General features: G+C 68.0%; 47 protein-coding genes (2 of these 47 only partly in view). 27 read left to right on the top strand and 20 right to left on the bottom strand.

What is annotated here, in order from left to right:
• The 4 genes from LGN10_RS02640 to LGN10_RS02625 all read right to left on the bottom strand — a co-directional run.
• On the bottom strand, positions 1 to 466 hold the 5' portion of the coding sequence (locus tag LGN10_RS02640) for a LysE family translocator (protein ID WP_060967952.1). Its footprint begins 149 nt before the window's first position; the window shows 466 of its 615 coding nt (coding positions 1–466); its start codon is at positions 464 to 466; its stop codon lies off the left edge, out of view.
• Between the two features lie 185 nt (positions 467 to 651).
• Positions 652 to 2,292, bottom strand: coding sequence for a chaperonin GroEL (gene groL / locus LGN10_RS02635; protein WP_059579935.1), 1,641 nt, complete (start codon positions 2,290 to 2,292; stop codon positions 652 to 654).
• A 12-nt stretch (positions 2,293 to 2,304) separates the two neighbouring features.
• A complete protein-coding gene (locus tag LGN10_RS02630; RefSeq protein ID WP_226221604.1) occupies positions 2,305 to 2,595 on the bottom strand; it encodes a co-chaperone GroES in 291 nt (96 codons plus the stop codon).
• Between the two features lie 154 nt (positions 2,596 to 2,749).
• Positions 2,750 to 3,709, bottom strand: a complete 960-nt coding sequence (locus LGN10_RS02625; RefSeq protein WP_226221602.1) for a LysR substrate-binding domain-containing protein — start codon at positions 3,707 to 3,709, stop codon at positions 2,750 to 2,752.
• A gap of 183 nt (positions 3,710 to 3,892) precedes the next feature.
• On the opposite strand from LGN10_RS02625, the gene LGN10_RS02620 reads away from it, so the two are divergent.
• From LGN10_RS02620 to LGN10_RS02610, 3 genes are all read left to right on the top strand, one after another.
• On the top strand, positions 3,893 to 5,014 hold the full coding sequence (locus LGN10_RS02620) for a M20 aminoacylase family protein (RefSeq protein WP_413227132.1): 1,122 nt from the start codon (positions 3,893 to 3,895) through the stop codon (positions 5,012 to 5,014).
• Positions 5,015 to 5,064: 50 nt separating this feature from the next.
• Entirely contained in the window at positions 5,065 to 5,847 is a 783-nt protein-coding gene (locus LGN10_RS02615) for an ABC transporter substrate-binding protein (protein ID WP_059579942.1), read from the top strand.
• Positions 5,848 to 5,983: 136 nt separating this feature from the next.
• Complete coding sequence (locus LGN10_RS02610) at positions 5,984 to 7,168, top strand: porin (protein WP_226221598.1); 1,185 nt, start codon at positions 5,984 to 5,986, stop codon at positions 7,166 to 7,168.
• Between the two features lie 72 nt (positions 7,169 to 7,240).
• On the opposite strand, the gene LGN10_RS02605 is transcribed toward LGN10_RS02610, so the two are convergent.
• The gene (locus LGN10_RS02605; protein ID WP_226221597.1) at positions 7,241 to 8,260 is read right to left on the bottom strand and encodes a zinc-dependent alcohol dehydrogenase family protein; all 1,020 of its coding nucleotides are present in this window, start codon (positions 8,258 to 8,260) and stop codon (positions 7,241 to 7,243) included.
• A gap of 131 nt (positions 8,261 to 8,391) precedes the next feature.
• On the opposite strand from LGN10_RS02605, the gene LGN10_RS02600 reads away from it, so the two are divergent.
• Positions 8,392 to 9,321, top strand: coding sequence for a LysR substrate-binding domain-containing protein (locus LGN10_RS02600; RefSeq protein WP_226221595.1), 930 nt, complete (start codon positions 8,392 to 8,394; stop codon positions 9,319 to 9,321).
• Positions 9,322 to 9,414: 93 nt separating this feature from the next.
• Here the strand turns inward: LGN10_RS02600 and LGN10_RS02595 are convergent, their stop codons facing one another.
• Positions 9,415 to 10,128: a hypothetical protein gene (locus tag LGN10_RS02595; protein WP_226221592.1), complete on the bottom strand. Its 714-nt coding sequence runs from the start codon at positions 10,126 to 10,128 to the stop codon at positions 9,415 to 9,417.
• A 275-nt stretch (positions 10,129 to 10,403) separates the two neighbouring features.
• On the opposite strand from LGN10_RS02595, the gene LGN10_RS02590 reads away from it, so the two are divergent.
• From LGN10_RS02590 to LGN10_RS02570, 5 genes are all read left to right on the top strand, one after another.
• Entirely contained in the window at positions 10,404 to 12,353 is a 1,950-nt protein-coding gene (locus tag LGN10_RS02590; protein WP_226221590.1) for an arylsulfatase, read from the top strand.
• Positions 12,354 to 12,368: 15 nt separating this feature from the next.
• A complete protein-coding gene (locus LGN10_RS02585; protein WP_226221588.1) occupies positions 12,369 to 13,418 on the top strand; it encodes a formylglycine-generating enzyme family protein in 1,050 nt (349 codons plus the stop codon).
• A complete protein-coding gene (locus LGN10_RS02580; RefSeq protein ID WP_226221586.1) occupies positions 13,415 to 14,227 on the top strand; it encodes a MetQ/NlpA family lipoprotein in 813 nt (270 codons plus the stop codon). The genes LGN10_RS02585 and LGN10_RS02580 overlap by 4 nt, the downstream gene beginning before the upstream one ends.
• Positions 14,221 to 15,207 (top strand): YkgJ family cysteine cluster protein, encoded by a 987-nt coding sequence (locus LGN10_RS02575; protein WP_226221584.1) that lies wholly within the window; start codon positions 14,221 to 14,223, stop codon positions 15,205 to 15,207. Before LGN10_RS02580 ends, LGN10_RS02575 begins: the two co-directional genes overlap by 7 nt.
• A gap of 64 nt (positions 15,208 to 15,271) precedes the next feature.
• Positions 15,272 to 15,598 (top strand): antibiotic biosynthesis monooxygenase family protein, encoded by a 327-nt coding sequence (locus tag LGN10_RS02570; RefSeq protein WP_226221582.1) that lies wholly within the window; start codon positions 15,272 to 15,274, stop codon positions 15,596 to 15,598.
• A 10-nt stretch (positions 15,599 to 15,608) separates the two neighbouring features.
• Here the strand turns inward: LGN10_RS02570 and LGN10_RS02565 are convergent, their stop codons facing one another.
• Both LGN10_RS02565 and LGN10_RS02560 read right to left on the bottom strand, forming a co-directional pair.
• Complete coding sequence (locus LGN10_RS02565; protein WP_226221580.1) at positions 15,609 to 16,466, bottom strand: hypothetical protein; 858 nt, start codon at positions 16,464 to 16,466, stop codon at positions 15,609 to 15,611.
• A gap of 155 nt (positions 16,467 to 16,621) precedes the next feature.
• The gene (locus LGN10_RS02560; RefSeq protein ID WP_059579973.1) at positions 16,622 to 17,554 is read right to left on the bottom strand and encodes a LysR family transcriptional regulator; all 933 of its coding nucleotides are present in this window, start codon (positions 17,552 to 17,554) and stop codon (positions 16,622 to 16,624) included.
• A gap of 205 nt (positions 17,555 to 17,759) precedes the next feature.
• Between LGN10_RS02560 and LGN10_RS02555 the strand changes: the two genes are divergently transcribed.
• From LGN10_RS02555 to pdeR, 4 genes are all read left to right on the top strand, one after another.
• A complete protein-coding gene (locus LGN10_RS02555; RefSeq protein ID WP_059640380.1) occupies positions 17,760 to 18,533 on the top strand; it encodes a putative hydro-lyase in 774 nt (257 codons plus the stop codon).
• Positions 18,534 to 18,617: 84 nt separating this feature from the next.
• Positions 18,618 to 19,916 carry an MFS transporter gene (locus LGN10_RS02550; protein ID WP_059579978.1) on the top strand — a complete coding sequence of 433 codons (1,299 nt, stop codon included), beginning with the start codon at positions 18,618 to 18,620 and terminating at the stop codon, positions 19,914 to 19,916.
• Between the two features lie 121 nt (positions 19,917 to 20,037).
• On the top strand, positions 20,038 to 23,676 hold the full coding sequence (locus LGN10_RS02545; RefSeq protein WP_226221578.1) for a hydantoinase B/oxoprolinase family protein: 3,639 nt from the start codon (positions 20,038 to 20,040) through the stop codon (positions 23,674 to 23,676).
• 575 nt (positions 23,677 to 24,251) lie between these two features.
• Positions 24,252 to 26,255, top strand: coding sequence for a cyclic di-GMP phosphodiesterase (gene pdeR, locus LGN10_RS02540; protein WP_226221576.1), 2,004 nt, complete (start codon positions 24,252 to 24,254; stop codon positions 26,253 to 26,255).
• Positions 26,256 to 26,303: 48 nt separating this feature from the next.
• Here the strand turns inward: pdeR and LGN10_RS02535 are convergent, their stop codons facing one another.
• Positions 26,304 to 27,167 (bottom strand): crotonase/enoyl-CoA hydratase family protein, encoded by an 864-nt coding sequence (locus LGN10_RS02535; protein WP_059640373.1) that lies wholly within the window; start codon positions 27,165 to 27,167, stop codon positions 26,304 to 26,306.
• A 696-nt stretch (positions 27,168 to 27,863) separates the two neighbouring features.
• On the opposite strand from LGN10_RS02535, the gene LGN10_RS02530 reads away from it, so the two are divergent.
• Entirely contained in the window at positions 27,864 to 29,780 is a 1,917-nt protein-coding gene (locus tag LGN10_RS02530) for a DUF3857 domain-containing protein (protein WP_226221574.1), read from the top strand.
• A gap of 68 nt (positions 29,781 to 29,848) precedes the next feature.
• On the top strand, positions 29,849 to 30,013 hold the full coding sequence (locus LGN10_RS02525; RefSeq protein ID WP_185722985.1) for a hypothetical protein: 165 nt from the start codon (positions 29,849 to 29,851) through the stop codon (positions 30,011 to 30,013).
• 46 nt (positions 30,014 to 30,059) lie between these two features.
• Here LGN10_RS02525 and LGN10_RS02520 read toward each other — a convergent pair whose 3' ends face one another.
• Entirely contained in the window at positions 30,060 to 31,109 is a 1,050-nt protein-coding gene (locus LGN10_RS02520; protein ID WP_226221572.1) for an AraC family transcriptional regulator, read from the bottom strand.
• A gap of 70 nt (positions 31,110 to 31,179) precedes the next feature.
• On the opposite strand from LGN10_RS02520, the gene LGN10_RS02515 reads away from it, so the two are divergent.
• Positions 31,180 to 32,382, top strand: coding sequence for an MFS transporter (locus LGN10_RS02515; protein WP_226221570.1), 1,203 nt, complete (start codon positions 31,180 to 31,182; stop codon positions 32,380 to 32,382).
• A gap of 50 nt (positions 32,383 to 32,432) precedes the next feature.
• On the opposite strand, the gene LGN10_RS02510 is transcribed toward LGN10_RS02515, so the two are convergent.
• Positions 32,433 to 33,311: an aldo/keto reductase family oxidoreductase gene (locus LGN10_RS02510; RefSeq protein WP_124657360.1), complete on the bottom strand. Its 879-nt coding sequence runs from the start codon at positions 33,309 to 33,311 to the stop codon at positions 32,433 to 32,435.
• 101 nt (positions 33,312 to 33,412) lie between these two features.
• On the opposite strand from LGN10_RS02510, the gene LGN10_RS02505 reads away from it, so the two are divergent.
• Positions 33,413 to 34,312: a LysR family transcriptional regulator gene (locus LGN10_RS02505; RefSeq protein WP_226221568.1), complete on the top strand. Its 900-nt coding sequence runs from the start codon at positions 33,413 to 33,415 to the stop codon at positions 34,310 to 34,312.
• A 149-nt stretch (positions 34,313 to 34,461) separates the two neighbouring features.
• On the opposite strand, the gene LGN10_RS02500 is transcribed toward LGN10_RS02505, so the two are convergent.
• On the bottom strand, positions 34,462 to 35,223 hold the full coding sequence (locus tag LGN10_RS02500; protein WP_059580004.1) for an isocitrate lyase/PEP mutase family protein: 762 nt from the start codon (positions 35,221 to 35,223) through the stop codon (positions 34,462 to 34,464).
• Positions 35,224 to 35,369: 146 nt separating this feature from the next.
• A complete protein-coding gene (locus tag LGN10_RS02495; RefSeq protein ID WP_059580006.1) occupies positions 35,370 to 35,837 on the bottom strand; it encodes a MarR family winged helix-turn-helix transcriptional regulator in 468 nt (155 codons plus the stop codon).
• An 81-nt stretch (positions 35,838 to 35,918) separates the two neighbouring features.
• Here LGN10_RS02495 and LGN10_RS02490 point away from each other — a divergent pair, with 81 nt between their 5' ends.
• From LGN10_RS02490 to LGN10_RS02470, 5 genes are all read left to right on the top strand, one after another.
• The gene (locus LGN10_RS02490) at positions 35,919 to 36,287 is read left to right on the top strand and encodes a hypothetical protein (protein ID WP_226221566.1); all 369 of its coding nucleotides are present in this window, start codon (positions 35,919 to 35,921) and stop codon (positions 36,285 to 36,287) included.
• Between the two features lie 93 nt (positions 36,288 to 36,380).
• The gene (locus LGN10_RS02485) at positions 36,381 to 36,998 is read left to right on the top strand and encodes a glutathione S-transferase family protein (RefSeq protein WP_059580010.1); all 618 of its coding nucleotides are present in this window, start codon (positions 36,381 to 36,383) and stop codon (positions 36,996 to 36,998) included.
• Between the two features lie 132 nt (positions 36,999 to 37,130).
• On the top strand, positions 37,131 to 39,944 hold the full coding sequence (locus LGN10_RS02480) for a type VI secretion system Vgr family protein (protein ID WP_226221564.1): 2,814 nt from the start codon (positions 37,131 to 37,133) through the stop codon (positions 39,942 to 39,944).
• A gap of 43 nt (positions 39,945 to 39,987) precedes the next feature.
• Complete coding sequence (locus LGN10_RS02475; RefSeq protein WP_264163046.1) at positions 39,988 to 44,862, top strand: RHS repeat-associated core domain-containing protein; 4,875 nt, start codon at positions 39,988 to 39,990, stop codon at positions 44,860 to 44,862.
• Positions 44,859 to 45,134, top strand: a complete 276-nt coding sequence (locus LGN10_RS02470) for an Imm53 family immunity protein (protein WP_099317097.1) — start codon at positions 44,859 to 44,861, stop codon at positions 45,132 to 45,134. The genes LGN10_RS02475 and LGN10_RS02470 overlap by 4 nt, the downstream gene beginning before the upstream one ends.
• 40 nt (positions 45,135 to 45,174) lie before the next feature.
• On the opposite strand, the gene LGN10_RS02465 is transcribed toward LGN10_RS02470, so the two are convergent.
• Positions 45,175 to 45,378: a SymE family type I addiction module toxin gene (locus LGN10_RS02465; protein ID WP_099317098.1), complete on the bottom strand. Its 204-nt coding sequence runs from the start codon at positions 45,376 to 45,378 to the stop codon at positions 45,175 to 45,177.
• Positions 45,379 to 45,724: 346 nt separating this feature from the next.
• Here LGN10_RS02465 and LGN10_RS02460 point away from each other — a divergent pair, with 346 nt between their 5' ends.
• Positions 45,725 to 46,036, top strand: a complete 312-nt coding sequence (locus tag LGN10_RS02460; protein ID WP_226221561.1) for a hypothetical protein — start codon at positions 45,725 to 45,727, stop codon at positions 46,034 to 46,036.
• A 38-nt stretch (positions 46,037 to 46,074) separates the two neighbouring features.
• Here LGN10_RS02460 and LGN10_RS02455 read toward each other — a convergent pair whose 3' ends face one another.
• The 5 genes from LGN10_RS02455 to LGN10_RS02435 all read right to left on the bottom strand — a co-directional run bounded on the left by LGN10_RS02455 (position 46,075) and on the right by LGN10_RS02435 (position 51,145).
• Positions 46,075 to 46,797 carry an HAD family hydrolase gene (locus LGN10_RS02455; protein ID WP_104013023.1) on the bottom strand — a complete coding sequence of 241 codons (723 nt, stop codon included), beginning with the start codon at positions 46,795 to 46,797 and terminating at the stop codon, positions 46,075 to 46,077.
• 24 nt (positions 46,798 to 46,821) lie between these two features.
• Complete coding sequence (locus LGN10_RS02450) at positions 46,822 to 47,793, bottom strand: ornithine cyclodeaminase family protein (protein ID WP_104013022.1); 972 nt, start codon at positions 47,791 to 47,793, stop codon at positions 46,822 to 46,824.
• A gap of 109 nt (positions 47,794 to 47,902) precedes the next feature.
• The gene (locus LGN10_RS02445; RefSeq protein WP_226221560.1) at positions 47,903 to 49,033 is read right to left on the bottom strand and encodes a DSD1 family PLP-dependent enzyme; all 1,131 of its coding nucleotides are present in this window, start codon (positions 49,031 to 49,033) and stop codon (positions 47,903 to 47,905) included.
• Positions 49,034 to 49,162: 129 nt separating this feature from the next.
• Positions 49,163 to 50,122 (bottom strand): LysR substrate-binding domain-containing protein, encoded by a 960-nt coding sequence (locus LGN10_RS02440; protein WP_104013020.1) that lies wholly within the window; start codon positions 50,120 to 50,122, stop codon positions 49,163 to 49,165.
• A 108-nt stretch (positions 50,123 to 50,230) separates the two neighbouring features.
• Complete coding sequence (locus LGN10_RS02435; protein WP_226221559.1) at positions 50,231 to 51,145, bottom strand: NAD(P)/FAD-dependent oxidoreductase; 915 nt, start codon at positions 51,143 to 51,145, stop codon at positions 50,231 to 50,233.
• Between the two features lie 142 nt (positions 51,146 to 51,287).
• Between LGN10_RS02435 and LGN10_RS02430 the strand changes: the two genes are divergently transcribed.
• From LGN10_RS02430 to LGN10_RS02415, 4 genes are all read left to right on the top strand, one after another.
• Entirely contained in the window at positions 51,288 to 51,728 is a 441-nt protein-coding gene (locus tag LGN10_RS02430) for an Rrf2 family transcriptional regulator (RefSeq protein ID WP_059580023.1), read from the top strand.
• A gap of 249 nt (positions 51,729 to 51,977) precedes the next feature.
• Entirely contained in the window at positions 51,978 to 52,568 is a 591-nt protein-coding gene (locus tag LGN10_RS02425; RefSeq protein WP_226221558.1) for a DUF2760 domain-containing protein, read from the top strand.
• Positions 52,565 to 54,406, top strand: coding sequence for an Hsp70 family protein (locus tag LGN10_RS02420; RefSeq protein WP_226221557.1), 1,842 nt, complete (start codon positions 52,565 to 52,567; stop codon positions 54,404 to 54,406). Before LGN10_RS02425 ends, LGN10_RS02420 begins: the two co-directional genes overlap by 4 nt.
• Positions 54,407 to 54,411: 5 nt before the next feature.
• On the top strand, positions 54,412 to 57,168 hold the full coding sequence (locus LGN10_RS02415) for an Hsp70 family protein (RefSeq protein WP_226221556.1): 2,757 nt from the start codon (positions 54,412 to 54,414) through the stop codon (positions 57,166 to 57,168).
• 267 nt (positions 57,169 to 57,435) lie between these two features.
• Here LGN10_RS02415 and LGN10_RS02405 read toward each other — a convergent pair whose 3' ends face one another.
• Positions 57,436 to 57,671: the end of a peroxidase-related enzyme gene (locus LGN10_RS02405; protein ID WP_226221554.1), read on the bottom strand. The gene runs 358 nt beyond the window's last position; the window shows 236 of its 594 coding nt (coding positions 359–594); its start codon lies off the right edge, out of view; the stop codon is at positions 57,436 to 57,438.

The raw sequence follows: 57,671 nt of genomic DNA, 5'->3' as shown, positions 1-57,671 counted from the left end.
CGACCGACAGCACGACGACCGACAGATCGAGCCACGCCGGCGCGTGGGCCGGCACCATCAGCGCGAAGATGCTGCCGTAGAACGCGACGGATTTCGGGTTCGTCATGCTGACGACGTAGCCCTTTCTCGCCGCGTGCCAGTCGGACATCGCGGCCGGCGCGGAAACGGGCAGCGGCTTGCGCGCGGTCGCGATCATCTTCAGGCCGAGCCAGATCAGGTACGCGGCGCCCGCCAGCCGCAGTGCGGTGTGAACCCATGCGACGTGCGTGACGAGCAGGCTCAACCCGCCGATCGCGATCGCGGCCCAGGTGCCGGACGCCGCGGCCAGGCCGAGCCCCGTCATCACGCCGGCGCGACGCGACGCGACCGCGGTGGAGGTGACGATCACGAAGTTGGGGCCCGGGCTGGCGACGCTCAGCAGCAGGACGCCGGCGAGCGGCAGCAGGGTGTTGGCGATGGGCGACATGGGGTGGAAGCGGTGTGGCGGAACGGGTCTTGATCTTACCCGAGCGCGGCAGGCGGCTCCGTCGAACCCGGCATTCCGTGGCGCCAAAGCAAACAACGCGTGACGACTTCCGTCGCCACGCGTTGTTGCAGGATTCTGCCCAACCGCGCGCACGCCGACAAACCGGCGCGCACGCTGCCGCGTCGTCAGAAATCGAACCCCGGCCCGCCCGCACCCGGGCCGCCCGGCGCGGCGGCCGGCGCCGCGTCCTTTGGCGCTTCGAACACGGTCGCATCCGTCGTCAGCAGCAGCCCGGCCACCGACGCCGCGTTCTGCAGCGCGGTGCGCGTGACCTTGGTCGGATCGAGCACGCCCGATTCGACGAGATCGCCGTACTCGCCCGTCTGCGCGTTGTACCCGAAGTTGCCCGTGCCTTCGGCGACCTTCGCGACGACGACGCTCGCTTCCTCGCCCGCATTCGTGACGATCTGGCGCAGCGGTTCCTCGAGCGCGCGCAGCACGATCTTGATGCCCGCGTCCTGATCGGCGTTCGCGCCCTTCAGTTCGCGGATCGCCTGCCGCACGCGGATCAGCGCGACGCCGCCGCCCGGCACGATGCCTTCCTCGACGGCCGCGCGCGTGGCGTGCAGCGCGTCGTCGACGCGGTCCTTCTTCTCCTTCACCTCGATTTCGGTCGCACCGCCGACCTTGATCACCGCCACGCCGCCCGCGAGCTTCGCGACGCGTTCCTGCAGTTTCTCGCGGTCGTAGTCGGAGGTCGCCTCGTCGATCTGCACGCGGATCTGCTTCACGCGCGCCTCGATGTTCTTCGCATCGCCCGCGCCGTCGATCACCGTGGTGTTTTCCTTGCCGACCTCGATGCGCTTCGCCTGGCCCAGTTCTGCCAGCGTTGCCTTCTCGAGCGTCAGGCCGGTTTCTTCCGCGATGACTTGACCGCCGGTGAGGATCGCGATGTCCTCGAGCAGCGCCTTGCGGCGATCGCCGAAGCCCGGCGCCTTGACCGCGACCGTCTTCAGGATCCCGCGGATGTTGTTCACGACGAGCGTCGCGAGCGCTTCGCCTTCGACGTCTTCGGCGATGATCAGCAGCGGCCGGCCCGACTTGGCGACCTGTTCGAGCACCGGCAGCAGGTCGCGGATGTTCGAGATCTTCTTGTCGTGCAGCAGGATGTACGGGTTTTCGATCTCGGCGATCTGCTTGTCCGGATTGTTGATGAAGTACGGCGACAGGTAGCCGCGGTCGAACTGCAGCCCTTCGACGACGTCGAGTTCGTCGGCGAGCGACTTGCCGTCCTCGACGGTGATCACGCCTTCCTTGCCGACGCGGTCGATGGCCTCGGCGATGCGCTGGCCGATCGATTCCTCGCCGTTCGCGGAGATCGTCGCGACCTGGGCGATTTCCTTGCTGGTGGTGGTCGGCTTGCTGATCTTCTTCAATTCGTCGACGGCCGATGCGACGGCCTTGTCGATGCCGCGCTTCAGGTCGAGCGGATTGAGCCCGGCCGCCACGTATTTCTGGCCTTCGCGGACGATCGCCTGCGCGAGCACGGTGGCGGTCGTCGTGCCGTCGCCGGCCGCGTCGCTGGTGCGCGACGCGACTTCCTTCACGAGCTGCGCGCCGATGTTCTGCAGCTTGTCCGCGAGTTCGATTTCCTTCGCGACCGATACGCCGTCCTTCGTGACGACGGGCGCGCCGAAGCTGCGTTCGAGCACGACGTTGCGGCCCTTCGGCCCGAGCGTGACCTTCACCGCGTTCGCGAGGATGTTCACGCCTTCGGTCAGCTTCGACCGGGCGATGTCGCTGAAAATGATTTCCTTGGCTGCCATGATTGCGCTCCGTTATTGATTGACGACCGCGACGATGTCTTCCTCGCGCAGCACGAGAAACTCGTTGCCGTCCACCTTGACGGCTTGCCCCGCGTACTTGCCGAACAGCACGCGCTCGCCGACCTGAAGGTCGGGCACGATGCGCTGGCCGTCCGTGTCCTTGCGGCCGGGGCCCACGGCGATGACTTCGCCCTGATCGGGCTTTTCGGCGGCGCTGTCGGGGATCACGATGCCCGACGCGGTGGTGGTTTCCTGATCGAGTCGCTTCACGACCACGCGATCGTGCAAGGGGCGTAGGCTCATTGGTTCGTCCTGTGCGGTTCTGTCGAAATTGGCTGGCACTCTTTGGCAGAGAGTGCTGACGAGTATAAAAACGCGCGGCGACGCGATCCAATAACGGATTTCGAAAAGCATTTGCGCGAATGCGCTATGGACGAAGAGCAGCCGGTGCAGGCCGTCAGATCAGCAGCGACACCGTCTTGAACAGCGCGAGATCCTCCTTGCGCGCGGATCGCGCGTGCCGGCGGATGACATGCAGCAGGCAATCGATGAAGCAGCGCGCGGCGTCGCTGAGCGTGCTGCTGCGGCGCGTGACGATGCCGAGCTCGCGCGGTTCGAACGTTTCCTTCAACGACAACGCGCGCATCCGGTCGCCGGACGGCGGCACGGCCGCGAGAATCGTCGGGCACCACGTGCACATGTCGGCCTGTTCGAGCATCGTCTGCAACATCGCGACCGACTGCGCGCGGACGATGCGCCGCTCGTCGATCCGGGCGCCGTGGCGCGTGAACAGATAGTCGACGAGCGCGGCCTGCCCGTCGGCCGCGAAGTTCAGCACCCAGTCGTTGTCGAGCAGGTCGTGGATCGACCGCGCGCGTTCGAGCGGATGGCCGGCGCGCACCATGACCGACGTCTCGTAGCGCAACATCGGCTCGCATGCGAATTCCTGCGTGCCGCCCGGCTGCACGTGCCCGAGCGCGAAATCCATGCTGCCGTCGCGCAGCAGCGGCTGCGCGACGGCCATCAGCGCGTCGTAGAGTTCGAGCCGCACGTCGGGCATGTGCGCGCGAAATCGCAGCACGGCTTCCGCGAGGAACGTCATCGTGAGCCACGGCGTGACACCGATGCTCAGTCGGCCCTCGACGCGGCCGCGCATGCGTTCGAGATCGCTCTGCGCGTGTTCGAGCTGTTTCAGCACGAGCCTCGCGTGCGTGAGCAGCGTCTTGCCGTAGTCGGTGAAGCCGATCCCCTCCGGCGCGCGCACGAGCAGCGGCAGGCGCTCGCTCGCCTCCAGCTCGCGCAGCGCACGCGTGACGGCCGCCTGCGACAGCCCGAGCGAGCGTGCCGCGCCGCGAATGCTCCCGGCCTCCGCGCTGGCGACGAGCGCCTGCAACTGATGCAGCTTGATCGTGCTCATGGTGCGATACCAGACAACGAAAGGTTGTCATCATAACGAAACCGCGGCTGTTCGACGGGATTTTCGCTACCTACGATTAGGGCACGATCGGTCATTCGGGCGATCGGCAACCGGAATGCATCGAGGAGAATCGGGTTGGACCATTCATCCATTCAGCCGGAAATGGCGGCGATCGAGGCGGAGATGATCGCGCTGCGGCGCCGGCTGCACGCGCATCCGGAGCTGGGTTTCGACGAGCATGCGACGAGCGATCTCGTGGCCAAGCATCTGACAACGTGGGGTTATCGGGTGACGCGCGGGCTCGGCGGCACCGGCGTGGTCGGCACGCTCACGCGCGGCGCCGGGAAGCGGCTCGGGCTGCGCGCCGACATGGACGCGCTGCCGATTCGCGAGGCCACCGGGCTGCCGCATGCGAGCCGGCACGACGGCGTGATGCACGCGTGCGGTCACGACGGCCATACGACGATGTTGCTTGCGGCCGCGCGCTGTCTGGCGGAACGTGCACGCTTCACGGGTACGCTGAACCTGATCTTCCAGCCGGCGGAGGAAGGGCTCGGCGGCGCGAAGCGGATGATCGACGACGGGTTGTTCGCGCGCTTTCCCTGCGACGCGGTGTTCGCGATGCACAACGTGCCGGGCCTGCCGGCCGGCGTGCTCGGCTTCTGCGACGGCCCGGCGATGGCGTCGGCCGACGAGGTGCGCGTGCGTGTGACCGGGCGCGGCGGCCATGGCGCGGCGCCGCACCTGACGGTCGATCCGGTGGTCGTTTGCGCGTCGATCGTGATGGCGCTGCAAAGCGTCGTGTCGCGCAACGTCAATCCGCAGGATCTGGCCATCGTCACGGCCGGGTCGATTCATGCGGGCACGGCATCGAACGTGATTCCCGCGCATGCGGAGCTCGCGCTCAGCGTGCGAGCGCTTTCGCCCGACGTGCGCGCGCTGCTCGAAACGCGCATTCGCGAGATCGTGCACGGGCAGGCCGCGAGTTACGGCGCGACGGCCGAGATCGATTACCGCCACGACTATCCGGTGCTGGTCAATCACGCGGCGGAGACCGCGTTCGCGCGCGACGTCGCCCGCGAATGGGGCGGCGATGCGGCGCTGATTCCGCACCTGAAGCCGATCGCGGCCAGCGAGGATTTCGCGTTCATGCTCGAAGCGTGCCCCGGCAGCTACCTGTCGATCGGCAACGGCGACGGTGTCGGCGGTTGCGGGCTGCATCACCCAGGTTACGACTTCAACGACGCATGCGTCGCCATCGGCGCGAGCTACTGGATTGCGCTGGCGGAGCGCTACCTCGCCTGAGGCGCCCGCACGCTTTCGATCGACGATTCACACACGCAAGGAGACTGGCAATGAAGACATGGATGGCGGCGCTCGCGGTGGCGCTGGCAGCAGGAACGGCGCAGGCGGGCGACTGGGCGGGCAAGGAGATTCGTCTCGCGGTCGATCCGACTTATCCGCCGCTCGAATACAAGCTGCCTGACGGCACGCTGACGGGCTTCGGGATCGACATCACGAACGCGTTGTGCGCGGAGTTGCGTGCGCGCTGCGTGTGGGTCGAGTCGAGCTTCGACGGGATGATCCCCGGGCTGCTCGCCCGCAAGTTCGACGTGATCGCATCGTCGATGACGATCACGCCGAAGCGGATGCAGCAGATCGCGTTCACGAACCGGATCTCGAACGCGCCCGCGCGGCTGATCGCGCGCAAGGGTTCGCCGCTGCTGCCGACGGCCGCTGCGCTGAAGGGCAAGCGGGTAGGTGTCGAGCAGGGTTCCGCGCAGGCCGATTACGCGATTGCGAACTGGCAGCCGGCCGGCGTGCAGATCGTGTCGTATCAGAACCAGGACCAGGTCTACGCCGATCTCGTGACGGGCCGGCTCGACGCGGCATTCCAGGCGTCGATCGCGGCCAGCGACGGTTTCCTGAAGAAGCCGCAGGGCAAGGACTTCGCGTTCGTCGGCCAGGCGATCGACGACGTGAAGTACTTCGGGCAGGGCGATGGACTCGGGCTGCGCAAGCAGGACAACGATCTGCGCGAGGCATTCAACCGCGCGCTCGCGACGATTCTCGCGAACGGCACGTACCAACGGATCAACCGGAAGTACTTCGACTTCGACATCTACGGCGCGAAGTAACGCGCGGGACCGGCACGAGGGGACGGTGCGCGGCGAGCCGTGCACCGGAAACGGAAGCAGCATCGCACCTGTGCGAGCGGCGGACCATGAACCGTTGGCTCGCCACGGTAAATCATATCGATAAGGATTACATATAATGAAATGGAGATTCGTTTTCGTCGCGATTCCGGCGCTGTGCGCGGCGCCTGCGTTCGCGCAAGGCAGCGTCACGCTTTACGGCCTCGTCGACGCGGGTATCGACTATACGAACAACGTCGGCGGGCACGGCGCGTGGCAGATGGCGAGCGGCTTCGCACAGGGTAGCCGCTGGGGGCTGAAGGGCACCGAGGACCTCGGCGGCGGCTACAGCGCGCTGTTCCAGATCGAGAACGGCTTCAACGTCAACAGCGGCACCCTCGCGCAGGGCGGTCGCATGTTCGGGCGGCAGGCGTACGTCGGGCTCGGCAGCGCACGGTTCGGCACGCTGACGCTCGGCCGGCAGTACGACGCGCTCGTCGACTATCTCGCGCCGACCACCGCGAACGGCAGTTGGGGCGTCTATCCGTTCTCGCATCCGTTCGACAACGACAATACCGGCAACACGTTTCGCGTGAACAACACGGTCAAGTACGCGAGCCCGGATTTTTCCGGCTTTTCGTTCGGCGGCACGTACAGCTTCAGCAACGACGCGGGCTTCGCGAACAACCGGCAATGGAGCGTCGGCGCGCAGTACGAGCACGGCGGCCTGCTCGTCGGCGCGGCGTTTCTCAACGCGGACAACCCGGGGGCGACGTCGGGCGGTGCGATCGCCGGTTCGGGGTCGGTCGGCGCCGATGCCAATTTCGCGTCGGCGCGGTTGCGGATCTTCGGCGCGGGCATCAACTACACGGCGGGGCCCGCGACGGTCGGCTTCGCTTACACGAACAGCAACGTCACGCGGCCGGGCGCGAACGTCGGCTACCTGTTCGGCGACGAAACGATCGAGCCGGTGACGGGCCCGCTCGCGGGCGGCACGGTCACGTCGATCAAGTACCAGAACTTCGAAGTGAACGGCAAGTATCAGTTCACGCCGGCGCTGTTCGTCGGTGCGCAGTACGTGTACACGACGGTGCGCTATGACGCGACGACGGGCTCCGCGAAACCGAAGATCCATTCGATCGGGCTGATGGCCGACTACAACCTGTCGAAGCGCACGGACGTGTACCTGATGGGCGCATACCAGCGCGTGGCGGGCGACGCGACCGGCTCGTCGCTCGACCAGGCTTATATTCCCGGTGCGGCGGATCTGTCGTCCACGTCGAAGCAGTTGATGGTGCATGCCGGGATTCGTCACAAGTTCTGACGAGGTCATCCGGGAAGCGGCGAGCGCGGCACGAGGCCGTCCGCCGCTCGCCGCCCGTGCATCTCGCGTCGCTCACTGAGCGACGCGAATCACGACCTTGCCGAAGTGCTGCCCCGACTCCAGGTACGCATACGCCTGCGGCGCTTCGTCGAAGCCGAACACGCGATCGACCACCGGCTCGATCCGTTTCGCGTCGACGAGCCGCACGACGTCGTCGAGCATCGTGCGGCTGCCGACCATGAAGCCGTGCAGCCGCCGGAAGCCGCCGATCAGCGGCAGCAGCGCGAGTTCCGGGCCGCCGAAGCTGCTGAGTCCGCCGATCACCGATACGAGGCCGCCCAGCTTCGTCGCGGCGACCGAGCGCGGTAGCGTGTCGCGGCCGCCGACTTCGACGACCAGATCCGCGCCGGCGCCGCCGGTGAGCCGCAGCACTTCGTTTTGCCATTCGGGTGTCGCGCGATAGTTGATCGTTGCGTCCGCACCGAGTGCGCGGGCGCGTTCGAGCTTCGCGTCGCTCGACGAGGTCACGATCGTGCGCAGCCCGGCCGCCTGCGCGAGCTGCAGCGCGATGATCGACACGCCGCCGGTGCCGAGCAGCACGACAGTCGCGCCCGGTGCCAGCCCGCCGTCGACGAACAGCGCGTTCCACGCGGTGACGCCCGCACACGACAGCGTCGCCGCCTTGTCGTAGTCGAGATGCGCGGGAATCGCGACCAGCGCCGTTTCGTCGGCGACGAAGCGTTCGGCCAGCACGCCGTCGAATTGCGCGCCGGGCGAGCCCGATACTTTGTGCGGCGTCGGCGGCCCGTCCATCCAGCGCGGGAAATAGGTATTGATCACGCGACCGCCCGGCTTGAAGCGCGTGACGTCGCGACCGGTCTCGACGACTTCGCCGGCGCCGTCGGCGACCGGGATCAGCGCGTCCTTTCCGATGCCGAGATAGTCGCCGCGCGCGAACATCAGGTCGCGATAATTCAGCGCGGCCGAGTGGATCTTCACGACGACGTCGGTCGGCCCGACCGGATGTTCCGTCGCATCGACGCGACCGAGCCCGGCAATGCCGTCGCCCGGTTTGATTTGCCATGCATGCATGTCGGCTCCTTTTCGAGATAGTCGGGACTATCATAGTGTCGCGCCCGGGGACGCATTGGCGAGAATTCGGCCAATGATTGTCGCCGGTGCGGACACAACCCTGTCATCCCCTTTCATCGGAGCGGAACGACATGGACGAACGGCTCAGAGGCGTCGCCGAATTCGTCGACGTGGTGGAATCGGGCAGCTTCGCGGCGGCGGCGCTGCGCCTCGGCATGACGCGCTCGGCGGTCGCGAAGATCGTCGCGCGGCTCGAACAGCGTCTCGGCGCGAGGCTGCTGCAGCGTACGACGCGCCAGCTCGGCCTGACCGACGAAGGGCACGTCTATTACGAGCAGTGCCGGCGGGTGCTCGCCGAACTCGGCGAGACGGAGGCCGCGCTCGACGCGGGCCGCCGCGAGCCGGTCGGGCGCGTGCGCATCAGCGTGCCCGTGCTGTTCGGGCGGCAATGCGTGGCGCCCGTCGTGCGGCGCCTCGTCGAGTGCCATCCGCGGCTCGAAATCGACGTGTCGTTCAGCGATCGCGTGGCCGACCTCGTCAACGACGGTTTCGACCTGGCGGTGCGCATCGGCGAGCTGGCCGATACGAGCGCGCTGGTCGGCCGCAAGCTCGGCGTGCAGCGCATGGGCATCTGCGCATCGCCCGCGTATCTCGCGCGTCACGGCCGGCCAGCGGGGCTCACCGAACTCGCGTCGCACGTCGGCATCGCGTATTCGCGCGGCGGACAGCCGGCGCCGTGGCGGATCATCGGCGCGGACGGCGCGGTGCACGACCATCGCGCGGCCGGCCGCCTGCGGTTAGACGACCTGCAGGCGATCGCAGACGCGGCCGCCGCCGGTGCGGGCCTCGCGTGGCTGCCGTGCTGGCTGATGGCGCCGTACGTGCGCGACGGCCGTCTCGCGCTCGTGATGGACAGCGACAGCGTGTCGGGCGCCGAGGTGTTCGCGGTGCGGCCGGCTGCGCGCCACGTGCCGTCGAAGGTGCGGGTGGTCGTCGATGCGCTGGTCGACGAGATTCCGCGGATGCTGGCGTCGGACGACGCGAATGGGGAGCGCGCATGACGGCGGCCGGTTCTCCATGACGGCGCGCAATCCGGTTGGCTGCACGTCGCGCTTGCTCTCGTCTCACATATCGAGAAGGTAACCGGTAAGGCGCTACGTATTCTTTTCCATTGTCTCCAACGCTCGGTGTAACAATGTCAGTTCGATCACTTCGAGTTGGTACGCGAAGCGCGACTGGACCCGCCTCATCATCATGGAGCCGACGGACAATCCAAAGACGAGGGCGATACCCCAGAGAATCGCCGTGTTGATGAAGTTTCCGGAGACGAATCCGCTCGCCAGCGTATTCCCCAGCCACGGCAATCCACCCGCATCCTTAATGTTGGTGAACGTGATGGCAAGAAGCGCATATGCTGCCGTGCCGCTACCAAAGAATGAAGCGACACGCGAATCGAGGCGTTTCACCTTGATCCGCAGGCAATGCTGCGCGCATTTGAGGGTGTCGTCCGCATAGCTGTTCAGCAATCGGGCGTTCTTTTCGTCGGTTTCTATCTCGCGGATGAGCGTATCCAGCGCTTCTTGCTTCCAGTGACACATCTTTACGACGCCGACGATGGGTTCCACAACGAGAGAGAGCAGGCTGAGGACGACTGTAAAGGTATAGAGTGTGACTGCCGGAATCACCTGCCACTCGGCAGCCGCCAATTTATGCCACCCGGCTAACAAGAGGAGCAGCAGAAAGCAGAAGCCGCCACTGCCAAGGAGAAGTGTGGAGGCCTTCCGCGCGCGCTCCATAGACAACGTTTTTATTGGACGGTAAGGCTCGCAAGTATCGAGCGTTTTCAGTAGTTCCGTGATTTTCGACATGACGACTCCGATGAAAATTCGATGGTTGGATGGCGTGCCTGCATGGTCTTGAAAGCGACATCAACATGCGGATGCGCGCGTGAACGACGGCGCACGACGGGATGATGGGGCGGGGATGCGCATTCCTGTCTCGATTACGGTTTGGAAAGCATGGGCAAGCACGCGCTGCTTGAGCCGCATATTCCCGCACCCCGTTAGCATGTGACGAATCCGACTTTGGGCGCCGCGCGAGCAACGCTAAGATCGCCGCTCCCGTAGCTCGAGCGTCAACAAAAATGAAAAAGTCCGCGTGGCCGTTGCATGCCGTTCGTTTCCGTGTCGTCTGCGCCGCGATTGCCGGCGCGGTGTCGCTCGCGTCGTGCGGCGGCGTCGACAGCAATCCGCCGCCGCAGGCCAGCGCGACGCCGTCGGCCAAGCGCCCGAACATCCTGTACATCATGGCCGACGATCTCGGCTATTCCGACATCCACGCATTCGGCGGCGAGATCAATACGCCGAACCTCGACGCGCTCGTCGCATCGGGCCGCATCCTGTCGAACCATCACACGGGCACCGTCTGCGCGATCACGCGCGCGATGCTGGTGTCGGGCACCGATCACCATCTCGTCGGCGAAGGCACGATGGGCGTGCCGACCGACGAGCGGCGCGGGCTGCCCGGCTACGAAGGCTACCTGAACGATCGCGCGCTGTCGTTCGCGCAATTGCTGAAGGACGCCGGCTATCACACCTATATCGCGGGCAAGTGGCACATCGGCTCGGGAATCGTCGGCAGTGCGACGGGCAGCGGGCAGACGCCCGACCAGTGGGGCTTCGAGCGCAGCTACGTGCTGCTCGGCGGCGCGGCGACGAACCACTTCGCGCACGAGCCGGCCGGCTCGTCGAACTACACGGAAGACGGCCGCTATGTGCAGCCGGGCCAGCCCGGGCAGCCGGGCGGCGCGGGCGGCAGCCCGGCCGTGTTCTATTCGACCGATTTCTATACGCAGAAGCTGATCTCGTACATCGATGCGAACAGGCAGGACGGCAAGCCGTTCTTCGCGTACGCGGCCTATACGTCGCCGCACTGGCCGCTGCAGGTGCCCGATCCGTGGCTGCACAAATACGCGGGCGTGTACGACGCCGGCTACGATGCGATCCGCAACGCGCGGATCGCGCGACAGAAGGCGCTCGGCCTGATTCCGGCCGATTTCAAGCCGTTCGACGGGCTGCCCGAGGCGACGACGGCATCGCCCGCGACCGCGAACAACGGCACCGCGAACGCGAAGTACATCAGCGCGGTACATTCGGCCGCGGACGGCTACAGCGACTACGGCAGCGGCAAGGTCGACAAGCTGTGGTCGAGCCTGTCGCCGGCCGAGCGGAAGGCGCAGGCGCGCTACATGGAGATCTACGCGGGGATGGTCGAGAACCTCGACTACAACATCGGACTCCTGATCCAGCATCTGAAGGACATCGGAGAATACGACAACACGTTCATCATGTTCCAGTCGGACAACGGCGCGGAAGGCTGGCCGATCGATTCCGGCGCGGACCCGACCGCAACCGATACCGCGAACGCGCAGGAGCCGGCCTATTCGGCGCTCGGCACCGACAATGGCAAGCAGAATGCGCAGCGCCTGCAGTACGGGCTGCGCTGGGCCGAAGTGAGCGCGGCGCCGTTCCGGCTCACGAAGGGCTATTCGGGCGAAGGCGGCGTATCGACGCCGACGATCGTGCACCTGCCGGGCCAGTCGCAGCCGTTGCCGACGCTGCGCGCGTTCACGCACGTGACCGACAACACGGCGACGTTCCTCGCGGTCGCGGGCGTCACGCCGCCGTCGCAGCCGGCGCCGCCGCTCGTCAACACGCTGACGGGCGTCGACCAGAACAAGGGCAAGGTCGTTTACAACAACCGCTACGTGTATCCGGTCACCGGCCAGTCGCTGCTGCCGGTGCTGACCGGCTCGGCAACGGGCGAGGTGCACACGACGCCGTTCGGCGACGAAGCGTACGGCCGCGCGTACCTGCGCAGCGCCGACGGCCGCTGGAAGGCGCTGTGGACCGAGCCGCCGCTCGGGCCGCTCGACGGTCACTGGCAGCTGTACGATCTCGCGTCGGATCGCGGCGAGACGACCGACGTGTCCGCGCAGAACCCGTCGGTGATCGGCACGCTCGTCGACCAGTGGAAGGCCTACATGAGCAACGTCGGCGGCGTCGAGCCGCTGCGTCCGCGCGGCTATTACTGATCGCGGGGCGACACGATGCGGTTGCGTTTCTGGACGATCGGCGCGGCGCTGGCCGCCACGCTGTTCGCCGCCGCGTTCGCGGCGGGCTATGCGAATCCGGCGGCGCCGGCAGGCGACGCGTTCGACGAGCTGAATCGCGGCCGCGCGCTCGCGCCGCTCGGTTCGGAGCGCGCGTGCGAACGCTATTCGGGGCTGCCCGCGAAGTGGCGCGACGATCCGAAGGCCGGAATGGTGCATCTGCGCGGCGGCGCGTTCGTGTTCGGCAGCACGCGCGGCTATGCGGACGAGCGTCCGGCGGGCGACGGGCGCGCGCGTGTCGGCGGCTTCTGGATCGACCAGACCGACGTGACGATCGCGCAGTTCGCGGCATTCGTGCAGGCGACCGGCTACGTGACCGAGGCCGAGCAGCAGGGCGGCGCGGCGGTGTTCCATGTGCCGACGCGCGACGAGTTGAATGCGCGCGACCTCGCGTGGTGGTCGTGGGTGAAGGGCGCGTCGTGGCGGCATCCGCGCGGGCCCGGCAGCAACGTGGACGGGCTCGGCAACCTGCCGGTGGCGCTCGTCACGCAGCGCGATGCGCTCGCGTATGCGCACTGGCTCGGCCGCGACCTGCCGACCGAGGCCGAATGGGAATACGCGGGCAAGGCCGGCCGCGACGACGCATCGCTCGATGCGGCGCCGCGCGATGCGCACGGCAAGCCGGCCGCGAACTACTGGCAGGGCGCGTTTCCGGTGCTCGACTCGGCCGAGGACGGCCATGCGGGGCTGGCGCCGGTCGGCTGCTATGCGGCGAACGGCTTTCGTCTTTACGACATGATCGGCAACGCATGGGAATGGACGAAGGACGCGTACACGGGCCCGCATCAGTCGCACACGAACGGCGACACGGCAGCCGTCGCCCCGCCGACGCACCGGCACGATACGCCGATGGTCATCAAGGGCGGCTCGTTCCTGTGCTCGCGCGATTACTGCGTGCGCTATCGCGCATCGTCGCGCGAACAGCAGGAAGCCGATCTCGGCGCGTCGCATATCGGCTTCCGCACGATCCTGAGGGACGCGTCATGACGACGCGCATCGGGCGTTGGGTGGCGGCCTGGCTGCTGGCCGCATGTGGCGTCGTGCATCACGGCGCGGCGATAGCCGCCGAAGCCGCCGCTCCGGCCGTGCGCGTGGGCGTCACGCGCGGCGTGCATGCGCAGATTCTCGACGAAGTGAAGCGGGTGGCGGCCGCGCGTGGGTTGAGCGTCGACGTCGTCGAATTCGACGATGCGTCGCGCATCGACACGGCGCTGGCCGACGGGCGCATCGACGCGGCCAGCTTCGAGGATGCGCAACAGCTTGCCGCGACGCGTGCGCGCAAGCGCTATGCGCTGACCGAAGTCGCGCCGACGGTCACGCTGCCGATGGCGTTCTATTCGCGCAAGCTGAAGCGCCTGAACGAACTGCAACCCGGCGCGACGGTCGCGCTTCCCGCCGATCCGCGCGGCTTGGCGCGCGCGCTCGTGCTGCTGCAGAACGACACGCTGGTGACGCTGCGCGAAAAAGCCGGCCTGCATGCGACGCTGCGCGACGTGACGGGCAACCGGCTCGGGCTCAAATTCGTCGCGCTGCGCCGCGACCGGCTTTACGCGGCGCTCGACACGGCCGCGTTCGTCGCGATCGACAGCGACGACGCGGCCCGCTTCGGGCTGCAGCCCGCGCGCGACAGCATCAGCCTCGAGGACGCCCGCTCGCCGTATGCGAACGTGCTGACGGTGCGCGACGCCGATCGCGCGAAGCCGTGGGTCGCGCAGCTCGTCGCCGCGTATCACTCGGACGACGTCGCGCGCTTCATCCTCACGCGCTACCAGGATTCGGTGCGGCGGCCATGGTAGACACCTGGCTGCTCGCGTGCAACGCTTGCGGACGCTGCTGCAACAGCGCGCCCACGTTGTCGTTGCGCGAACTGTTCCGGCATCGGCATCGCTTCGTCGGCGCGTTGACGATTCGCCGCGTGCCGAAGCGCCGGATCGGCGAACGCTGGCAGGCTGGCGGGCTCGAGCATGCGCTCGATGCGGCCGACGTCGCGGCCGCCGATGCGCTGGCGGACCGGTTGTTCCACCGCGGCGGCGGCGTGCATGGCGAATGGCTCGCGCTGACGCTGCAAGGCTACGACTATCCGTCGCTGGGCCGCTGCGCGGCGCTTGCCGACGACGGCCGTTGCGGCGTGCACGCGAACAAGCCGTCGATCTGCCGCGCGGTGCCGCTCGATCCGATGCTGCCCGACCGGTTGCAGTCGCGCGTGCTCGCGGCACGGCGCGACGATGCGGCGTGGCTGGGCGCGAACTGCATCGTCACGGCGGGAAGCGGGCAACCCGCCGGTGAGCCGGCGTTTCCGATTCCGCTGGTGACGGCCGGGCAGGTCGCGGATCGTGCGGCGCTCGACGCGCATCGCGATGCGCTCGTGTTCGAGCGTGCGGTGTGGCGCGACGCCGTGTTCGCATCGTTGACCGACGGCGGGCACGACGTGCGTCATGCGCTGTCGCGGCTTGCGCCCGGCGGCTACCTGACCGTGTCGATCGTGCCGGTGCTGTTGGCCGTCGCACCGGTTTCCGCGCATTGTCGCGCACTGTGCATCGACTTGATCGATGCTCAACTCGCATTGATCGGCACCCGCATCGAAGCGGCGCTCGCGCGCCGACGAGCCGACGACCGGCCGGCAACGCACGAATTGCGCGGCTTCGCGCAGGCGCTGGAACGGGCGCGACGCGCGCTTGCGGCCATGCCGGCTCCGGCAGCCGCAACGCATGAGGACGCGCCGCGCATCGACGCGTGGCTCGACGATCGCGTCGACACCGATTCGCTCGCCGCCTGACGATCGCGGTACGCCGCGTGTGCCTTACACTTGCGCTCTTTCAATCGTTGCAGAGCGAGCGGACATGTACGCGTCGACCTTCATTTTCCGTGCCGGGCAGTACGACGACGAATTCCACCGGCTCGACCGGCAGATCGCCGACGTGGCGCGCGCGACGCCCGGCTATCTCGGCGAGGAAACGTGGGAGAACGCGGAAGCTGGCCTGATCCAGAACGTCTACTACTGGGAATCCGAGGCGGCGCTGCGGCAATTGATGCAGCATCCCGCGCATCTCGAAGCCAAGGCGAAGCACGCGCGCTGGCTGGACGGGTATCGCGTCGTGATTTCGCAGGTGCTTCGCGAGTACGGCGACGGCAAGCTGACGCCGCCGCGTGCGGAGCCCTCCGCGTAACGGCTGCCGGTCAGGCGGTCGCGCCGGCGTCTCCCGGCGTGGCCGGTTCGCGCGCCGGGCGCTCCCAGATCGGGAACGTCGCGTTCTGGATCGACGTCTGCGCGTCGATGACCTTGCGGTGATCGATGCCGGGCAGGTCGAGCAGCCGATCGACCGCCGCCTTCGCGCCCTCCGCATCCTGCGGGAATGCGCACGCGAATTGCCTGCTCGTATCGAACAGGACCCACCAGACATCCGACGCGAACGGCCCCTGGTCGTTGGTTTCGATCAGGATCGCGCCGAGGTCGGACAGCGCGATGCCACGCGTCGCTCCGGTCCGGTCGGTCGACTCGATGCGCGTATCGGTTGCCGTCACGGTCCAGCCGCGCGGCCGGGCATTCGGCCGGGCCGCGGTGCGGGGGCCGGTGCCGGTCGGCACGGCCGCATCCGCGGCGCCGGCGGCAGGGCCCGGCGCACCGTCCTCCTGCCCCCCGCGCCCGTCGATCCACGGTAGCGCGGCGGCGCCCGCGATCGCTGCAATCCACAAGTAGTATCCGGCCCCGAACGTACGGATCGTTTCGTAGTTCGCGTCGGTCGGGATCGTATGCCACCCGAGCGCAAAGACCACGACCACGGCCAGCAGCGCCGACACGGTACGGCTCGGCCTGAGTAGCGCGACGACGAGCAGCGGGTTGCCGAGCCATGCGAATTGCAGGTCTAGGATCGCGAGCGGCCCGAGCGCGAGCACGGTGTAGCCGTGCCACCAGCTCACCGCGCCGGCCGCATTCGGCGGTTCGGCCGCGACGGGCAGTAGCAGCGACGCGACATACAGCGCGACGATCACGATGCGCGCGAGGGTCGGGCGGGGCGAAGCGGAGCGAATCTGCATGTTGCTTTCCCGTGGTGCACGATCATGCGAAGCGACGAATGCCGGACGGCCGGGCCGTCATTCACGACGCGCGGCGCCGATGTGGCGACGCGCCGAACGCGATTGTGGGCGATTCGCGCCGCGATGTCGAACGCGCGTCATCCGGCGCGTCACGGTCAAAGCGCTTCGACCAGCAACCGCGTGCTCTTCTCGCAATACTCGTGACATGCCGCGCGCGCGGCGATCGACGCGCCGTGCACGAACCGCGGCGCGTCGGCCCGCCGCGACATCGACACGACGATCGACGGCGGCGACGGCTGCAGCGGCAGCTCGACGACTTCGCCGCTTTCGATCAGCGCGTCGACGAACAGCACCGGAATCGCGGCGACGCCGAAGCCGTCGCGCACCAGTTGCACGATCACCGAGATCGACGGCGACCCGGTGATGCGCGTCTCCGACAGCGGCACGCCGTGCGCGTGCGCGAGCGTGCGCACGATGTCTTCCAGCGCGCGATGGGGCGCGGTGCCGCGCCCGTAGGTGAGGATCGGCTGGCGCAGCACCTGCCGCGCGAGGCCCGTGCGCGTGTTCGGCAGCAGCCCGGCGCGCGCGATCCAGCGCACCGGGTAGTTCGCGAGCGCATCGCATACGACCGACGCCTCGTCGCTGCCCTCGACGCGGATGATCAGGTCGAGCTCGCCGGCCATCAGCCGGCGCTGCAGCACGACGCTGACGTCGACGGTCAGGTCGATCTCGAGCTGCGGATAGTCGGCCGCAAGCCGCCGCATGTAGTGCGGCAGCCAGCTGTGCACGACCGTCTCGATCACGCCGAGCCGCAGCTTGCCGCGCAGGGCGCTCTCGCCGGACGCGGCGGCCTGCAGCTCCTGCGTCGCCTCGACCACCGCTTTCGCATAGCCGAGCAGGTATTCGCCGTTCGGCGTGAGCCGGAACTCACGGCTGTCGCGATCGACGAGTACCGTGTGCAGTTCGTCCTCGAGCGCCTTCAGGCGCTGCGAGATCGCGGCCGGCGTCGCGTGCAGCGCAGCCGCGGTCGTGCGGAAGTTGCGCAGCTTCGCGAGCGTGACGAAGGTTTCGAGAAAACGCGTGTTCATGGTGGTCGAGCGAGCAGTGGATGCGCAGCTTGCCGCCGACGAAAAGTGAACGGGACCGGGGAAAACCCGCGGATCCGTTAAGAAATTCTATACAGCGGGCGCAAAAAAACTCGTTGGCGACAAAATTTTTTCCTTTCTATTCTTCGCCGTATCCGATGACACACCACCGTCATCGCCACGTCATCCCGACCCGAGACCGATTCTCATGACGCCTTCCGAATTCCGCCAGTCCGTGCGCCGCGGCGCGTTCCGCGGCCCGACCGCCGGCCATTGCGGCCCGTTTGCCCAGGCGAACCTGGCGATCCTGCCCGACGCGTACGCGCACGATTTCCTGCGCTTCTGCCAGGCCAACCCGAAGGCCTGCCCGCTGCTGGGCGTCGGCGAACCGGGTGCGTTCCGGATCGACGCGCTGGGCGAGGATCTCGACATCCGCACCGACGTGCCGAGCTACAACATATATAGGGACGGCCGCCTGACCGAGCGCGTCGAGTCGCTCGAAGCGCTGTGGCGCGACGATTTCGTCGTATTTGCGATCGGCTGCTCGTTCTCGTTCGAGGACATGCTCGCCCGCGAAGGCATCGGGCTGCGCCACGTCGAGGAAGGTCGCAACGTGCCGATGTACCGCACGTCGATCGCGAACCGCCGCGCGGGCATCTTCGGCGGCCAGCTGGTCGTGTCGATGCGGCCGCTGCGCGGCGCCGACGCCATTCGCGCGGTGCAGATCACGAGCCGGTTCCCCGGCGTGCACGGCGCGCCGATCCATATCGGCCACCCGCGGGAACTCGGCATCGAGGATCTGAACGCGCCCGAATTCGGCGACGCGGTGACGATTCGCGACGGCGAACTGCCGGTGTTCTGGGCGTGCGGCGTGACGCCGCAAACCGCGCTGATGGACGCGAAGCTGCCGATCGCGATCGCGCATACGCCCGGCCACATGCTGATGACCGACATCCCGAACGCGTCGCTGGCCGTGTTCTGACGCGGCCGGCATCCGGTACGCCACGCACATACGACACACCGCACCCCACGCCCTTTGACGGCGCACAACGACAGGAGCACCACCATGGAAAGCAAGACCTTCGCGGCGCCCGCCGCCGAGCCCGCGAGCCGCGAGCGCAGCGGCCTGTTCTCGTGGTACGCGGATGCGCAGCCGCGCGAGCGCCGCGCATTCTGGAGCTGCAAGGTCGGCTACATGCTCGACGGGATGGACACGCAGATGCTGTCGTTCGTCATCCCGACGCTCGTCGCGACCTGGGGCATCTCGCTCGCCGACGCAGGCTTCATCGGCACGGTCACGCTGCTCGCGTCGGCGCTCGGCGGCTGGATCGCCGGCATCCTGTCCGACCGCATCGGCCGCGTGCGCACGCTGCAGCTCACGGTGCTGTGGTTCGCGGTGTTCACCGCGCTGTGCGGGCTCGCGCAGAACTACCACCAGCTGGTCGCGGCGCGGGCGCTGATGGGCTTCGGCTTCGGCGGCGAATGGACGGCCGGCGCGGTGCTGATCGGCGAGGTGATTCGCGCGCGCGACCGCGGCCGGGCCGTGGGCCTCGTGCAATCGGGCTGGGCGATCGGCTGGGGGCTCTGCGCGCTGCTGTATGCGCTGCTGTTCTCGGTGCTGCCGGCCGAGCAGGCGTGGCGCGCGCTGTTCCTCGTCGGGCTCGCGCCCGCGCTGCTGGTCGTCGCGATCCGTCGCTACGTGAAGGAGCCCGACGTCTACGAGAAGGAAAAGGCCGCGCAGGCGAAAGTGGCCGACGCGCCGCGCCTCACCGAGATCTTCGCGCCGAAGCTGATCACGACGACGCTGCGCGCGGCACTCCTGACGACCGGCGCGCAGGGCGGCTACTACGCGATCACGACGTGGCTGCCGACCTTCCTGAAGACCGAGCGGCATCTCACCGTGATGGGCACCGGCGGCTATCTCGCGATGATCATCTTCGGCTCGTGGGTCGGCTACCTGACGAGCGCGTACCTGACCGACCGCCTCGGCCGCAAGCCGAACTTCATCCTGTTCGCGGTCGGCTCGATGGTGATCGCGTTCTCGTACACGTCGCTGAACCTGACCAACGCGTCGATGCTGTGGCTCGGCTTCCCGCTCGGCTTCTTCGCCTCGGGCATCTTCTCGGGGATGGGCGCGTTTCTCACCGAGCTGTTCCCGACCCGCGTGCGCGGCTCCGGCCAGGGCTTCTGCTACAACGTGGGCCGCGCGATCGGTGCGCTGTTCCCGTTCCTGATCGGCGCGCTGTCCAGGCAGTACGGGCTCGGCACGAGCATCGGCATCTTCGCGGTCGCCGCCTACGGCGTGGTGATCGTCGCCGCGCTGACGCTGCCCGAAACCCGCGGCCGCGAACTCGACGCCGCCTGACCGACGGCGGCGGCCGGCCGTTCGTTTTTCTTCCCCTTTCATCGACACCGTGACACGGCGCGCGACGCGCGCCGTGCGGCGGCGCTCGTCCCTCGAATCAACGACGCATCGACCCGACATCATGACCGATCGACACCTTTCCCCCGTTTCCTCCGACGCCGCACGCTGGCAATTCTGGATCGACCGCGGCGGCACGTTCACCGATATCGTCGCGCGCCGGCCGGACGGCACGCTCGTCACGCACAAGCTGCTGTCGGAGAACCCCGAGCAATACCGCGACGCGGCCGTGGCCGGCATCCGCCACCTGCTCGGCCTCGCGGCCGGCGAGCCGATCACGCCCGAGCGCGTCGACATGGTGAAGATGGGCACGACGGTCGCGACCAACGCGCTGCTCGAACGCAAGGGCGAGCGTACCGCGCTGGCGACGACGCGCGGCTTTCGCGACGTGCTGCGCATCGCGTACCAGAACCGGCCGCGCCTGTTCGATCTCGACATCGTGCTGCCCGACGCGCTGTACGAGACGGTCGTCGAGATCGACGAGCGCGTCGGCGCGCATGGCGACGTGGTCGCGCCGCTCGACGTTCAGGGCGCCGAAGCGTCGTTGCGCCGCGTGTTCGACAGCGGCGTGCGCGCGCTCGCGATCGTGCTGATCCACGGCTACCGCCATACCGCGCACGAACGCGCGCTGGCCGAGCTCGCGCGCCGCATCGGCTTCACGCAGGTGTCGGTGTCGCACGAGGTGTCGCCGCTGATGAAGATGGTGTCGCGCGGCGACACGACCGTCGTCGACGCGTACCTGTCGCCGATCCTGCGCCGCTACGTCGAGCAGGTCGCGCACGAGATGCCGGGCGTGAACCTGCAGTTCATGCAGAGCAGCGGCGGGCTGACGCGCGCCGATGCGTTCCAGGGCAAGGACGCGATCCTGTCGGGCCCGGCCGGCGGCATCGTCGGGATGGTGCGCGCGGCCCGCGCGGCCGGCTTCGACCAGGTGATCGGCTTCGACATGGGCGGCACGTCGACCGACGTGTCGCACTACAACGGCGAATTCGAGCGCGTGTTCGAGACGCAGGTGGCCGGCGTGCGGATGCGCGCGCCGATGATGAGCATCCATACCGTCGCGGCGGGCGGCGGCTCCGTGCTCGGCTTCGATGGCGCGCGGCTGCGCGTCGGGCCCGAATCGGCCGGCGCGAACCCGGGGCCGGCCGCGTACCGGCGCGGCGGCCCGCTGACGGTGACCGACTGCAACGTGATGCTCGGCAAGATCCAGCCCGATCATTTCCCGCGCGTGTTCGGCCCGCAGGCGGACCAGCCGCTCGACCGCGACGGCGTGGTCGCGAAGTTCGCGGCGCTCGCCGACGAGATCCATGCGGCGACCGGGCGGCGCGAGACGCCCGAGGCGCTCGCCGAAGGGTTCCTGGAGATCGCGATCGGCAGCATGGCGAACGCGATCAAGAAGATTTCCGTGCAGCGCGGCCATGACGTATCGCGCTACGTGCTGACGACGTTCGGCGGCGCGGGCGGCCAGCATGCGTGCGGCGTGGCCGATGCGCTCGGGATGACGCAGGTGTTCGCGCATCCGCTCGCGGGCGTGCTGTCCGCGTACGGGATGGGGCTTGCCGACCAGACGGCCATGCGCGAGCGCGCGGTCGAGGCCGTGCTGACCGACGAATCGCTGCCGGCGCTGAATGCCGCGCTCGACCGGCTGGCCGACGAGGCCATCGGCGCGCTGCTCGAACAGGGCGTGCCGCCGGAGCGGATCGCGACCGAACGGCGCGTGCACCTGCGCTATCAGGGCACCGACTCGGCGCTCGACGTGCCGGCCGGCAGCGTCGCCGCGATGCAGCAGGCGTTCGAGGCCGCGTATCGGCAGCGCTACGCGTTCCTGATGCCCGGCACGCCGCTCGTGGCCGAGCTCGCGTCGGTCGAGGCGATCGGCCGCTCGGACGCGCCGGTCGATATCGCGCCGCTCGCGCCGCGCGAGGCGGGCGCGGCGCCGCAAGCGCACGCGGCCGTGCGCTTTTATTCCGGCGGCCAGTGGCACGACGCGGCGCTGTACGTGCGCGACACGCTCCTCGCCGGCGACGCGATCGACGGCCCGGCGATCGTCGCGGAGCAGAACGGCACGACCGTGGTCGAGCCCGGCTGGCGCGCCGGGATGACCGCGCAGGGCAACCTCGTGCTGACGCGCACGACGCCGCTGCCGACGCGCCGCTCGCTCGGCACCGACGCCGACCCGGTGCGGCTCGAGATCTTCAACAACCTGTTCATGTCGATCGCCGAGCAGATGGGGCTGCGGCTGCAGAACACCGCGTACTCGGTAAACATCAAGGAGCGGCTCGACTTCTCGTGCGCGATCTTCGACGGCGACGGCAACCTGATCGCGAACGCGCCGCACATGCCCGTGCACCTCGGCTCGATGGGGGAGAGCATCCGCACGGTGATCGAGCGCAACCGCGGCCGCATGCGCGACGGCGACGTGTTCATGCTGAACGACCCGTACCACGGCGGCACGCACCTGCCGGACGTGACGGTCATCACGCCGGTGTTCGCGGACGGCTCGGACGCGCCGCTGTTCTACGTCGGCTCGCGCGGCCACCACGCGGACATCGGCGGCACGACGCCGGGCTCGATGCCGCCCGATTCGACCCATATCGACGAGGAAGGCGTGCTGATCGACAACTGGCAGCTCGTGTCGGCCGGCGTGCTGCGCGATGCCGAGACACGCGCGCTGCTGGCGTCGGGCCGCTACCCGGCGCGCAACGTCGAGCAGAACATGGCCGACCTGCGCGCGCAGGTCGCCGCGAACCAGAAGGGCGTCGACGAGCTGCGCCGGATGGTCGCGCAGTTCGGCCGCGACGTCGTGCTCGCGTTCATGGGGCACGTGCAGGACAACGCGGAAGAAGCCGTGCGGCGCGTGATCGGCGCGCTGCAGGACGGCGCGTACCGCTACCCGCTCGACAACGGCGCCCAGATTCGCGTCGCGATTCGCGTCGATCGCACGGCGCGGCGCGCGGAGATCGATTTCACCGGCACGTCCGCGCAGCTCGACAACAACTTCAACGCGCCGAAGGCCGTCTGCATGGCCGCCGTGCTGTACGTGTTCCGCACGCTGGTGGGCGACGACATCCCGCTGAACGCCGGCTGCCTGAAGCCGCTGACCGTGATCGTGCCCGCCCGCTCGATGCTGAACCCCGAGTATCCGGCGGCCGTCGTGTCGGGCAACGTCGAGACGTCGTCGGCGATCACCAACGCGCTGTACGGCGCGCTCGGCTGCGTCGCGTCGAGCCAGGGGACGATGAATAACTTCACATTCGGTAACGATCGCTACCAGTACTACGAGACGATCGCGGGCGGCAGCGGCGCGGGCGACGGCTTCGCGGGCGTCGGCGCGGTGCAGACGCACATGACGAACTCGCGGCTCACCGATCCGGAGGTGCTCGAATGGCGTTACCCGGTGCGGCTCGATTCGCACCGTATCCGCGCCGGCTCGGGCGGCGGCGGGCGCTGGCGCGGCGGCGACGGCGCGGTGCGGCGGATTCGCTTCCTCGAGCCGATGACGGCGTCGATCCTGTCGAACAACCGGATCCACGCGCCGTTCGGCGCGGCGGGCGGCGAGGCCGGCGCGCTCGGCCGCAACACGATCGAGCGGGCGGACGGCACCGTCGAGACGCTCGATCACATCGGCCGCGCGCAGATGGCGCCGGGCGACGTGTTCGTCGTGGAAACGCCGGGCGGCGGCGGCTACGGCGCGGCAGGCTGAGCTGTGCACCCGGCGCGAACATCCCGCGCCGGGTTTCCGGCGGCGGGTGGACGATATTGCAACGAACTGTGGAATAAAACCGCGCATTCGCGCACAAATTGAATCAAAAACAGCAAAAAACGGGATCGCGGCATCCGGGTCGACTCAGCCGCCACGGCGTCGCCAAAAGATCTGGCCCGATATTCGCGGATCGGCCGCAACCGCCCGCCTGTCGGGCCGCGCGGCGTGGCACGCGGCGCCCGGCACGCGCCGCGACGCCCGCCCATTCGCACGCTGCCAATCATGAAAAATCCGGCTTGCCAATCGAGTCCCAATTCCTTGACACTCTGCTCTAAATGTGAGTGCCAATCCTCATCGTCATTTGATAAGATGGCTCTCATCATTCATTCGTAAGGCAGAACCTGCGCATCACGCGCGAACGCCGGTCGCATCAGCTGCAAACAAGTACGGGACGAGACTCGCCGTCACGGCAATCACGTCCGCCCTGCCGGCCCGCGCACCGCGCGTCCCGGGAAGGCGGCCGGCCCGCTCGCCTCCGTCTACACTGTGCGTTTTTTCTGGATCGGGGCGTGTCCATGGATGACGAAAACGATAGCGCGGTGCTCGAGGCGCATGTCGGTACGCGCAGCCCCTGCTGGCGTCTCGGCAGCGACAGCAACGCGCTCGAACTCGCCGCGGTGCGCGGCCTGACCAACGTCGCGGTCGCGCTGACGGCCGAGCAGGCCGCGCGCATCCGCGCGCTGACCGGCGTCACGTCGCACCTCGTGCTCGACATCGTGCTGTACGGCAGTCCGGTCAGCCTCCATCTCGTCGGCAGGAAGGTCAACACGGTCGACTGGGCCGGCACGGCGTCCGCCTATTCCGATACCGAATCCGTCGCCGGCGATCTGTCGCACGGGCTCGCGTTCGCCGAGCAGGTGGTGTCGGAGGTGAATTCGCTCGTCGTGATCCTCGACCGCAACGGGATGGTGCAGCGCTTCAACCGCCTGTGCGAGGAAGTGACCGGCAAGCGCGAGGTCGACGTGATCGGCCGCAGCGCGTTCGAGCTGTTCATGAGCCCGGAGCAGGGCGCGCAGTCGCGCAGCAACATCACGGGCTTCTTCGCGAGCAACCAGTCGTTCGCGGTCGAGCGCTACATCAACACGGTCAACGGGCCGCGCCTGTTCCAGTTCCGCAACAAGTTCGTGCAGAGCGGCAGCGGCGTCGACGAGCAGTTCCTGATCTGCTCGGGCATCGACATCACCGAGGAGCGCAACGCGCAGCAGCGGCTCACCGAGCTCGCGAACACCGACGTGCTCACCGGGCTGCCGAACCGCCATGCGATCAGCGAGCGCATCCACGCGGCGATCGCGGAGGAAGACGCCAATACGCGCGGCCAGGTCGGCATCCTGTTCCTCGATCTCGACAACTTCAAGCGCGTCAACGATCACTACGGGCACATCACCGGCGACCGGCTGCTGCAGGACGTGTCCGCGGTCATCGGCGGCTGCCTGCCGTCCGGCGCGACGCTCGCGCGGCTCGGCGGCGACGAGTTCCTGGTGCTGTTCGAGCACGGCACGCGGCCGCTGCTCGAGGCGACCGCGCAGATCATCCTCGAGCGGCTGCGCACGCCGATCCACCTCGGGCTGGTGGAGGTCTACACGAGCTGCTCGATCGGCATCGCGATGTATCCGCAGCACGGCGATTCGCTCGAGACGCTGATCCGCAGCGCCGATACCGCGATGTACGTCGCGAAGGAAGAAGGCAAGCATACGTACCGCGTGTTCTCGCTGGAGATGAACCAGAAGGTCGCGAAGTACATGTGGCTCGACACGAACCTGCGCAAGGCGCTCGAGGAAGAGCAGTTCGTGCTGCACTACCAGCCGGTCGTCGACATCGCGACGGGCGACGTGCACGGCGTCGAGGCGCTGATCCGCTGGCAGTCGCCCGATCGCGGGCTCGTCGCGCCGGTCGAGTTCATCCGTTTCGCGGAAGAGTCGGGGCTGATCGCGCCGCTCGGACGCTGGGTGATGCGCACCGCGGCCGCGCAGGCCGCCGCGTGGAAGGCCAAGGGGCTCGGCATCCGGATCGCGGTGAACGTGTCCGCGCGGCAGTTGCAGGACATGAACATCGTGCACCAGTTCGCATCGATTCTCGACGGCGCGGGGCTCAAGCCGAGCCTCGTCGACATCGAGCTCACCGAGAGCAGCTTCATCGAGGACGAAGAAGCGGCGATCGGGCTGATGCGGCAGTTCCGCCAGCTCGGCGCGGAAATCCACCTCGACGATTTCGGCACCGGCTATTCGTCGCTGCCGCAGTTGTCGCGCCTGCCGCTCGACGCGATCAAGCTCGACCGCACCTTCATCACGGCCATCGACCGCAATCCGCGCTCGCAGGCGCTGGTGCGCTCCGTCGTGTCGCTCGCGAAGGCGCTGAATTTCGCGGTGATCGCCGAAGGCGTCGAAACGCATGCGGAGGCCGAATTCCTCAAGCAGCTCGACGTCGATCACGCGCAGGGCTACTACTACGCGCGGCCGATGCCGGCGCAGGCGTTCGAGGCGTGGCTCGCGGAGACGAGAAAGCTCAGGCTGATCGCCTGAGCTTCGTTCCGGAAAAAGGCGCCGCCGACGGCCGGCGGCGCCGTCGCATTACACCGTGCGCAGCTTCGACACGCGCCGGTTCTGCAGCATCACCAGGCGTTCCATGTACGCGAGATCCTTCGGCTCGATCGTGAACGCCGCATGCACCCACGCTTCCGTGATGTCCATCAGCTCCGAGCGCGACAACTGGAATACGCGTTCGCGCGCGCGCAGCATCGCGCGGACGCCGTTCAGCTTGGGCTTGGTCACGTCGATGAAGGTGCGCGTCGCCAGATACGCGTCACCGGCGTCGAACGTCTCGTCGATCAGCCCCTGGTCTTCGTACCACTCGGCCGCATGCGCCTCGCCGGTCGCGATCAGCGATTCCGCGAGGCCGCGGTTCGCCTTGCGCGCCACGAGCGAATAGCCGCCCATGCCCGGGAACAGGTTGAACGCGATCTCCGGGAACCCGAGTTTCACGCCCTTCTGCGCGAGCACGTAGTGATGCGCGAGCGCGGCCTCGAAGCCGCCGCCGAGCGCGCTGCCCTCGACCATCGCGATCGAGATCGCACCGGTGCCGAAGCCGGTGTAGATCTCGTACACGCCGTCGATGCACGAGCGCGCGTAGGCCATCAACTGATCGCGCCGGCCGCTGCGGATCGCGTCGACGAAGAAGCTCAGGTCGCCGCCGACGTTGAACAGCTCGGGGACGAGCGAGCCCGTCACCCAGAAGTCGAACGTGAGGCCCGAGTCGCGTGCGACGCGCGCGAGATGGATGATGTCGGTGACGAGTTGCTGGTTGAAACACGGCCGCGGCTCCGATCGCAGCATCATCCACATGACGTTACGGCCTTCTTCGTAGAAGGCCGTCAGTTGCGAGAGTTCGCCGGCTTCGTAAAACGGGCGGCACGCCGGATGGGATTGGAGTTGCATGGTATGTCCTCGTGAGATGTGGTTTTTGAAGACCATCGCGCCCGGCGCCCTGCGGGAATCGGGTTGCCCGCCGGGCGCCAGGCGCGAGGCATCGCCATTGTTGCGCGCGCACAAATGTCGAAATGCGGGGAACAACGCACGAGCGGGACGCCGGTGCGGATCGCGTCCGCGCGACGGGGCGGGGGGCGGCGGATGGGGATGAGGGGCCGAGGTCGGCGGGGGAAGGCGGCGCGAGCGGAGCGGCGCGCCGGCGACGAGGCGGCCGGCGTCGCCGGTCGCTTGCGCGCCGAATATGACGTCGGGACGCCGATCGACGGTTGCGGGTCGGGCCGATCGGCGTGGCGGCCCGCCGATTCGCCGTGAGCGATCGCGCAGCGCGCATGACCGTGCGGCGCCGATCGGTGTCGGGTGCCGCCGTTCGAGATGCCGCGCCGTCGGCAAGAGGCCGAACGGGATCACGCGCAGCCATGCGAACGCAATCACGAGGTCGCCGATTTTGAAATCGGTGTTGCTCCGCATGATGTCTGCTTCCCGATGGCGCGGCTTGACGCTCGCCGGCACGTCGCCCACACTGGGTCGCACGACGGCCACGCGTGAGGGTGGCGCGGGCGGCCGTCATGCGCGCGTCATGCGGGTCGGGCTGCCGTGCCGGCGCGCGGTGCTGACGCCCGGCAACGAACGCGCGGGAGCTTCGACGTGGTGCGTTTTCCTTCCCGATGGACCGGCTGCCTGCTCGCGTGCGCCATGGCGTTCGGCGCTGGGGCGGCCGCGGCCGATACGCGCGACTCACACGACACGCGCGATGCTCGCGACGCGGGCGATACGGCGCCCGTCACGCTCGTCAGCGACGTCCACGAATTCGTGATCCAGCGCGACGGCTCGCTCGACGAGCACGACGATTCGACGCTGCGCGCGAATGACGCGAACGGCATCGACGCGGTCGCGCAGCGCTACGTGTGGTTCGACAAGAATCTCGAGAAGGTGGAGTTGCTCGCGGCCGAGACGATCGACCGCGACGGCGTCGCGCACCCGGTCGGCGCGAACGGCATCCGCGACGTGCAGGAGCCGCGCTCGGCCGGCGCGCCGACGTTCCAGGACGGGCTGCTGCGCACCGTCGTGTTCCCCGGCGTCGAAGCCGGGTCGAGCACGCGCGTCGCGTTCCGCAAGACCCGCACGAAGCCCGTCAATCGCGGCTATTTCGGCTACACCGTCGAGCCGTCGCGCGAGCCGGTCGACAACCAGCGGCTGAACTTCGACGTGCCGGCCGACATGCCGCTGTATGCGGATGCGCGCGGCTACGTCGCGCTGCCGCCCGTCACGGCGAACGGCCGCACGCGCTACGCATTCGACTACCGGCACGGTGCGTACGATCGCATCGAGAGCGGCGCGGTCGGCTACCCGACCTACGGCGACCGGCTCGTCGTGTCGACGCTGCCCGACTACGCGGCGTTCGCCGCGCGCTACCGCAACGCGGCCGTCGATCCGGGCGCGAACGATCCGGCCGTCGTGCAACTGGCGCGTGCGCTCACGGCGGATGCCGCCGATCCGCGCGACAAGGCACGCATCCTGTACGACTGGGTGCAGGCGAACGTGCGCTACGTCGGGCTGTTTCTCGGTGAAACGGCCGCCGCGCCGCATCGCGTCGCCGACATCCTGCGCAACCGCTACGGCGACTGCAAGGATCACGTCGCGCTGTTCGGCGCGTTGCTCGCGGCGGTCGGCATTCGCAGCGAACCGGTGCTGATCAATCTCGGCGCCGTGTACACGCTGCCGTCGGTGCCCGGCTACGGCGCCGGCGCGATCAATCATGCGATCACGTGGCTGCCCGATCTCGGCCTCTACGCGGATACGACGACGGCCGGCATCGCGTTCGGCTACCTGCCGCCGATCGTGATGGACCGCCCCGCGCTGCTGGTCGATACGGGCGTGCTGTCGCGCACGCCGGCCACGCAGCCGCGCGGCCGCATCGCGCGGATCGCGATCGATGCCGCGCAGCCCGGCGCCGCGCGCGTTCAGGCCTATGTCGAGGACGACGGCTGGGCGGCCGAGCTCGAACGCAACCTGTTTCGCCGCGCGTCGCGCGAGCGCATCGCGCAACTCGCGAACGAGCGCCTGCGGCAAAGCGGCCTGCGCGGCCGCGCGCAACTGTCGACCAGCGACCGGCGCGTGTCGACAGGCCCGTTCGACGTGACGATTACCGGCACGCTCGATCATTTCGTGTGGCCCGACGGCACGACCGCGTTGCCCGCGCTGTCGAGCATCACGGGCGGCATCGCGACACAGGTCGAGACGTGGCTGGCCGAGCCCGTGCGCACGCAGCCGTGGGGTTGCCTCGGCGGCACGTTCGACGAGAGCGGCCAGATCGCGCTGCCGGCGGGCGTCGCCGTGACCGACCTGCCGGCCGATACGGCCGTGCACGACCGCTTCGTCGACTTCACGTCGCATTACGTGTTCGATGCGGCCGCGCGGGTCGTGCAGGTCACGCGGCGGATGAACGCCGATTTCGGCCGGCAGGTCTGTACGCCGGCCGAATTCACGGCGCTGCGCGCGTCGCTCGAGCGCATCGAGCGCGACACGCAGGCGCAGATCGTCGTGCGGGCGAAGCAGCGTTGAGCGGCGCGGGCACGGCATTCGCTCCGAACGGGCGAATCACCGGAATCGCCGACGCGCAGGAGGACATCATGACGGAACGGGATCACGAGATCGCCGAACTCTCGAAGGAATTGTTGGGCAGGATCGTGCAGGGCACGGTCGCGACCGGCGCGGCAGTCGACGCGGAGCAGTGCGCGGCGCTCGCGGTGCAGTGCGCGACGGCGCTGGTCGACCGGCTCGACGCGTTGAAGTGATGCTCGCGGGCCACCGCCGCCGCCACCGGCGCCGCGCGTCGGCGCGCTACGCTTCGGCGTGCACGTTGCCGTCCGCGCGCACGGCGCCCGGCGGCTTGCCGACCACGCGCTTGAACGCGCGGCTGAACGCGGCGAGCGAACCGTAGCCGAGCCGGTACGCGACCGCTTCGATCGTCTCGCGGTCGCGTGCGATCCATTGCGCGGCGAGCCGCATCCGCAGCTCGGTCAGGTAGCGCACGGGCGTCATCCCGGTGGCCGCCAGAAAACGCTCGGCGAACACCGAGCGCGACACGCCCGCTTCGGTCGCGAGCTCCGCGACGCTCCAGTTGCGGCCCGGGTCGCGATGCAGCGCGACGATCGCGCGGCCGAGCTTCGGCTCGCGCAGCGCCTGCACCCAGCCGGTCGCATCGCCGCATCCGCACTCGACCCAGCCGCGCACGATGAACGCCGCGACCACGTCCGCGAGCCGCGCGAGGATGCCCGCGAAGCCCGCGCGCGCCGTGCACGCCTCGCGCTCCATCGCGTCGAGCATCGGCCGGATTTCCGGGTAGCGCGCGAGCAGCGTGCCCACGTGCATGAACGCGGGCATCGTGCCGACGAGCGGCTGCATGCCGCCGAGGTCGAGTTCCATGCACGCGCTGAAGATCAGCGCATCGCCGGCGCCGGGTTCCGTCGTCGCGCAGGTGGCCGGCGACACGCCGGCCGACGCCACCGACGCGACCGTATCGCATATCTTCCTGGCCTCGAAGCCGTTGATCTCGCGGCACGGCACATCCGGATCGGACACCAGCGCATGCATGCCGCCGTGCGGCAACAGGATCGCGTCGCCGGCCTCGAGCCGCATCGTCTCGCCCGACGCGTCGCGCAGCAGCACGGGCCCGCGCACGACGAAATGGAATTGCGCGCGGCCCGGCGCATGGCCGAAATTCAGCCCGAACGGCCGCGCGACCTGGATGCGGCGGTACTGGACGCCGCTCAGGCGCATCCCCAGCAGCAACTCGCTGACGAGGTCGTGCGCATCGGGAATCGGCGGCAGAAGGGGTTCGGACATCGTGAGATACGGACGATCGATCAACAGGAACGGATTGTATGTCATAGACCGTCCTGCCGCTGTTCCTTACGATACGCCCTCATCAGTACTTTCCCTAACCGACACGGAATCCCGCATGAATCCCGGAATCTCCTCGGCCGCCTCGACGGCGGCCCCCCGCGAACCGGCCTGGGGCGCGGTATTCGCGATGGCGCTCGGCGTGTTCGGGCTCGTCACGGCCGAATTTCTGCCGGCGAGCCTGCTCACGCCGATGGCCGAGAGCCTCGGCGTGACCGAAGGCGTGGCCGGGCAGGCCGTCACGGCCACCGCCACGGTCGCGCTCGTCACGAGCCTGCTGATCTCGGCGCTCACGCGCACGATCGACCGGCGGCGCGTGCTGCTCGTGTTTTCGGTGCTGCTCGTGGCGTCGAACCTCGCCGTCGCGTTCGCGCCGAACCTGGGCGTGCTGCTGTTCGGCCGCGTCGTGCTCGGCATCGCGCTCGGCGGCTTCTGGACGATGGCCACCGCCACCGCGATGCGGCTCGTGCCGACGGCGATGGTGCCCCGCGCGCTGTCGATCATCTTCAGCGGCGTGGCGGTCGCGACCATCGCGTCCGCGCCGATGGGCAGCTACTTCGGTCACCTGATCGGCTGGCGCAACGTGTTCCTGATCGCGGCCGTGCTCGGCGGCATCGCGTTCGTGTCGCAGCTTCTCACGCTGCCGTCGATGCCGCCGAGCGGCACGACGCGGCTGCGCACGCTGATCGACGTGCTGCGCCGGCCGACCGTCGGCCTCGGGATGTTCGCGACGATCCTCGTGTTCACCGGCCATTTCGCGTTCTTCACGTATCTGCGGCCGTTCCTCGAACAGGTGGCGGGCGTCGGCGTGAACGGGCTGTCGGCGATCCTGCTCGGCTACGGCATCGCGAACTTCGTCGGCACGTCGCTCGCGGGCCGCGTGCTCGAACACCGGCTGCGGCCGATGCTGATCGGCATGCCCGCGTTGATGGTCGTGCTCGGCATCGCGCTCGTCGCGCTCGGCCGTGCGCCGATGATCGACGCGGTGCTGGTCGCGTTGTGGGGGATGGCGTTCGGCGGCGTGCCGGTCGCGTGGTCGACGTGGGTCACGCGCACCGTGCCCGACGAGGCCGAGAGCGCGGGCGGGCTGATCGTCGCGGCGATCCAGCTCGCGATCGCGACGGGCGCCGCGGCCGGCGGCGTCGTGTTCGACGCGAACGGCGCGGCGGGCGTGTTCGTCGGCGCGGCGATCGTGCTGGCGGTGGCGGTCGCGACGATCGTCACCGGCGTGCCGAAGCGCGTCGGCGTGGCCGCGTCCTGACCGGCGTGGCGGCCCGCGTTGCACGGGCTGCCAGGCGGATTATCCGCGCGTCACGCGGCGTCGGCGCCCGCGATGCGGTCGAGTTCCGCGAGCGCGTCGGCCGGCAGATCGAGGTCGGCTGCCGCGAGATTCTCGCGCAGGTGCGCGACCGACGACGTGCCCGGAATCAGCAGGACATTCGGCGCGCGGCGCAGCAGCCATGCAAGCGCGACCTGCATCGGCGTCGCGCCGATGCGGGCGGCCACGCCGGACAGCGTCGACGACTGCAGCGGCGAGAAGCCGCCGAGCGGAAAGTACGGCACGTAGGCAATGCCGTCGCGGGCGAGCGTGTCGATCAGCGCATCGTCGCCGCGGTGCGCGATGTTGTAGTGGTTTTGCACGCACACGATGTCGCAGATCCGCCGACCTTGGGCGACCTGCGCGGGCGTGACGTTGCTCAGGCCGATGTGCCGCACGAGCCCGCGCCGCTGCAGCTCGGCGAGCGTGGCCAGCGGCGCCTCGATCGATCCTTCGGCCGGCCCGTGTGTGTCGAACATGATGCGCAGGTTCACGACGTCGAGCACGTCGAGCCCGAGGTTGCGCAGGTTGTCGTGCACGGCCCGTTCGAGTTCGTCGGGCGCGAAGGCGGGCAGCCACGACGCGTCGTCGCCGCGGCGCGCGCCGATCTTGGTGACGATCACGAGATCGTCGCGATACGGATGCAACGCGTCGCGAATCAGCCGGTTCGTCACGTGCGGGCCGTAGAAGTCGCTGGTGTCGAGATGGTCGACGCCGGATGCGACGGCTTCGCGCAACACGTTCAATGCGGCTTCGCGATCTTTCGGCGGGCCGAATACACCGGGGCCCGCAAGCTGCATCGCGCCGTAGCCGATTCGTCTGACGGGGCGATCGCCGAGCCTGAAGGTGGCGATGTGGCGAATATCGGGCATGACCTTACTCCTGTCGAAGAGATGAATGCGTTCAGCATAAGGACGAGTCGGCTGCGCGATAAGCGGGCATAATTCGCACGGGTTGTACGAAAAGGCGAACAATGCAAACCGATCTGGGCGATCTGAACGCATTCATGGCCGTCGCACGCGCGAGCGGATTCCGCGACGCCGCGCGCATGACGGGCCTCAGCGCGTCGGGGCTGAGCGAAGCCGTGCGCCGGCTGGAAGCGCGGCTCGGCGTGCGGCTGCTGCACCGCACGACGCGCAGCGTCGTGCCCACCGAGGCCGGCGAGCGCCTGCTCGCGCGTCTCGAGCCCGCACTGACCGAAGTGGCGGCGGCGCTCGACGGTATCGATGAATTCCGCGGCCGACCGGCCGGCACGCTGAAACTCAACGTGCCGGTCAGCGCGTCGCGGCTCGTGTTGCCGGCGATCGTGCCGCGCTTTCTCGATGCGTATCCGGACATCCGGCTGGAAGTGACTGCCGACGAAAATTTCGTCGACGTGCTCGCGGCCGGATGCGACGCGGGCATCCGCTACGACGAACGGCTCGAACAGGACATGATCGCGGTGCCGATCGGCCCGCGCATCCAGCGGTTCGCGACCGCGGCGGCGCCCGGCTATCTCGACCGGCACGGCCGGCCGCGGCATCCTCGCGACCTGCTCGCCCATCGGTGCCTGCGCGGGCGCTTCGCGAGCGGCGCGATGCCGCCGTGGGAGTTCGAGCGCGACGGCGAGGTCGTGCGGGTCGAGCCGGGCGCCGGGCCGCTGCTGGTCCAGATCGGCGGGGCGACGGAGCTGCTGGTCGACGCGGCGATCGCCGGGACGGGCATCGTGCATCTGTTCGAAGACTGGCTGCGTCCGCATCTCGACAGCGGCGCGCTCGAACCCGTGCTCGAACCGTGGTGGCGGCCGTTTTCGGGGCCCTTTCTGTATTATCCCGGGCGGCGTCTGGTGCCGCCGGCGCTACGCGCGTTCATCGATTTCATCAAGGCATCCTGAGCGTTCGACCGCGCCAGGCGCGTGCGCGCCCAGCGGGCCGCGTGCCGCCGCCGCTCATGGGGCCGGCCGATGCGCGATGCACGCGCTGCAGCAAGCGGCGCGACGGCCGAAGCGCGGGAGCGGGCGTGCCGCGCCACCCCGCGGATCCGTCAGCCGCCTTGCCTGACCAGCGCCGCCAGCGTCTTCATCGCCTGCAGATACGGATACGGCCCGTGGCTGATGCGCGCCACGCCGTAATCGGCGAGCTCCGCGAGCGTCGGCGTTTCCGACACGCGCATCACGTTCACCGGCAGCGGCGACGCGGCCGTCAGCGCGCGAATGAGCGCCGGCGCGCGCAGGCCCGGCACGAACAGGCCGTCGGCGCCGGCCGCCGCATAAGCGCGCGCACGTGCCAGCGTCGCGTCGAGCAATCGTTCGTCGTGCGTATCGGCTGACGCCTTGAAGAACACGTCGGTGCGCGCGTTGATGAAGTAGTCGGCGCCGGCGCGATCGGCCGCCTGCCGGGCTGCCGCGAGACGGGCCGCCGCTTCGTCGGCGTCGCGCAGTTCGCCCGTCGCCGGAAAACTGTCTTCGAGATTGCAGCCGATCGCGCCGGCCCGGATGCTGAGCGCGATCGTTTCGGCGACATCCTCCGGCCGCTCGCCGTAGCCGCTTTCGAGGTCGACGGTGACGGGTAGCGCCGTCGCGCGCGTGATCCGCTCCAGCACGTCCATCATCAGCGCGCGCGGCATCTGCTCGCCGTCGACGAAGCCGTTGGCTGCCGCGACCGACCAACTGCCGGTGGCCAGCGCGACGGCGCCGGCATCGGCCGCCGTGCGCGCACTGCCGGCGTCCCACACGTTGAACAGCACCAGCGGCTGGCCTGCGCGGTGAAGCGACCGGAAAGTCGCGCCTTTCTCGTTGTTGCCCATGCTCGTCTCCTTGTGAATACCGGATCGGTTGTCGTGCCGAGCGATATTGCCACCGAATCGGGCGGTGCGACGCGGGCCGGCAATGTCTGCTGACAGCGCGTGGCAGGAAGTAGGCATGAGCGCCGCGCGGCGATCGGCGCGCCGGCTCAGCCGCGCGAAGCCGGATCGATCGACAGCGTGCGCAACTGGCCGCGCAGCTGGTCGACTTCGCCGGGCGCGAACGGCCGCTCGATCTCGGCATGCGTCTGCCGCCACAGCGGGAACGCTTCGGCCAGCAGGTCGTGCCCGGCCGGCGTCAGTTCGAGCAGGCGGCTGCGCCGATCGTCCGGATCCTGCACGATCGTGACGAGGCCGCGCCGCTCGAGCGGCTTGAGCGCCGCGGTGAGCGTGGTGCGGTCCATCGCGAGCAGCGACGCGACCGATTTCATCGAGGCCGGTTGCGGCCGGTTCAACGACATCAGCAGCGAAAACTGGCCGTTGGTAAGGTCGAGCGGGCGCAGCACATCGTCGAAGATGCGCGCCAGATTGCGCGCCGCGCGCTGCATGTGCAGGCACAGGCAGCAATCGCGCACCATCAGCGTCGTCTCGAAGGGAAGCTTTTCTTTTCGTGCCATGTTGCAATTGTGTTGATATCAACCTATCTTGTCAAGATCGAGGCGCGGCAACCCGCCGTGTCCGTCATCGGAGGGGAAGGCATGAGTGCGCAACAACAGTTGTATCTCGCCGTATTTCTCGGGGCCCAGGATAGCCCGGCGATGAAGGCATGGCTCGCGCTGCCGGATGAAGAACGGCGCACGCGCGAGCGCGACGGCATCGCCGCATGGCATGCGTGGGTCGAGCGGCATCGCGACGCGATCGTCGAGCTCGGCGGGCCGCTCGGCAAGACCAAGGCCATCGATGCAGGCGGCATCCGCGACACGGCCAATGCGTTGACCGGCTTTACCGTCGTGCGCGCGGCGTCGCACGACGCGGCCGCCGCGCTGTTCGAAGGTCATCCGCATTTCACGCTGTTCCCGGGCGTGTCGGTCGACGTAATGCCGGTGCTGGCGATTCCCGGCGCATGAGCGACGCGTGACGCCGGGCGCTGCGTGTCGCCAGGTTCGATGCGCGCGGCCCGGATGCAGAGGTTTTCACGACATTCTGGATGGAGACTCGCGATGAAGCTTTACGGATTTGCCGGCACCCGCTCGCAACGCGCGCTGTGGGGGCTGAAGGAGCTGGATGCGGACTTCGAATTCGTGTCGGTCAACCTGCTCGAGGGCGAGCACAAGCGGCCCGAATTCCTGCGCCTCAATCCGGCCGGCAAGGTGCCCGTGCTGGTGGACGGCGACCTCGTGATTCCCGAATCGGCCGCGATCGTGCTGTACCTCGCGGACAAGTATCCGGAGAAGGCGCTGCTGCCCGTCGATCCGGCGCTGCGGGCGCAGGCCTATCGGTGGATCATGTTCGCGGTGACGGAGCTCGAGCAGCCGCTGTGGCGGATCACGCGGCATACGTTCCTCTATCCGCCGGAGAAGCGCTCGCCGGCCGATATCGAACTCGCGCGCGAGGATTTCACGACGATGGCCGCGATTCTCGACACGCATCTCGAAGGGCGCGCGTTCATCGTCGGCGATACGCTGACGGTGGCCGATTGCGTGACGGCCTATCTGATCGACTGGGCGAGCGAATGCCACCTGATCGAGCCGTTCCCGCAATTGCGCGCGTATCTGGAACGGCTGTATGCGCGGCCGAAGGCGCCGCAGCGGATCGCGGAGGCGAGGAAGGCGGCGTGAAATGGTGGTCGGTCACGTCGACGTGATCGGCCACGAACATTGTTGCAGACCGTTGCCATTCGCTGGACGAGAACCCGGCCATCCTTTATCTCTTCAGTTTCCGAGAAAAAACGCGGTTGCTGAGAGAGAAGCATGGCCCGAGGACGAGATACGCAACGCGCATTCGCGCAGTGGATAACCGGTCGGCAGTCGTATTTCCTGGAGGTGCCCGGCGCACCCGCGACGCCGGATCTGTCGATCATGTCGTTCGTGCTCGACGAGCGGCTGGGCGAGCCTTATCGGATCGAAGTGACGCTGACGAGCCCGGTTTCGCTCGCACGCGCCGATTACCTCAATCGCCCCGCCATCTTTACGATCGAGCCCCCCGGCACGAATGCCGCGACGGGCGTGGTGCGTCGATTCGCCGGCTGCATCACCGCGTTCGGTCAGATCCGCAAGACGCGCGATTTCGTGTCGTACAGGATCGTCGTCGAGCCGTTCGTCGCCCGTTTGCGCCTCGTGGAGGCGACCCGCATTTATCAGCAACAGTCCGTGCCCGAGATCGTCGAATCGATCCTCAGGCGGCACGAATTCCGCGCGCACCAGTTTTCATTCAAGCTGCGGCGCGCGTATCCGCGTCTTGCGTTTCGCATGCAGTACCGGATGTCCGACTGGGATTACATCCGCCTGCTGATGGAACAAACCGGATTATTCTGTTTTTTCCGCGCGGGACAGCATGGCGACGAACTGCATTTCGGCGATGATGTCGATGCCTATTCGTATCGTCCGCAAGTCGTCATTCCGTACCGCGAAGCAAGCGGCCTGGAAAGTGGTCACGAGGCCGTGCTTTCGCTCGAATCGTTAAGCGAAACGATTCCTCGTTCGATCAAGGTCGCCGATTACAACCCCGAGAAGGCTGACGACCGATTCAACGCCGAGGCGACCATCGCACGCGACGATCCGACGACATGGGGGGCGAGCTACGTCTATGGCACTCACCATGCCGACGGCGACGAAGCCCGGCGTGAAGCGCAATTGCGCCGCGAGGCGGCGCTTGCATGGCAGGTCACGTATTCGGGCAAGAGTTCGGTTGTCGACTTCGCGCCGGGCCTTGTCGCGAAGCTCGACGAGCAACCGGCCGACGCGCCGCACGGGATCGTGATCGTGTCGGTGCGTCATGCGGGCGGCCGGGATGCGTCGTATATCAATACGTTCGACGCGATTCCGTGCGGCCGGGCGTTTCGACTGAAACTCGACGAGCACCGCTGGCCTGCGATTGCGGGCACGTTGCCGGCACGGGTCACGACTCCGGGCGCTTCGCCGTATGCGCACCTGACGAGCGACGGCTGTTACACCGTGCGCTTCGATTTCGATTTCGACACATGGCCTGCCGGCGGCGAGTGTGTGCCGCTGCGCCTCGCCAAGCCCTTCGCAGGCAGCCATCAGACGGGATTCCACTTTCCGCTGCTGGCCGATACCGAAGTCGCGGTCGCATTTGCCGGCGGCAACCCGAACCGGCCGTATATCGCGCATGCGCACCATCACAGTCAGGCCGTCGACCTGGTCACGAGCCGGGATAGCTTCAACACGCGCAACGTGATTCGCACGCGAGCGAACAACAAGCTTCGCTTCGAGGATCGGAAGGGGCGCGAAAGCATCAAGCTGTCGACGGATTACGGTGGAAAGACGCAGGTCAACCTCGGGCATTTCGTCGACAGCCGACAGCAGACGCGTGGTGAAGGGTTCGAGGTCAGGACCGATGAGCGCGGCGCGCTGCGCGCCGGCAAGGGACTGTTCCTGTCGGCCGATGCGCAATCGAGTGCGGGCGGGCACGCTTTCGACATGACGGTCGCGCGGCGGCAACTCGACGCGGCGCGATCCCGCATGCGCCGTCTGAGCGACGCGGTCGAGAAGGCGCGAGCGACGATGGCGGCCTGCGAAGCGCAGCAGGCGTTGCTCGAAGCGCAGGTTCGTGATCTCGAGGCTGCCGTGCTGCTCGCATCCGCACCGCACGGGGTTGCCGTGACCAGTGGAGAACACATGCAATTGGCGGCTGACGGACATCTTTTCACGACGACGGGCGGCAACGCCGATGCGGCGATCGGCGGCAACTATACGGTTGCAGCGGGCAATGCGGTGTCGCTGTATGCGAATGCGCATGGAATGAAGCTATACGCGGGCGCGGGCAAGGTCGACGTTCAGGCGCAAGCGGATGCGCTCGAACTGACGGCGCTGAAGGGCGTGACGATCGCGAGCACGTCGGATGCGGTGACGCTGAATGCGCAGAAGGCGCTGGTGCTGATGTGCGGCGGCGCCTATATCAAGCTCGAAGGCGGGGCAGTGGAGATCGGCAGTGCGGGCGAGATCCGGTTGCGTGGGCCGGTGAGTGCCGGGCCGTCCGCGACCCGTCGGCAGGCGTTGCCGCTGATGCCGGCACAGGAGCGAACCGGCATGAAGCTCTGGCATGCATATCCGAATGGGGAGCCGGTCAGGAACGCAAAGTATCGCGTGACGTTCCCGGACGGTTCGTGGCGCGAAGGCCGGCTCGATGCCGACGGCCGGGGCACGGTGGCGGATGTGCCGCGCGGCGGTGGCTCGGTCCAGTATTTCGAGGAAGACCACGATCTTCAGGACACCGCGCGCAAGTGGAGCGATCCGCAAGGGACGCCGCCATTTTCGCCGGCGAGCGGGGATGCCGGCCACGCGGTACCGAGTCTCGTCGGGGCGTCGATGACGGCCGCGATTCCCGTAGCGGAGTCGGCCGGGCAAGCGCTCGGGGCGGCCGCGCTCGTCAGGGAAGCAGCATCGGGCGGGGCGGCGAACGTCGCGAACGGCGATGCCGCTGCGCTTGCCCGGGCCTCGCTCGACGCTGTCGGCGAGCCAGTCGCGAATTCCACACGCAATCACGCGGCGGCTTCGATGCCCGGCGCCGCCCCCGGTCTCGTCAAAACCACCGTGTCGCGCTGATCGCGCGCGGTGTTCGCTTCCTATTCGAAACAGATAACAATTTATGGCCGGAACCACCGCACCCTCGACCCCGCAGCGTCCGATACCCAACGCGATTCTTCAGAATGCCGAAGCACGGCGCGTGATCGTCAGTCCGGTTCCCGCACCGGACACCTCGCCGAAGCTGATCGCGACCGACGTCGAATCGGTCGGTAACCCCGGCCTCGAGATCTTCGTGCAGTGCCTGTACATGGTGCCGTTCGTCGGCAATGCGATGTCGCTGTACGACGTCGGTGTCGACATCTACCGGATCTGCAGCGAGCCGGGCGGCACGGCGAAGGTCCTCAATTGGGGTATTCTCGCGATCGATGCGATCGGTGTCGTGCCCGCCGCGGGCAATGCGACGCGGCCGGCGCGCGCGGTCGTCAAGGAAGTGTTGCTCGCATTTGCAAAGGGTGCGGGCGCGGCGATGCTCGTCGACCTGTTCTGGGCGACGGCCGGCGGCGACGTGCTCGCCTTCATGGCGGAACTCGACACGTACCTCGACGCGTGGAAGAAAGACATCGTCGCGGGGGTGCGCGAAGCGTCGCGCACGGTGCGCCGCTTCGTGCTCGATCCTGTTTCGGCGGCCGAGCAGATGGGGCGCATCAAGAAGAACCCGGGCTTCCTGTCGTGGGTGCCGTCGACGGAGGAGATCGCGCTCATCGGCATCGACCAGTTGCTCCAGGTGTCGGGCCAGCGCGATGCGATCGTCGCCTGGCTCGACGCGTTCGACCGCGAAACGGGGCCGATGCTGGACCGCGCGTTCGGCAGCGTGGACGAAGCGGGTGGTTTGCTGTTCATGGCCGCGCAGATCACCGCGCAGATCAAGGCGCGCAAGGCGCGCGGGATGCCGTCGCACGTCGCGCAGGTCACGCCGGGTACGATGAGCGCGCCGCACCGCAAGCCGGGCGAGCACCGCGATTCGACGCAGAAAGGCGCGATGCCCAGCCCGCTGCCGCCGAAGGACGGGTGCGGCTGTCCGAAGACGGCGAGCGCGAAGCCCGTCAATTACGCAATGGGCGACGAGCACCTCGCGCAGACCGACTTCGTGCTCGACGGTGTCGTGCCGATCGTGTGGACGCGACGCTATCGATCGAGCCTTGCGGCCTACGATGCGAGCCCGCTCGGCGCGCGCTGGAGCAGTGCGTATCATCTGTCGCTGGAGGAGCGGGACGGTACGCTGACGTTCTTCGATCCGGACAGTCGCGCGGTGCCGTTGCCGCCGGTGGGATTCGGGGAGTCGGTCGAGGTGCCGGCCGAGCAGTTCACGATTGCACGCCCGGATGGCCGCCGAATCCATTTGACCTATCCGGACGGTAGTCGAGAGGAATACGAACTGAGCGGCCGCGTTGCGTCGACCCGTTACCGCCTCGTTTCCCGCATCAACCGCGACGGCCTCGGTCTCGGCTTCACGTACAACGCCGCCGGCGAACTCGTTACGATCAGCGATGGCGCGGCGAACGCGATCCGCATCGAGTACGTCGACGGTCGCGTCTCGGCGATCTACCGTGCAGGCGTTCCGGGGCTCGCCAACGAAGCCCTCGCGCGCTACACGTACAGCGCCGACGGCGACCTGAGCGGCCACGTCGACATGCTCGGTTTCCGGCGTACGTATACGTACGAGCAACACCTGCTCACGCGTTATACGGATTTCAACGGACACCCCGCGAACCTCGCATGGGACTGGCCGGGCCGGCGCGAAGGCATGCCCGCGACGGCCGACGCCCGATGCGTGCGGACGTGGTACGGCAACGACGGCCAGCATGTCCAGGACGACATGCACTTCGAGTACCACCGCGAACACTGGTACACAAAGGTGACCGATGCCGGCGGCCATGCGACGATTCACCGCTACGATTTCCACAACCGGATCGTGCTGGTCGAGCATCCCGACGGCTCGACCGAATCGTACGAATGGGACGACCAGCACCGTCTGGTCGGCATGCGGAACGCGCTGGGTCACACGCAGCGTTTCGAGTACGACGCGCACGGCCGGCTGACGGCCGAGATCGACGCACTCGGCAATGTCACGCGTACCGAATACGACGCGCGCGGTTTGCCGGTCCAGGTCACCGGGCCGGATGGCCGTGTCACACAAACGGCCTACGACGCGCTTGGCCGGCCGGTCTCCGTGACGGACGCGGCAGGCCGCACGACCCGCTACGTGTGGGGCGTACGCAGCGAATTGCTGTCGCTGACCGATCCGAAGGGCGGCGTAAAACGTTTCCGTTATGACCACGGTGGACGGCTCGCGGAGGCGACCGACTGCTCCGGCCACGCGACACGCTACGGCTACGACGAGCGCGGTCATCCGTCGCGGGTCACCGATGCCGCGGGCCACGACACGCTTTATCGCTGCGACGCGCGAGGGCAGGTCGTCAGCGTCGTGCATCCGGACGGCGCCGAGGAACGCTTCACGTGGGACGGAGAAGGCAACCTGCGCACGTATCGCGACGGCGCGGGCCACGTCACCGAGTACACGTTCAATGCACGCGGGCAGCCGACCTGGCGCAAGGACGCCGCAGGCCGGGAACTGGCATACGGATACGACCGGCAATGGCGGCTCGACACGCTGACCAACGAGAACCGGGACCGGACGCGGTTCGGCTACGACCGGCTGGGGCGCATCGTCGAGCAGACGGATTTCGACGGCAGCACGACCCGCTACCAATGGGACGATGCCGGGCAACTGATCGGTTCGCAGGCCGGGGACGTCGAGACGACCTACACGCGCGACCCGCTCGGCCGGCTGACGCGGCGGGAGACGAAGGGGCCGGGCGGCCGGGGCCGGGTGACCGAGCTTTTCCATTACGACGCCCGCGGCCGGCTAACGACCGCGCAGGGATATCACAGCCGTGTGCACCTGCACTACGACGATGCCGATAACCTGATCGCCGAAGAGCAGACGATCTACCCGGACAGCGACGGTTCCTACACGACGGTGACGCGTCACGAATACGACGTGCTCGGCAACCGGATCCGCACGCAACTGCCGAACACGCGCACGATCGACTGGCTGCGCTACGGTTCGGGCCATTTGCACGGCGTGTTGCTGGACGGCCGGCCGCTGGTGGACTTCGAGCGCGACAAACTGCATCGTGAGATCGTGCGCCGGTATCGCAGCTTCGAGCAGGTTCGGGAATACGATCCGGCAGGTCGATTGCAGCGCATGGCCGTGCGGCGTGACGGGAGTGCGCGGCTGGCGGACTGGATGGCCACGCGCCGGTTGCAGTACGACGCGGCCGGTAACCTGACGCGTATCGAGGATCGCACGCGCGGCGTCACGGAGTATGCGTACGACCCGACCGGGCGTCTGCTGAAGGCGACGACACGGGATCTGAAGGAGGTATTCGCATTCGATCCGGCGGGCAACCTGGTGGATCCGGACAGCATCCCGCCGCGCCCGAGCGACGAAACGATCGAGTCGGCCAAGGCGCGGATGCAGCGGCAGATGGCGCAGGATCGTGCGTGGTGGGACGCCCATCCGGGCGAACGGTTGCCCGACGAACAGCTCGCGCGGCGCTTGCGGATTGCCGACGAGGTCGACGCGCTGACCGGCTGGGAGCGGTCATTGCCGAAGTGCATCGGCAACGTGCTGAAGGAACTGAACCGCACGCGCTACGAGCACGACGCGCAAGGCAATCTGGTGCGCAAGACGGAGCCGGGCGGCGTGACGTGGCTGTACGAATACGACGCGGCGAACCGGCTCACGCAGGCCGAACGCTATGCGAGGTGGCCGGCGGCGAACGAGATCGCCCGGATCGAGCGGACGCCACATGGCGTGACGTCGACCCCGGGCACGGTGCGGCCGGAATTGCGCGTGCACTTTACCTACGACGCGTTCGGCCGGCGGCGGATGAAAGAGGTGACGAGCAGGGACGGCCACATCGATCGGACAGTGTTCACGTGGGACGGCGACGTGCTGCTGATGGAGGAGCGGTTCCATATCGCACCGCTTGAGCCGGGGGAACGCGGCGAGCGGGTGGGGGACCGCTCGACGCCGATGGTCCGGGAGGATCCTGCCGATCCGTACTCGGTGCCGGTGGCGCAGCGGGTCCATACGTTCATTGAGCGGCACCGGTGGCAGGGGGCGTCGCTGTACCTGCACGAACCGGGGACGTTCGTGCCACTGGCGCGGCTGGACGAGACGCTGGTGGAGGCGGCGTTCGTGGCGACGGGCACGGATGGAAGGTTCGTGCAGGTGCCGGCGAAGACGCGGCATGCGATGCTGTTCTACCAGAATGACCACCTGGGGACACCGCAGGAACTGCTGGACGATTCGGGGAAGGTGGTGTGGCTGGGGCGGTATCGGGCGTGGGGTGGCGAGAAGACGGTGTGGGGGGAGGTGCCGGAGCGCAACGAGGCGGGGAACGCGGTTCGGTTCCAGGGGCAGTATCGGGACGAGGAGACGGGGCTGCACTATAACCGGTATCGGTACTATGATCCGGGCAGCGGCAGGTTCATCTCGAAGGACCCGATTGGGTTGCAGGGTGGATTGAACGTCTGGCAGTACGCACCCAATCCAATTGGCTGGATTGATCCGCTGGGGCTGTCGAAGCAATGTGCGAAGTGCTTGCCGAGTTGCAACGATATCGCATCTCAGGGACCGAAGGATGCCACCGAGATGGCGCAAGAACTTTCTAGGCAGATTAATCGGAATTCGGTAACATTTTCTACGCCGACAACGCAAGGCCATATTGATTTGCAGGGTGATGCGCACTTCGATAAGGCGACGAAAGTTAAAATTCCAACTCCCCATGTTCAGACGCGAACGATTAACATCGGACCGAACGGCCAAATAACTACGTCAAAAAAGACAGAGGTCACGACGGCGGCAACTAAGCAGGATGTGCGAGTGGCAAGGGAGCTTGCAAGACGGAAGGGGTTGTGCAAATGAATGATCTAATCGATGCGTTGCAGCACTGGTATACATCTCAATGCGATGATGTTTGGGAGCATTCTTACGGTGTGAAGATTTCTACCATTGACAATCCGGGATGGGAAGTTAGAATAAATGGTGTTTCGGGGAGAAAGTTGATAGATATTAATGCAGAGCGTGATGAATCAGATTGGATTAGTGTGACTGCTACTAAAGAGGAATTTGTTGGGTATGGTGGTTCAAGTAATTTGAAGGAAATTCTGATGCTTGCGATGGACTGGTTGCATTAAGCACCAAGGGCCGCAGTTGTGGCCCTTGTAGTTAGTGTGGTTAGCCGCAATCGGGGGTGATTTGCGCGGCGGTAATGGTGAGCTTGCCGTGTTCAACGTGAACGTGAAGCTTCTGGCCGGCGTGGAAGCCGACGTCGTGTATCAGCCAGCGGCCGACGATCTTGAGCCAGAGGTGCAGCGGCTCGCAGCTCTCGTCATAGATGGCCTGCAGTCCGTAACGACCGATGTCGCGCTTGCGCTGCATGGTGATGAAACGCTCCGTGACGGGTTGCCGAACCTACGGCGCGTGGACTTGGCGCACGTCCTGGTGTAGATATCCCGGTCGACATTGACGGAACGGTTCATCCAAGCACTGGCGGCATTTCGGTTGCTCTGGAATCAGCACGCAATCTTCCGCCTCATAGGCGCCCCGAAAATCCAGGGGGAACCGGAAGGGACTGTGCTTGTTTGCTGAATACAGCGAACCTTCCGAAAAGTCTGAGGTGCGTGCGGGATAGTGCCAAGCATGGAACGATCCAACCAAGCACAAGTATGTCTTTATCTGATTATCAAGCCGCACTTGGTTCAACGCGTGAAAAATTGGTGAGGCAATGACGGCTGAACTTTATGTCGTGCTGGACCGGGAACTGCGCGACGCATTGGAGGCGAGCGCCGACTTAGACGTGCTGAGAGATATTCTCGTGAAATATCGGGAGAAAGGCTTTAGTTCGAAGTCCGTATGTGAATTGTTGGAATCTATGAGGGATGGCGTAAATTCAAATATTGAAGAGCGAATTCTAGAGCTTATGGATATCGTTTCTGGATTATTGTTCTCCGAATATGCGAGTTTGGTGATGGGTGAAAGGGCCGCAGTTGCGGCCGTTGTTGTTATCGTGGTTGGCGGCGATCCGGGCCGATGGTGATCCGCTCCGCCTGTTCTACTCGACCGTCGTACAGACGTCTACGACACGTCGTCAGGCCCGCCGAGCACGCGACAAAGCATCGACAGGTCGCGCAGCCTGAGATGCGGCGCCACGGCGTACCCCGGCGCGTATTCGCCTGCAGAAACCGGCTCGCGTACGACCCACGCCGCCTGCAGCCCCGCATTCAGCGCGCCGACGATATCGAGATGAAAATCGTCGCCGACATGCAGCAATTCGCCCGGCCGTACGTCGAGCGCATCCGCCGCCGCATGGAAGATCTCGGGTTCCGGCTTCGCGAAGCCGAACTCACGCGCACTGAGCGTCGTGCGAAAGAATTCGCCGCCGCCGGTCAGCCGGAGATCCGCGTTGCCGTTGGTGACCGCGATCAACGGAAAGCGCTCGCTCAGCCACGCGAGCGCCGGCAGCGCGTCTTCGTAGAATTCGACGCGGTTGCGCGCCGCATAGAACACGTCGTACGCACGATCGGTCAGCGAGACATCTTCGTTCGCGCGTTCCAGCGCCAGCCGGATCGACCCGATTCGCATCGCGCGAAAGTCGCCGGCAAGCTCTGGACACAAACGTTCGTATTCGTCACGTAGCGCACCAAGTGCCTGTTGCGTGGGCAGCACGCGCTCGGTGTTCGGCGCGTGCTCGATCAACCATGCGCGAAGCGCCGCCTCGGCCCGTACGACGGACGGCCCGAACGGCCACAGGGTGTCGTCGAGGTCGAACGAGAGGGCGGAGACTTTGGCGAGACGCATGGCGGTTGAAAGCGGGAAGTCGTTTTACCAGGGCCACGGAACGGCAGTGCCGGTGCCGTGGTCGAGGGCGTGCCGATACAGGAAGCGCGCGACGGTCAGATCCTGAAGCGCGAGCCCCGTCATGTCGAAGACGGTGATCTCGTGCGCGGCACGATCGATCGATGTCGCACCCGCGAGGATGTCACCGATTTCCGTGCGCGGCAAATCTGGCGCCCACTGGCACTCGCCGATGCCGCGCGCCTGCTCGTGATCGTCCACGACGATGCGCGCGCGTTCCAGCACGCCCGCCGGAAGTTCGCGCTTGCCCGCGGTATCGGCGCCCACGCAGGTCAGGTGGGTGCCGGGCTGCACGGCATCCGCGTCGAACAACGCGCCGCCGCCCGGCGTGGCCGTGATCACCACGTCGCTATCGGCCACCGCGTCGTTGCGGTTGTGCGCCACGCCGATCGTACATCGATCGACGAAGTGCGCTTCGAACGCCGGGTCCGGCTCGCCGCCGACGGTCACGTACTGCACCGTGCATCGCCGCGGCAGCAGCCTGAGCGCGTAGTCGAGCTGCACGCGCGCCTGCACGCCCGTGCCGAACACGCAGAGCCGCGTGCTGTCGCGGCGCGCGAGCAGTTGCAACCCGAGGCCGCCGGCGGCCCCGGTGCGCGCGGTGGTGATCGCGTTGCCGTCCATGATGCACAGCGGGCGTCCCGTCGCCGGATCGAACAGCGCGACGGTGGCCTGATGCGGCTCGCCGCCCAGCGCACGGTTGCCCGGCCAGAACCCGGCCGCCTTGAAGCCGAGCAAGTCCTGACCGGCGACGTCGCCCGACTTGATGCCGAACACGCCGCCGGTATGGAGCTTCTCGCGCACGACCGGGAACACGCGTCCCGCCCGTTGACTGTGCAGCACGAACGCTTCGCGGACGGCCGCCATCACTTGCTCGACCTGCAGGGCGGGCTCGACGGCATCACGGTCGAGGAGAAGAAGGCGGGCGTCGGTCGGCATGGTCGGGGGCGCCTGTTCGGCACGAGACGAATCAAGAGTATTTAAAGTTTGTCCAGATGTGGACAAATAGTCAATGCATGGGCGGCACGGCATGGATGCCGGACGACGCTCACCACCCGTAGAACCGCGGCCACGTCTGCGCGGCGCCGTCGCCGCCGATGGCCTGGTATTCGGGATGCTGCGCGCCGGTGGCGCACGCATGATTCGGGAGAATGCGCAGCCGCGTGCCGATCGGAAACCGCTGCGCGATGTCCGTATCCGGCGCGCCCGTTCGCGACACGATCCCGTGTTCCTGATTGGCGGCGCTCATCAGGTAGCCACCGAGCACCTCGCCGTCTTCGGTGCAGACCTGCCCGTAGCCGAAATCGCGCGCCTGGCGCTGCGTGCCGCGGTCGCGGCTCATCGCCATCCAGCCCGCGTCGACGATCGCCCAGCCTTTCTCTTCCTGATGGCCGACGACGGTGGTCAGCACCGACAGCGCGATGTCGGACGGTTCGCACACGCCGATGTTGTGCATCACGAGGTCGAACATCACGTACACGCCGGCGCGCACTTCGGTCACGCCGTCGAGCCGTTGCGCCGCCAGCGCGGTGGGCGTCGATCCGATGCTGACGACCGGGCACGGCAAGCCCGCGGCCCGCAGGCGCTCGGCGGCGCGCACGGTGCGGCTGCGCTCCTGTTCGGCGATCGCGACCAGCGCTTCGGGCGTGTCGTATTCGTAGCTGGAGCCTGCGTGCGCGAGCACGCCGCCGAGCCGCATGCCGCCGTCGGTCAGCGCGCGGCCGACGTCGATCAGCAGGTCGGCATCGGGCGGGATGCCGGAGCGGTGCCCGTCGACGTCGACCTCGATCCACACGTCGAAACGTTCGCCGTGCTCGCGCCCGAACGCGGCGATCGCGTGCGCGGCCGGCAGGCTGTCGGCGACGATCTTCAGGTCGCAGCCCTGCCGGCGCAGCGCCAGCGCCTGGCCGAGCTTGGCGGGCACCATGCCGACCGCATAGACGATATCGATGATGCCGTCGGCGAAGAATTGCTCGGCTTCCTTGAGCGTGGACACCGTGATGCCCTGCGCGCCCGCCGCGATCTGCGCGTCGACGACTTGCCGGCATTTGGTGGTCTTGACGTGCGGCCGGAACCGGACGCCGAGCGCGTCCAGATGCGCCTGCATGCGTGCGATGTTGCGGTGCATGCGGCCGATGTCGATCAATGCGGCCGGGGTGTTGAGGGTGTGAAGGTCCACGATGCGTCCGTTTGCGAAGTTGCCGATACGGACACTGTAGGGGAGGGGAGCAGCGCCGTGTTTAATGCACGGCTAATCTGCCATTAAGCAAAATTTAATCAACGAAGTCCTCCTGGATCGCACCGGAACTCAGGCCTTGCCGCGCCAGGGCGGCGGATCGAGAAACTGCCGCGCGGCGTCGAGAAACACCCGCTGCCGCGCGGAGCGGCCGGTACGCGATGGCACGAGCGCCGTGACCGGCGCGGGCGGCAGGCGCCAGCGGGGCAGCAACCGGACGAGCTTGCCGTTCGCGAGCAGCGGTGCGACGTCCCACTCGGAGCGCTCGACGATGCCGAGCCCGGCCAGCGCCCATTCGGTGATGACGGTGCCGTCGTTGGACGACAGCGCGCCGGTGACGCGGATGACGGTGGACCGCCGCGAATCGCCCTTGGCGCCGCCAACAGGCGAGAAGCGCCAGCGCGGGATGTCCTCGTCGTTCTCGCGCAGGCACAGGCAGTCGTATCGCGCCAGGTCGGACGGATGCTTCAGATCCTTGATGCGACGCGCGTACGCGGGGCTCGCACAGAGGAAGCGCTCGTTGGGCGCGAGCGGATAGCCGATCCACGAAGACGACTTGAGACTGCCGACATGGACGACCACGTCGGCCCCCGCCGCGCTGGTCAGCGGGCTTTCCGACAGATGGAGCGAGATCTCGAGTTTCGGATGTGCGCGCTGCACGTCGCGCACGATCCGCGCGACATATTTGCGGCCGAAGCCGAGCGGGGCGACGACGCGCAGCGTGCCCTGCACGTCGCCGTGATCGCCCGCGATGCTGACCGGCAGCGCCTCCACGCGCTCGAGAATGCCCACGGCTTCCTGGTACAGCCGCTGCCCTTCGTCGGTCAGCGCGATGCCTTTCGGTTGCCGCACGGCGAGCCGCGCGTTCAGGCGCGCTTCCATCCGCTGCAGGCGAATCGTGACCGCGGGCGGCGTGAGATCGAGCAGCCGGGCGGCAGCGGCCAGGGATCGGGACGTGCCGATCGCGCGGACGAGTCGAAGGTCGTCGAGGTCGAGCATTTCATGGCTCTTAATGCAGAGGGTATCCAGCATTAAACCGCACATTCGGTGCCGCCGCCATCGGGGTGGCCGGCGCCCGCCTGCCGCATTCGCCGATACATTGAATCGTCCGATCGATCGTGACGCCCGGCGCCCGCCCGCCTACGCGTGCAGCCCCCAGATCAGCGACCGGTGCGCGGCCACTCCGGCCATCACGCCCGATGCCGATGCGAACGTTGCGTTGCTCATCGACGTCGACGCATCGCCCGCCGCGAATACGCCGGCGACGCTCGTCTGCTTCGACGCATCGACGCGAACGACGGGACCGAGCGGCCCTTCGTCGAACGCGCAGCCGAGCTGCTGCGCGAGGTCGCTCGCCATGCCGGTGCGCGCGCCGATGAACAACGCGTCGATCGGCACGACCTGGCCGTCGGCGAGCCGCAGCGCGTCGATACGCGGCGCATCGCCGAGGATCTCGGCGACCGGCGAGCGTACGATCCGCACCCCGCGCGCGGCGAGCAACGCGGCTTCTTCGTCGTTCGCTTCGACCACGCCCTGCGTGAACCACGTCGTCGGGCCCCAGTCCGGAATCAGGATCGCCTGATGGACCGACAGCGGATGCGTGGCGAGCACGCCGAGCCGCTGGCCGCTTACTTCATAGCCATGGCAGTACGGACAATGCAGCACGCTGATGCCCCAGCGTTCGGCGAGCCCCGGCAGCGCGGGCAGTTCGTCGCGGATGCCGGTGGCGAGAATCAGCCGGTCGGCGCTCGCGCGGCCGCCGTCGGCCAGCGTCACGTGAAAGCGCCCGTCCGCGTCGCGCTCGGCCGTGCGAACCGTGCCGTCGATGCGCCGCACCGTCGGATACGCGTCGAGCTGCGCGCGCGCATCGGCGACGATTTGCGCCGGCGGCTTGCCGTCCTGCCCGAGGAAGCCGTGCGCGTGTTCGGCAAAGCGGTTGCGCGGCCGGCCGGCGTCGATCACGAGCACGCGGCGGCGCGCCCGCGCCAGTTGCATCGCGGCCGACAACCCGGCAAAGCTGCCGCCGATCACGATCACTTCATGATGAGAATGCATGCGTCCGCTCCTTTCTGAACCTGCGTGAATGACCGATGTGCTCCGCTAACGGTCAACTCATGAAACATGAGAAGTTGCATGATAGGGCGATGGTATCCTTCATGCAACTTCAGAAGTTTCGAGAGAGAGGGGAGTTCTACCCGTGAGAACCGACAGCCGTTTGTCGCGCATCCTGCATGCGCTGATCCACATGGACCAGGCCGACGGCCCGCTGACGTCGGAGACGATCGCGACGATGCTGTGCACGAACCCGGTCGTCGTGCGGCGCCTGCTCGGCGGGTTGCGCGATCGCGGGTACGTGCAGTCGGAGAAGGGGCACGGCGGCGGCTGGGCGCTCAGCGTCGCGCTCGACGACATCACGCTGCTCGACGTCTATCGCGCGGTGGGCGAGCCGCCGCTGTTTTCCGATCTCGTGTCCGACGACGCGCCCGAATGTCTGGTCGAACAGGCCGTCAACGCGCATCTGTCGGCGACGCTGAAGGAGGCCGAAGCCTCGCTGCTCGCGCGCTTCGGCGAAGTCACGCTCGGCATGCTCTCGCGTGATTTCGACGCGAAGGCGGCGCGGCCGCGCAAGCCGCGCTGACGCGGCGCAGCACGTCCGCCGTACACGCGTGACGTGCGCGCCGGTGCGATCGAAACCGTCGCGCCGTCATGTTCTGTCCCCCAACTTCTGCCCGGTTCGCCCGCCACAGGGCAAAATACGGGTTTTCCGCACCCGCGAGGGCGCGTTCGAATCACGCGCCGGGCGGCGGCAGTGCGCATGCCGCACGCGGCCGCCCGGTGCCAGGCAAGATCGCTCGCCACGCTGCGAGCCCACAGGAGTCCAGACCCCATGCCCGAATCCAACCTGTCCTTCTTCGGCCGGCTGTCGCTGGCCGTCGGCACGTTCTTCTCCGTGCTCGGCAATCGCGAGTTCGCCGCCGACGTGCTGCGCGTGCGCGATGGCGCCGCGGCGCCGGTCGCGCCCGCCCCGACGCCGGCACCGGCCGCCGCGCCCATCGCCCCCGCGCCCGTGAAGCCGCCGGCGCCCGAGCTGCGCGAAGCGAGCCCGCAGGCCGCGCTGCAGCTGCTCGGCCTGCTGCAGCGCGATGCGCGCTTCATCGATTTCGTCGAGGAAGACATCGCCGGCTACGCGGACGCCGACATCGGCGCGGCCGCGCGCCTCGTGCACGACGGCTGCCGCGCCGCGCTGCGCGAGCACTTCACGATCGTGCCCGTGCGCGACGAAGCCGAAGGCAGCCGCGTGACGCTGCCGGCCGGCTTCGACGCGACGGCCGTGCGCGTGACCGGCAACGTGGTCGGTTCCGCGCCGTTCACGGGCACGGTCAGCCATCGCGGCTGGCGTGTCGCAGACGTGCGCCTGCCGAAGCTGACGGGCAGCCACGACGCATCGGTCATCGCACCGGCGGAGGTGGAACTGTGAGCGATCCGCGCTATTCGATCGGTATCGACCTCGGGACGACCCATTGCGCGCTGTCGTACGTCGACAGCAGCACGAGCGACGGCGAGAAGATCACGCAGCAGGTGCTGCCGATCGCGCAACTCACTGCACCCGGCGCGCTGGAATCGCGCGACCTGCTGCCGTCGTTTCTCTACTTGCCGCACGAAAGCGAGCTGACGCAGGGCGACCTGACGCTGCCGTGGACGGCCTCGCGCACCTTTGCGGTCGGCGAGATGGCGCGCACGCGCGGCGCCGGCACGCCGATCCGCCTCGTGTCGAGCGCGAAGAGCTGGCTGTGCCACCCGGGCGTCGATCGCCGCGCGGCGATCCTGCCGAGCGATGCGCCGCCCGAAGTGACGCGCGTGTCGCCGCTGGAAAGCTCGATCCGCTATCTGACGCACCTGCGCGAAGCGTGGGACCACGCGCATCCCGACGCACCGTTCGCCGACCAGGACGTGACGGTGACGATCCCCGCGTCGTTCGATCCGGCCGCGCGCGAGCTGACGGCCGAGGCCGCGCGCGCCGCCGGCTACTCGCGGATGACGCTGCTCGAGGAACCGCAGGCCGCACTGTATAGCTGGATCCAGAAGAGCGAAGGCGGCTGGCGCAAGCAGGTGCACGTTGGCGACCTGATCCTGTGCGTGGACGTCGGCGGCGGCACGACCGACCTGTCGCTGATCGCGGTGGTCGAGCGCGACGGCAATCTCGAACTGCATCGCGTGGCCGTGGGCGAGCACATCCTGCTCGGCGGCGACAACATGGACCTCGCGCTCGCGCACGTGGTCGCGCGCAAGCTCGCGCAGCAGGGCACGCAGCCCGATCCGTGGCAACTGCGCGCGCTGACCTACGCGTGCCGCTCGGCCAAGGAAACGCTGCTGTCCGACCCGAGCGCCGACGCGGTGCCGCTCGTCGTGCCGAGCCGCGGCTCGAAGCTGATCGGCGGCTCGATCCGCGCCGAACTGACGCGCGCGGAACTGACGCAGACGATCCTCGAAGGCTTCTTCCCGCAGGTCGATGCGGCCGCGCGCCCGGTGAGCCGCGCGCGTGTCGGCCTGACGCAGCTCGGCCTGCCGTATGCGCAGGACGCCGGCATCACGCGCCATCTCGCGGCATTCCTCGGCCGCCAGGTCGCGGCGCTCGACACGCTCGAAGGCGTGCAGCGCACGCTGCCGCAGGGCGCGACGTTCCTGCATCCGACCGCCGTGCTGTTCAACGGCGGCGTGTTCAAGTCGACGCTGCTCACGCAGCGCGTGCTCGACACGCTCAACGGCTGGCTCGCCGCCGAAGGCGCGCCGCCCGCGCGCCTGCTCGAAGGCGCGGATCTCGATCTCGCGGTCGCGCGCGGCGCGGCGTACTACGGCTACGTGAAGCGCGGCCGCGGCGTGCGCATTCGCGGCGGCACGGCGCGTGCGTACTACGTCGCGATCGAATCGGCGATGCCCGCGGTGCCGGGGCTGGAGCCACCGGTGCAGGCGCTGTGCGTCGCGCCGTTCGGGATGGAGGAAGGCTCGGACGCGGCGCTGCCGCCGCAGGAGTTCGGGCTCGTCGTCGGCGAACCGGTGCAGTTCCGCTTCTTCGGCTCGTCGGTGCGGCGCCAGGACCAGGTCGGCACGCTGCTCGACTACTGGTCGCCGGAAGAGCTGCAGGAGCTGGAGGAAATCCAGGCGACGCTGCCCGCCGAAGGGCGCACCGTCGGCGAAGTCGTGCCGGTGAAGCTGCATGCGCGCGTGACCGAAGCCGGCACGCTCGAACTCGAGGCGATTCCGAGCGGCACGAACGAGCGCTGGAAGATCGAGTTCGACGTGCGCGGCGCCGCCTGAGCGCGATGAAGCGTTATACGGTCGGCATCGACCTCGGTACGAGCAATACGGTCGTCGCGTACGTCGAGGCCGGTTCCGACGCGATCCGCGTGTTCGACGTCGAGCAACTGGTCGGGCCCGGCGCGGTGGCCGCGCAGCCGCTGCTGCCGTCGGTGCGGTATCACCCGGCGGCGGGCGAGCTGCCGCCGGATGCGCTGCGGCTGCCGTGGGCGGCCGATCCGAAGGCCAACACGAAAGCGGACGCGGCCGACGCACCGCCGGCCGTGATCGGCCGCTACGCGCGCACGCTCGGCGCGCAGGTGCCGGGCCGGCTCGTGTCGAGCGCGAAGAGCTGGCTGTCGCATGCCGCGGTCGATCGGCTCGCGGCGATCCTGCCGTGGGGCGCGGCTGACGGCGTCGACAAGGTGTCGCCGGTCGACGCGAGCGCGAGTTATCTCGCGCACGTGCGCGACGCATGGGACGCGCATTTTCCCGATGCGCCGCTCGCGCGGCAGGACGTGATCCTGACGGTGCCCGCGTCGTTCGACGACGGCGCGCGCGCGTTGACGGTCGAGGCCGCGAAACGCGCGAAGCTGCCGGCGCTGCGCTTGCTCGAAGAGCCGCAAGCTGCGTTCTACGACTGGCTGTATCGGCAACGCGACACGTTGCGCGAGGCGTTCGCCCATGCACGGCGCGTGCTGATCTGCGACGTGGGCGGCGGCACGACCGACCTCACGCTCGTCGACGTCGCGCCGGGCGACGACGGCGAGCCGACCTTTACGCGCGTCGGCGTCGGCAACCACCTGATGCTTGGCGGCGACAACATGGATCTCGCGCTCGCGCGCCTCGTCGAGACGCGGCTGACCGCGCCCGGCACGCGGCTGTCGGCGGCGAGCCTGTCGCAACTCGTCGAGCGCTGCCGCGCGGCGAAGGAGCGGCTGCTCGGCGACGACGCACCCGCGTCCGTCACCGTCACGCTGCTCGGCGCGGGCAGCAAGCTGGTGGGCGGCGCGCGCTCGGCCGAGCTGACCCGGCAGGAAGTCGAGCAGATCGTCGTCGACGGGTTCTTTCCGCAGGTCGACGCCGACGAATTGCCGCGCCGGGCGCGCGCGGCGATCGTCGAATTCGGCTTGCCGTATGCGAGCGACGCGGCCATTACGCGCCACGTCGCCGCGTTCCTGAAGCGTCATGCGGAAGGCCCGCTGCCCGACGCGCTGCTGCTCAACGGCGGCGTGTTCCGCGCGGATGCGCTCGCCGGCCGTCTCGCGCAGACGCTCGGCGCGTGGCGTGGCGCGCCGCTCGACGTGCTGCACAACGCGCACCCGGACGTGGCCGTCGCGCGCGGCGCGGTGGCCTACGGGCTCGCGCGCGCCGGGCATGCGCCGCGCATCGGCGGCGGCTCCGCGCGCAGCTATTTCCTCGTGCTCGACGATGGCGAAGGCAACGCAGCCGCACGCGGCGTCTGCCTGCTGCCGCGCGGCGCGGAAGAGGGCCGCGAGATCCGGCTCGACGATCGCACGTTCGCGCTGCAGCTTGGGCAGCCGGTGCGCTTCCACCTCGTATCGACCGTGGCCGACACGAAGTATCAACCCGGCGATCTCGTCGATCTCGACGGTGGCGATTTCGTGCGGCTGCCGCCGATCGCGACGGTCGTCGACGCGAAGGCGGGCGGCGACGCGCGCGAAACGCCGGTGACGCTCACCGCGTCGCTGACCGAGGTCGGCACGCTCGAAATGCACTGCATCGCGATCGACGATTCGTCGCGCCGCTGGCGGCTCGAATTCCAGTTGCGCGGCGACGCGCCGGTGCACGGCGACGCGGCCGCGCCCACGCGGCATCCAAGGCTCGACCAGGCGATCGAGCTGATCGAGCGCTCGTTCGGCAGCAAGGCCGCGGGCGTGACGCCGAAAGACACGCGCCGGTTGCGCGCGCAACTCGAGCAGGTGCTCGGCGCGCGCGAAGAGTGGGACGTCGCGCTCGCACGCGAACTGTTCGACGCATTGCTCGCGCGGGCGCGGCGGCGGCGCCGCTCGGCCGATCACGAGCGCGCGTGGCTGAATCTCGCCGGGTATTGCCTGCGTCCGGGTTTCGGCCATCCGCTCGACGCGTGGCGCATCGAGCAACTGTGGCCGCTGTTCGACGACGGCATTCAATACGTGACCGACGCGCAGGTGTGGTCCGAGTGGTGGACGCTGTGGCGGCGCGTGGCCGGCGGGCTCGACGACGATGCGCAGGCGCAGGTGCGCGATGCGATCGCGTTCCTCGAACCGTCCGACGACAAGCGGCGCAAGCTGCCGTTCGATCCGGCCAAGGTCGGGCCGGCCGACATGACGCGGTTGTCCGCGTCGCTCGAACGGCTGCCGGTCGAGCGCAAGGTCGAACTGGCCGAGCGCCTGATCGCGCAACTGCAGAAGCCGGCCGAACGCACGCTGTGCGCGTGGGCGCTCGGGCGGATCGGCGCGCGCCGGCCGTTCTACGGCAGCGCGCACGGCGTCGTACCGGCGGAAATCGTCATCGGCTGGCTCGATGCGCTGTTCGCGCTCGACTGGAAGCAGGTCGAGCCGGCTGCGTTCGCGGCTGCGCAGATTGCGCGAATGACGGGCGACCGCTCGCGCGATCTGCCGGACGACACGCGCGAGGCGGTGATCAAGCGCCTGTCGGCCGCGAATGCATCGACGGCGTGGATCGACATGGTGCGTGAAGCGATCGCGTTCGACGAAGCCGATACGGTGCGCGTGTTCGGCGAAACGCTGCCGGCCGGGTTGAAACTGCTGGGCGATTGATGGCAGTACAGGATGCTTCGATCTCGTTCGCAGATCGAAGCATCCTGTCGCGGTCGCGCCAACCATGGCGCGCCCGCGACGCCCGCTCCATTCAGGCGTGCGATACCGACGCCGCTTCGCGCCGTTTTTCCATTGATTCGAATTTCGCGCCCTCCTGCGCCGCCGCCGAGCGCCGCGCGAGATGAATCCCCGCGAGCATGCAGCGCACCGACCGTTGACGCACAAGGCGCGACGCGGGCCGGTTCCGCGCCACGTTCTCCCGTGCGGTCAGGCGCCGGCCGCCGGCTCCGGAAACACCGGCTCGCCAAGCGTCAGCATCAGCCGGTTCGCCCACGCGAAGATCGCGATCGCGTGCGACAGGTCGAGCATTTCCTCATGCGTCAGCCCTTCGGCTTCGAGCACGGCGATGTCGTTCTCGTCGATCGCGTCGGGCCGTTCGGACAGCGCGATCGCATAGCGGACGATCGCGCGTTCGCGTGCCGTGGTGCCGGCCGTCGCCGGGT

This window comes from Burkholderia sp. AU32262, assembly GCF_020419985.1.
GTDB lineage: Bacteria > Pseudomonadota > Gammaproteobacteria > Burkholderiales > Burkholderiaceae > Burkholderia > Burkholderia semiarida.
Note: the sequence above shows the minus strand (reverse complement) of the source record. Positions and strands in the feature narration are given on the sequence as shown.

Bases quoted from the DNA above. Each gene is read 5' to 3' on its own strand.
- pdeR (WP_226221576.1), top strand. From the start codon at position 24,252: ATGGATGACGAAAACGATAGCGCGGTGCTCGAGGCGCATGTCGGTACG.
- LGN10_RS02485 (WP_059580010.1), top strand. From the start codon at position 36,381: ATGAAGCTTTACGGATTTGCCGGCACCCGCTCGCAACGCGCGCTGTGG.
- LGN10_RS02525 (WP_185722985.1), top strand. From the start codon at position 29,849: ATGACGGAACGGGATCACGAGATCGCCGAACTCTCGAAGGAATTGTTG.
- LGN10_RS02605 (WP_226221597.1), bottom strand. From the start codon at position 8,260: ATGCATGCATGGCAAATCAAACCGGGCGACGGCATTGCCGGGCTCGGT.
- LGN10_RS02565 (WP_226221580.1), bottom strand. From the start codon at position 16,466: ATGCAGATTCGCTCCGCTTCGCCCCGCCCGACCCTCGCGCGCATCGTG.
- LGN10_RS02560 (WP_059579973.1), bottom strand. From the start codon at position 17,554: ATGAACACGCGTTTTCTCGAAACCTTCGTCACGCTCGCGAAGCTGCGC.
- LGN10_RS02580 (WP_226221586.1), top strand. From the start codon at position 13,415: ATGACGACGCGCATCGGGCGTTGGGTGGCGGCCTGGCTGCTGGCCGCA.
- LGN10_RS02545 (WP_226221578.1), top strand. From the start codon at position 20,038: ATGACCGATCGACACCTTTCCCCCGTTTCCTCCGACGCCGCACGCTGG.
- LGN10_RS02475 (WP_264163046.1), top strand. From the start codon at position 39,988: ATGGCCGGAACCACCGCACCCTCGACCCCGCAGCGTCCGATACCCAAC.
- LGN10_RS02415 (WP_226221556.1), top strand. From the start codon at position 54,412: ATGAAGCGTTATACGGTCGGCATCGACCTCGGTACGAGCAATACGGTC.
- groL (WP_059579935.1), bottom strand. From the start codon at position 2,292: ATGGCAGCCAAGGAAATCATTTTCAGCGACATCGCCCGGTCGAAGCTG.
- LGN10_RS02480 (WP_226221564.1), top strand. From the start codon at position 37,131: ATGGCCCGAGGACGAGATACGCAACGCGCATTCGCGCAGTGGATAACC.
- LGN10_RS02630 (WP_226221604.1), bottom strand. From the start codon at position 2,595: ATGAGCCTACGCCCCTTGCACGATCGCGTGGTCGTGAAGCGACTCGAT.
- LGN10_RS02470 (WP_099317097.1), top strand. From the start codon at position 44,859: ATGAATGATCTAATCGATGCGTTGCAGCACTGGTATACATCTCAATGC.
- LGN10_RS02625 (WP_226221602.1), bottom strand. From the start codon at position 3,709: ATGAGCACGATCAAGCTGCATCAGTTGCAGGCGCTCGTCGCCAGCGCG.
- LGN10_RS02440 (WP_104013020.1), bottom strand. From the start codon at position 50,122: ATGCTGGATACCCTCTGCATTAAGAGCCATGAAATGCTCGACCTCGAC.
- LGN10_RS02555 (WP_059640380.1), top strand. From the start codon at position 17,760: ATGACGCCTTCCGAATTCCGCCAGTCCGTGCGCCGCGGCGCGTTCCGC.
- LGN10_RS02550 (WP_059579978.1), top strand. From the start codon at position 18,618: ATGGAAAGCAAGACCTTCGCGGCGCCCGCCGCCGAGCCCGCGAGCCGC.
- LGN10_RS02535 (WP_059640373.1), bottom strand. From the start codon at position 27,167: ATGCAACTCCAATCCCATCCGGCGTGCCGCCCGTTTTACGAAGCCGGC.
- LGN10_RS02610 (WP_226221598.1), top strand. From the start codon at position 5,984: ATGAAATGGAGATTCGTTTTCGTCGCGATTCCGGCGCTGTGCGCGGCG.
- LGN10_RS02520 (WP_226221572.1), bottom strand. From the start codon at position 31,109: ATGACATACAATCCGTTCCTGTTGATCGATCGTCCGTATCTCACGATG.
- LGN10_RS02615 (WP_059579942.1), top strand. From the start codon at position 5,065: ATGAAGACATGGATGGCGGCGCTCGCGGTGGCGCTGGCAGCAGGAACG.
- LGN10_RS02455 (WP_104013023.1), bottom strand. From the start codon at position 46,797: ATGCGTCTCGCCAAAGTCTCCGCCCTCTCGTTCGACCTCGACGACACC.
- LGN10_RS02570 (WP_226221582.1), top strand. From the start codon at position 15,272: ATGTACGCGTCGACCTTCATTTTCCGTGCCGGGCAGTACGACGACGAA.
- LGN10_RS02490 (WP_226221566.1), top strand. From the start codon at position 35,919: ATGAGTGCGCAACAACAGTTGTATCTCGCCGTATTTCTCGGGGCCCAG.
- LGN10_RS02575 (WP_226221584.1), top strand. From the start codon at position 14,221: ATGGTAGACACCTGGCTGCTCGCGTGCAACGCTTGCGGACGCTGCTGC.
- LGN10_RS02500 (WP_059580004.1), bottom strand. From the start codon at position 35,223: ATGGGCAACAACGAGAAAGGCGCGACTTTCCGGTCGCTTCACCGCGCA.
- LGN10_RS02515 (WP_226221570.1), top strand. From the start codon at position 31,180: ATGAATCCCGGAATCTCCTCGGCCGCCTCGACGGCGGCCCCCCGCGAA.
- LGN10_RS02495 (WP_059580006.1), bottom strand. From the start codon at position 35,837: ATGGCACGAAAAGAAAAGCTTCCCTTCGAGACGACGCTGATGGTGCGC.
- LGN10_RS02505 (WP_226221568.1), top strand. From the start codon at position 33,413: ATGCAAACCGATCTGGGCGATCTGAACGCATTCATGGCCGTCGCACGC.
- LGN10_RS02590 (WP_226221590.1), top strand. From the start codon at position 10,404: ATGAAAAAGTCCGCGTGGCCGTTGCATGCCGTTCGTTTCCGTGTCGTC.
- LGN10_RS02435 (WP_226221559.1), bottom strand. From the start codon at position 51,145: ATGCATTCTCATCATGAAGTGATCGTGATCGGCGGCAGCTTTGCCGGG.
- LGN10_RS02585 (WP_226221588.1), top strand. From the start codon at position 12,369: ATGCGGTTGCGTTTCTGGACGATCGGCGCGGCGCTGGCCGCCACGCTG.
- LGN10_RS02510 (WP_124657360.1), bottom strand. From the start codon at position 33,311: ATGCCCGATATTCGCCACATCGCCACCTTCAGGCTCGGCGATCGCCCC.
- LGN10_RS02460 (WP_226221561.1), top strand. From the start codon at position 45,725: ATGACGGCTGAACTTTATGTCGTGCTGGACCGGGAACTGCGCGACGCA.
- LGN10_RS02620 (WP_413227132.1), top strand. From the start codon at position 3,893: ATGATCGCGCTGCGGCGCCGGCTGCACGCGCATCCGGAGCTGGGTTTC.
- LGN10_RS02450 (WP_104013022.1), bottom strand. From the start codon at position 47,793: ATGCCGACCGACGCCCGCCTTCTTCTCCTCGACCGTGATGCCGTCGAG.
- LGN10_RS02600 (WP_226221595.1), top strand. From the start codon at position 8,392: ATGGACGAACGGCTCAGAGGCGTCGCCGAATTCGTCGACGTGGTGGAA.
- LGN10_RS02595 (WP_226221592.1), bottom strand. From the start codon at position 10,128: ATGTCGAAAATCACGGAACTACTGAAAACGCTCGATACTTGCGAGCCT.
- LGN10_RS02465 (WP_099317098.1), bottom strand. From the start codon at position 45,378: ATGCAGCGCAAGCGCGACATCGGTCGTTACGGACTGCAGGCCATCTAT.
- LGN10_RS02425 (WP_226221558.1), top strand. From the start codon at position 51,978: ATGCCCGAATCCAACCTGTCCTTCTTCGGCCGGCTGTCGCTGGCCGTC.